Here is a 57,671-nt window from a genome sequence, read left to right as displayed (position 1 = left end):
CGGTCGAGAACGTCAATGCCTACAACATTCCGCTGGATACCGACCTGCCCGACGGCCATCCCGGCCGCATTGTGCTGCGCCGCGGAAACGCCTTCGTGGCAAGGGATCTGATTCCCCGGGACGCGCTGATCCACCGGCTGTACACCGACCCGCGCTTCCAGCGCTTTGTCGCGGACTGCTTCGGACTCGCCGAACTGCACGAGTACACCGACCCGCTGGCCGGGCTCTGCCTCAATGTCGTGGCTCCGGGCATGTCGCACCCCTGGCACTTCGACACCAACGAGTTCACCGTCAGCATGCTCACCCAGGAGCCCCAGAGCGGCGGGGTTTTCGAGTACTGCCCCAATATTCGCTCACGCGATGCGGAGCACCTCGAGGATGTCCGCGCGGTGCTGGACGGCGACGGCGCGCAGCTTATCCGCAGCCTCGAGCTACGCCCCGGCGACCTGCAACTGTTCCAGGGGCGCTTCTCGCTGCACCGCGTCGCGCCGGTCGGCGGGACAGTGCAGCGGCATTCGGCGATTTTCGCCTACAGCGACTCCACGGGAGTGATCGGCACCGCCGAGCGCACCCGGCAATTGTTCGGGCGTGTTCTGCCCGATCACCTCGCGGCCGATGCTGTCCGCGGCGACACACTGCTCGACTGAGAAGAGGACCGCTCGTGCCCGCTCCGGCAAACAGCACCGTGTTGCACAGCACCGGGAAAGCGTCGTTCGACGATATCTACGACCGTCCCGACCCCCGTGCGTACTACGCCCGCATGTCCGAATTGGACTACCGGATACCGGAACTGGCCAAACCACACTTCGAACAGCTCATTGCCGACCATCGCGCCGCCACCGGCATCGCCACGCCCACGGTGCTCGATATCGGCTGCTCGTACGGCGTGAACGCGGCCCTGCTGCGCCTGGATATGGGCATGACCGAACTGGCTGCGCGGTACCGGGATCCGAGCATCGCGGCCGCCGATCTCGTCACCGCGGATCGCAGCCTGCTGACCGAGCACGACCTGCTGCCCGGCGTGCGCTTCCTCGGCATGGACGCCTCCAGTCCCGCACTCGATTACGCCCGCGCCGCCGGATTCCTGCACGCCACCGTGCACGCGGATCTGGAGAGCGCCGAGCCCACCGAGGCGCAGCGCCGCACGCTGGCCACCGCGGACCTGGTCATCTCGACCGGCTGCGTCGGCTATGTCACCGAACGCACCCTGCTGCGCGTGGCCCGCGCGCACGGTGGAAAGCTGCCCTGGATGGCGCATTTCGTGCTGCGCATGTTCTCGTTCGAACCCATTGCCGCACATCTGGCCGCGCTCGGTTACCGCACCGAACGCGCGCCGGGCGCCTTCAAGCAGCGGCGCTTCGCCTCGCCGGAGGAGCAGGCGCAGGTGTGCGGTGCGCTCGAGGCCAATGGCATCGACACCCTCGGCTACGAAGCCGAGGGCTGGCTCTACGCACAGCTCTACCTGTCCCGACCGTCCCCGAACCTATCCATCGACCACGAGGACACGCATTGAGCGAACGGACCTTCGCCCACGACGACCAGTTGCCGAAAGTGCCGCTGCCGACTCTCGAAGAGAGCTGCTCGCGGTTTCTGCACTGGTGTGCGCCGCTGCTTTCCAGCGACGAGTACGCCGCCACGGCGGCCGCCGTCGAGGTTCTGCTGCGCCCCGACAGCCCGGCCCGCGTCCTGCACGCGGATCTACAGCGATTCGACGCCGAGCCGGAGACCGGGAGCTGGCTGGACGAATTCTGGCCTGCCCGCTATCTGGGCCGGCGTGACCGAATCGCGTTGAACGCCAACTTCTTCTTCCTGTTCCGCGAGGACACGGTGCTGGCCGCCTCCACCACCGCCGGGCAGGCGCAGCGGGCCGCCGCACTGGTCGCCGCGGCCGTGAACTACAAGCTGCGGCTGGACGCGGAGGAGATTCCGCCGGTCACCCAGCGCGGGCAGCAACTCAATATGGCGCAGAACAAGTTCCTGTTCTCCGAGACCCGTATTCCCGGCGACCCGCAGGACACCGTCCGGGTGCCCTACAGCGCCGAATGGCCCGGGCATTCACAGGCGCGGCACATCATTGTCTTCTACCGCGGCAATATGTTCCGCATGGATGCCCTCGGCCCCGACGGCGTCCCGTATACACCCGAGGACCTGGGCGCCGGACTGCACGCGGTGATGAAGGCCGGGGCTCGGCGCGCGCCGACCAATACCTCGGCCGGACACCTCACCACGCTGGCGCGCAAGGACTGGGCGCCGGTGCGCGCGCAGTTGCTGCCCGCCAATGCCGCGGCCTTCGAGACCATCGAAACCGCGCTGTTCTGTGTCTGCCTGGAGGATTTCACACCGCGCGACACCCTGCACGCGTGTGATCAACTGCTGCACGGGGACAGCGGTAATCGCTGGTTCGACAAGGCGGTGTCGTTCATCGTCTTCGCCGACGGGCAGGCGGGCATCAATATCGAGCACTGCGGCCTGGACGGCACCACCATCCTGTCCTTCGTCGATACGCTGCTGGAAACCCCGGTGGCCGACCACGCCGCCCAGGCCGGTGCGCAGCCGCAGGGCCTGCCGGCCATCGAGCCGGTGGAATTCAGCCTCGATATCGGGCAGCAGGCCGAGGTCGCCTCCGCCGCAGCCGCTTTCGCGCAGTACGCGGCGGACAATGCCACCTCCACGGTGTCGTTCGACTTCGGCACCAGCCAGATCAAGAAGCTCGGCATCTCCCCGGATGCCTTCGCGCAGTTGAGTTATCAGCTCGCCCACCGGCGCAGCAAGGGACTCACCGGTGCGACCTACGAATCCATCGCCACCCGTCAGTACCGCAGCGGCCGCACCGAGGCCATGCGCGTGGTGACCCAGGAGGTGCTGGATTTTGTTGCCGCCATGGTAGATCCGGCCGTCGATACCGACGGCAAGCGCGCCGCCGCCCGGACCGCCGCCGAGGCGCACGTGCGGCGGGCGCAGGAGTGCCAGCGCGGGGAAGCTCCCGAACAGCATCTGTGGGAACTGCAGCTGCGGCAGCGCCGCCATGGCGCGGAACTCGGTGCGACCGCACCGATGGCGTTCTACGACAGTCCGGGCTGGATCATCTCTCGCGACGACTATCTGAGCACCAGCTCCGCGCCGTCGGTGAATATCCAGTACTTCGGTTTCGGCTCCACCAGCCAGAAATGCATCGGCATCGCCTACGTGCTGCTGCCCGACCGCTGGAACCTCTATCTGGCCACGCCGAAATCGGTGGCGCAGGAGATGCACACCTTCGCGGGGCAATTGCGCACGGCCGCAGCCGAACTGGAGACACTGCTGCGGTCCTGAATGGAAGAACGGCCTTCCCGGACGGGCAATGTCCGGTAAGGCCGTTCTCGGTGCCGGGGCTGAGGCCCCGGACCCGTCTGTCTCGCCCGTCGCTACGGGCGAAGATCTGGTAGCCGGCATCTGATAGCTACTGTCCTGCAATTCGTATCGGCATGGCGGCGGCCCGAGTTACAGGCGCGGCAGTGGTCTGAGTTACAGCCGCAGCGCGGGATTCGATGCCCGCCAGCGCTGTCCGATTTGTCTGTACTGTGGCCGTTGTGATTACGCTTCGGAAAGAAGACGACGCAGCAGATCTCGGCGGCATCACCAAGATGAGTGTCGGAGTCAGCTGGGATCCCTCCTCGGGCACCAGCGGCGGACTGCTCGGTATCGCGCGCCGCAAGCGCGGCGTCGACCTGGACCTCATCGCAGTGCTCGTGCAGGGCGGCGATCCCGTGCGCTTCGCCGGACTGGACTCCCTCGACCCGCTCGGCAACGGCTCCGTCCTGCACACCGGCGATGAGCAGACCGGCGCGGCCTCCGGCGATGACGAGACCGTGCACGTCACCTTCGCCGATATCCCGCCCGTCATCGATCAGATCGTCTTCGTGGCCGCCGCGTTCAAAAAGGGCAGCTCCTTCGAACGCGCCAACAATGTCTCCTTCAAGATCTACGACGCCACCGGCGGCAGCAGCCAGCAGGTTGCCGATGTCTGGCCCTCACTGCTCGGCGCCGAGAACGCCAATGCCATCGCCCGCGCCGTTCGCGCCGGTCAGACCTGGCAATTGCAGGTGCTCGATCGCAAGGGCAAGGTCAAGCAGGGTGATATGCAGGCGCTGCTGCGCTTTGCCATGGGCTGAGCACGGTTTCACCGGGACGGTCTGCGACAATGACTCACCGTGAAATCTTTCGAAGCCCTGTTCGCCGAGCTGCAGGATCGTGCTGTCACCCGACCCGAGGGGTCCGGCACCGTCGCCGCCTTGGATGCCGGTGTCCATGCGCAGGGCAAGAAGGTACTGGAAGAGGCCGGTGAAGTATGGATCGCCGCCGAGCATGAGAGTGATGAGTCGCTGTCGGAGGAGATCTCCCAGCTGCTCTATTGGGTTCAGGTGCTGATGGTGGGCCGCGGCTTGCGGCTCGAAGACGTGTACCGACATCTGTGATGCGCCGTTTCACCGCACAGCCCGTGCGGCCGACGACCCCGCGTCCACTGTCTTCACGTCCCGCCACCCGTCCCGAAAGGAACATCTATGCTTCGCGTCGCCGTCCCAAATAAAGGTTCGCTATCGGAGATGGCCGTTGCCATCCTCGGCGAGGCCGGTTACCGCGGCCGCAAGGATTCCCGCGATCTGACCGTCCTCGACCCGATCAATCAGGTCGAGTTCTTCTTCCTGCGTCCCAAGGACATTGCCATCTACGTCGGCTCCGGTGAGCTCGACCTCGGCATCACCGGTCGCGACCTCGCACTCGATTCCGGTGCGCGGGTGCAGGAACGCCTCGCCCTCGGCTTCGGCGCCTCCACCTTCCGCTATGCCGCGCCCGCCGGGCAGGAGTGGAAGGTCGAGGACCTCTACGACAAGCGCATTGCCACCTCGTACCCGAATCTGGTGCTGGCGGACCTCGCGGCCCGCGGTATCGAGGCCGAGGTCATTCGCCTCGACGGTGCGGTCGAGATCTCCATCCAGCTCGGTGTGGCCGATGCCATCGCCGATGTGGTCGGCTCCGGTCGCACACTGCGGCAGCACAATCTGGTCGCCTTCGGTGAGTCGCTGTGCGACTCCGAGGGTGTGCTCATCGAGGCCAAGGACGCCGATCAGCGTGACAAGGCCCGCAATCAGCTGGTTGCCCGCATCCAGGGTGTGGTCTTCGCCCAGCAGTACCTGATGCTGGACTACGACTGCCCCAAGTCGCTGCTGGACGCCGCGGTCGAGATCACCCCGGGCCTGGAGTCGCCCACCGTCTCCCCGCTCACCGATCCCGACTGGGTCGCCGTGCGCGCGCTGGTACCGCGCAAGAGCGGCAATGTGCTCATGGACAAACTGGCCGACCTCGGCGCGAAAGCCATTCTCGCCACCGATATCCGGTCCTGCCGCGCCTTCTGAGCCTGAGCCTCAACACGATTCGAGCCCGCTGCCACTGTGCAGCGGGCTCGACTCGTCCCTAGAGGTCCAGTTCCGCCGCCTGGTCCGGTGTCGGGACCGCGGCCGGCTGCGCCGAGGTGAGGGCATCGACGGCCTGGTTCGGTGTGGGGAAAGGTGGTGGGGTGCCGCCGAATTCGGGGCAGAGGGGTTTGTATTCGCAGTACTTGCACAGCCAGGATTTGGTGGGTGGGAAGTCGCCGGTCTTGGCGGCCGAGTCGATGGCCACCCAGAGGGCGGAGAGGATGCGTTCGAAACGTAGCAACTCATCGGCATCGGGCTCGTAGGTGAGAATCTGCTCATCGGCCAGGTACATCAGGCGTAGTTGCGCGGGGGCGGAACCGAGGGTGCGCATGAGGACCAGGGCGTAGAACTTGAGCTGGAACAGGGCGCGCGTCTCGCGGTCGGGGGCGGGGGAGCGACCGGTTTTGTAGTCGATGACGTGCAGTTCGCCGGTCGGTGCGCGATCGATCCGGTCGACGAACCCGCGCAGTGGCGTGCCGTCGGGCAGCTCGGTTTCGATGAACGCCTCGAGCGATTGCGGATCGAACGCGGTCGGATCCTCGAGGTGGAAGTACGCCTGCATGAGGTCGTAGGCCTCGGCGAGAAAGATATCCAGCTCATCTTCGGCAATCAGGTCCACGGCCTCGGGGCGGGACTCGAGGACATGGGTCCACGCGGGTGGGATCAGCTCGGCCGCATGGGCGATATCGCGCTCGGCGGCGGGGAGTCCGAAGAGTGCTTCCAGCACCGCGTGCACGAGCGTCCCGCGCACCGCGACGCGGGAGGGCTGCTCCGGAATCCGGTCGATGGCGCGGAGTCGATACTTCAGGGGGCACTGTTTGAAATCCATTGCGCGCGAAGGCGAGAGTGCGAGCCTGCGCGGCGTTGCGCCCGCGGAGTCCGGGGTAGTGATCGCGGGTACCGACATACCTGGCAGGCTAAACGCACACACCGACAAGGTGTGAACGACATCCGCGCAGCAATATCGCAGCGACAGTACAGAGCGAACGGAGATTCATGACGGCCAGACGGACCGGGCCCTTCCAGATCGGTGACCGGGTACAGCTGTCCGACGCCAAGGGGCGCAAGTTCACGGTGATCCTGGAGGAGGGTGGTTCCTTCCACACCCACGCCGGCCAGATCGCCCACGACGAACTGATCGGCGCCGACGAGGGCTCCGTGATCAATTCCGTGAAGGGCACCCCGTACCTCGCGCTGCGACCGCTGCTGACCGACTACGTGCTGTCCATGCCGCGCGGCGCGGCGGTCATCTACCCCAAGGACGCCGCGCAGATCGTGCACGAGGGTGATGTGTTCCCCGGTGCGAAGGTGCTCGAGGCCGGCGCGGGCTCGGGGGCGCTCACCTGCTCGCTGCTGCGCGCAGTCGGCCCGGAGGGCAAGGTCATCTCCTGGGAGATCCGCGAGGATCACGCCGAGCACGCGGTGCGCAATGTCGAGCGATTCTTCGGCGAACGCCCGGACAACTGGGAGCTGACCCTCGGCGATGTCGCCGAATACTCCGGTGAGCAGGTGGACCGGATCATCCTGGACATGCTCAAGCCGTGGGACACCCTGGACGCGGTCTCCAAGGCGCTGGTCCCCGGCGGCGTGCTCATGGTCTACGTCGCCACCACCACGCAGATGTCCGAGGTCGTCGAGCATCTGCGCAGGCAGGAGTGCTGGACCGAACCCCGCGCGTGGGAATCCATCGTGCGCGGCTGGCATGTGGTCGGCCTGGCCGTGCGCCCGGAGCACCGTATGCAGGGCCATACGGCCTTCCTGGTGAGCGCTCGCCGCCTCGCCGAGGGTGCGATGGCGCCCAAGCCGCAGCGGCGGCCCTCGAAGGGCTGAGAGCCGCGCGGCCGCATCGGCACCGTGCCCCCTTCCACGCGGAAGGGGGCACGGTCGAATTCAGCTCGGCCGGAACGGCTTCGATCGCCCGGAGGTGATCAGGGCTGGCAGGCGGCGCGGGCCATGCCGAGGATGGTGCACGCGCCGGAGTCGGCGAGCTTCCAGGAACCGTCCACGTACTGGAAGCTCATCGGCACATCCGGCATGCTGCCGTGCGGGGAACCGACCGTCACCTTGGCATCGGCCTGATTGCCGTTGTTCGTGATCGAGGTGACCGCGAAGGTCACCGCGTAGTTCGCCAGACCCTGATTCATGGTCTCGATCAGTGGAATTCGCTTATCGCCGTCGACCACCAGTTTCGCCTTGTCGGCGGCGGGCTTCGCCGGATCGGCGAAGGCGGTCAGCACGGCCTGGAGCTGGTCCGCGGTCGGGGCCGGCGCGGTGGCCACCACCGCGGCACTGGTCGTGGCGGTCGAGGTGGCAGCGGCGGAATTCTTGTCATCGGAGCCGCAGCCCGCCAGAGTGGCGGTAACGGCGACGGCCGCCGCAACGGTAGCCACGGAAACACGAAGCGTCCTCGTGGCGTTACGCATACGAGGAGTCCGGCTGGTGGGAAGGAGCATCGACGGCACCCTTTCGGCTCGGCCGGCGATTAACTCGCCGGTAATATGTTAGGGCAGGCTAACATGTTCACCCGGGTCGGCAGCCGCCGCCTAGATGTGATCACGACGAAACCATGTCGGAAAGCGAGATTGGGTATTCCCCGGTAGCGTTGGTAGACCGGGACTGGGAGGAGCAGCATTATGAGCCCCATCGAAAATTCGGATTCGGCGGCCTGGAGGGAACTCGAGGCTGTACGAGCCGAGGCGGCTGCACTCCGGAGGCAACTCGCCGACTCGCCGGATCACTCACGGGAATTGGAAGCGCGCGTTGATTCGCTGACAATTCGCAACACCAAACTGATGGACACCCTCAAGGAGGCGCGGCAGCAACTCGTCGCTCTCCGTGAGGAAGTGGACCGGCTCGGTCAGCCGCCGAGCGGTTACGGTGTCCTGCTTGGTGTCTACGAGGATCAGACGGTCGACGTGTTCACCTCAGGACGCAAGATGCGCCTGACGTGCTCGCCGAATATCGACACCACCACCCTCATCTACGGCCAGTCCGTGCGTCTCAATGAAGCGCTGACCGTGGTCGAGGCTGGTCCTTTCGATAAAATCGGCGAACTTGGCACGCTGCGCGAGATTCTCGACGACGGTCGTCGAGCACTGGTGGTCGGCCATGCCGACGAGGAACGGGTGGTGTGGCTGTCCGGGCCGCTGTCCGAACTCGCCGAAGCCGACAATCTCGATGATCCGGATCGCCCCATTCGCAAACTGCGGCCGGGTGATTCGCTGCTGGTCGATACCAAGGCCGGCTTCGCCTACGAGCGAATTCCCAAGGCAGAGGTCGAAGATCTCGTGCTCGAGGAAGTGCCGGACGTCGACTACCACGATATCGGTGGCCTGGGTCGGCAGATCGAGCAGATCCGCGATGCGGTGGAACTGCCCTTCCTGCACAAGGATCTGTTCCGTGAGTACGCGCTGCGTCCCCCGAAGGGTGTGCTGCTCTACGGCCCGCCCGGTTGCGGTAAAACGTTGATCGCCAAGGCCGTTGCCAACTCCCTCGCCAAGAAGATTGCCGAGGCGCGCGGTCAGGATGCCAAGGAAGCCAAATCGTTCTTCCTGAACATCAAGGGTCCCGAACTGCTGAACAAGTTCGTGGGTGAGACCGAGCGCCACATTCGGATCATCTTCCAGCGGGCTCGTGAGAAGGCCTCCGAGGGCACTCCGGTGATCGTGTTCTTCGATGAGATGGACTCGATCTTCCGCACCCGCGGGTCCGGTGTCTCCTCCGATGTGGAGACCACGGTCGTGCCCCAGCTGCTGTCGGAGATCGACGGTGTCGAGGGCCTGGAGAACGTCATCGTCATCGGCGCCTCCAACCGTGAGGACATGATCGACCCGGCCATCCTGCGGCCCGGCCGCCTGGACGTGAAGATCAAGATCGAGCGGCCGGATGCCGAAGCGGCACAGGACATCTTCTCGAAGTACCTGACCTCGACGCTGCCGCTGCACGCCGACGATCTCGCCGAGTTCAACGGCGAGCGCGACAAGTGCGTGAAGTCCATGATCGAACACGTCGTGGAGCGCATGTACGCGGAAAGTGAGGACAACCGCTTCCTGGAGGTCACCTACGCCAACGGTGACAAGGAGGTCCTGTACTTCAAGGACTTCAACTCCGGCGCCATGATCCAGAACATCGTGGACCGCTCCAAGAAGTACGCCATCAAGTCCGTCCTCGACACCGGTACCCCCGGTCTGCGGATTCAGCACCTCTACGACTCCATCGTGGATGAGTTCGCCGAGAACGAGGATCTGCCCAACACCACGAATCCTGATGACTGGGCTCGTATTTCGGGTAAGAAGGGCGAGCGGATCGTATACATCCGCACGTTGGTGACCGGCAAGAACGCCAGTGCCAGCCGCGCGATCGACACCGAGTCGAACACCGGCCAGTACCTGTAAACCGCCGAATCGTCAGGGCCGCGCTTCCGTTGGAAGCGCGGCCCTTTCGCGTGCGTCCTGGGTTCTGTGGATCGCTGCGGGACGAACGCGGTTACCCAACGCTGTGTGTCTGAGGTTTGGTAACTACGCCCGATCCGGCAGTGTCCAGTTCCGCCAGGATCTCGCGGAGCGTTTCGCGGCGGTCCGGGGGAAGGCCGGCGAACAGGTCGCGGGCGGCGCGGCGGCGGGCGTCCGACATGTGAGTGAGGGCGGCGCGGCCCGCGTCGGTGAGTGAGACCAGGGTGGCGCGGCGGTTGGCCGGGTCGGTGGCGCGGGTGACCATCCCCGCTGCTTCGAGGGTGTCGACCACGGTGGTGGCGGAGCGGGGGACGATGCCGAGGCGTTCGGCGAGGGCGGACATGCGCAGGGGTTCGCCGGCGCGGTCGAGAATGCGCAGGGCGCGACCCTGACCCGGGGTGAGGCCGAGGGGGGCGAGGTCGGCCAGCTGGGCGTGCCGGATGCGTTTGGCGGTGCGCAGGAACAGGTCGGGGAGGTCGCTGTCGGATGCTTTCTCCATAATGCTGAGCATAGCTCACAGTTGTATGGAATAATTGTGAGTCAAGCTCAGTTATGAGGGGAAGTTCCGCTGGAAGGAGGCGCCTATGGCTGCCCGATCCGAACTTCGCCGGATACTCCGGTTGTTCCATCCCTATCGTTCCCGGCTCGCGCTGGTCGGCGTGCTGGTCGCGCTGTCGTCCATCGTCGGCCTGGCCTCGCCGTTCATGTTGCGAGCGGTCCTCGACGACGCGCTTCCGCACGGCCGCACCGGGCTGCTGACGCTGCTGGCCCTCGGCATGATCGCCGTCACGACGCTGACCGCGGTGTTCGGCGTCTGGCAGACCTATCTCTCGACCGCGGTCGGGCAGTCGGTCATGCATGATCTGCGCACTGCGGTCTATGCACGATTGCAGTCCATGCCACTGTCGTTCTTCACCACGACCCGCACCGGTGAGGTGCAGTCGCGCATCGCCAATGACATCGGCGGCATGCAGTCGACGGTCACCTCGACCGCGACCTCGCTGATCGCCAACTTCACCTCGGTGCTCGCGGCCGTGATCGCCATGATCGCCCTGGACTGGCGGCTGACGGTGGTCTCGCTGGTCATGCTGCCGTTCTTCGTCTGGATCAGCCGCCGCGTCGGGTCCGAGCGCCGGCGCATTACCGGTGAGCGGCAGAAGCAACTGGCCGGAATGTCGGCCATTGTCGAAGAGTCGCTGTCGGTGAGCGGAATCCTGCTGGGCCGCACCATGGGTCGCTCGCCCGCCCTGATCGCCGACTTCGCCCGGGAATCGCGGGGTCTGGTGGATCTGGAGATCCGCTCCGGAATGGCCGGGCGCTGGCGGCAATCGACCATCACCATCGTCATGGCGGCCATGCCCGCGATCGTGTACTGGGCGGCCGGTCTGACCTCGGCCTCCGGACATCAACTCGTCTCCATCGGCACCCTGGTCGCCTTCACGACCCTGCAGTCCGGGCTGTTGCGGCCCGCGGTCCAATTGCTTTCCACCGGTGTGGAAGTGCAGAGCTCGCTGGCGCTGTTCGGGCGGATCTTCGAATACCTGGATTTGCGGCCCGATATCGCCGAGCCGGACAAGCCCGCGGTCCTGCCCGCCGGGGGAGTGGTCGGCGCGGTGCGCTTCGAGCAGGTCGGCTTCTCCTACGACGCCGATCGGAAGGTGCTGGAGGACATCGATATCAGCGTCCCCGCCGGCACCAGTCTGGCGCTGGTCGGTGAGACCGGCTCCGGCAAGACCACACTCGGATACCTGGCGGCGCGACTCTACGATGTCGGTTCCGGTCGTGTCACCATCGACGGAATCGATGTGCGGGACATGAGCTTCGCCGATCTCTCGGCCACGGTCGGGGTCGTCTCCCAGGAGACCTACCTGCTGCACGCCTCGGTCGCGGACAATCTGCGCTTCGCCAAACCCGATGCGACAGACGAGGAATTGCACGCCGCGGCCCGCGCCGCACAGATCCACGACCACATCTCCGGTCTCCCGGACGGCTACAACACCATGGTCGGCGAGCGCGGCTACCGCTTCTCCGGTGGTGAGAAGCAGCGACTCGCGGTGGCGCGCACCATCCTCCGCAATCCGCCGATCCTGGTCCTGGACGAGGCCACCAGTGCCCTCGACACCCGCACCGAGCGCGAGGTCCAGGAAGCCATCGACGCCCTGTCCGCCGGGCGAACCACCATCACCATCGCGCACCGGCTCTCGACGATCCGAGACGCGGACCAGATAGCGGTACTCGATCACGGCCGGATCGCCGAGCGCGGCACCCACGCGGAACTCCTGGCACACAACGGTTTCTACGCCGACCTCCTGGCCCGCGACGAAGTCCTCGCCGTCGCCTGACCGAAAAAGCAAGGGCGCGCCTCCCATCGGGAGGCGCGCCCTTGCCATGTCTCAGTTGATGCCGGGGATGAAGCCGGGGTAGACGAAGTGGCTGGGGCCACCGCCGGGGGCGCTCGAGCCGGTGAAATTGGGGAAATTGAACGGCAGCCGGGTGAGCTGGTGCGGATTGCCATCCTGATCGGCCTGCCAGCAGCTCATGGTGACGCCATGGAAAGCAGTGCAGACCACGCGCGTGCTGTTGCCGTAGGGCGAGGTCAGCCGTTGCCGGGAATCCAGCGGATTCCAGTACGCGGGATTGTCCGGCGTGAGAAAGCCCGTGGCCTCGTATACCTCTACCGGGCTGTTGGGGTTCTGCACCGGCCAGTCGTCCGCGGCGGCGACGCCGGTACCCGCGGCCAGCAGCGTTCCTGTCGCGGCGGCGGTGGCGGCGAGTCCGACAACGCCTCGAATGATCGTCTTCATATGCCCCTCCATCGATCGTCGTTGATGTTCTGCCTCGAGGAGGGAATCGTCCTACGACTGCCCTGCTGTTACGTGATATGGAATGGACGACTCAAAAAATGTGGCGCGGGTCACATTATATGGAGGCGGGGAGGGGTGGTGGCGCGATCGGGCGCGCCACCGATCGGCGGTGTTAGAGTGCCGTCCATACCTGTTGCCACACACATTGTTTCGGTGCGCGGGTGTGACTGGGAGGGGAGTCCCTGTTGGAAATCGGCCCGGGTGTGACGTTCGCGGGGTACCGCATTGTGGGCGAATTGGGTTCCGGCGGTATGGGAACGGTCTATCTCGGTCGGCATCCTCGCCTGCCGCGTCAGGATGCGGTGAAGGTGCTCTCGGCGGAGCGCTCGCGCGGTGAGCGGTTCCGTGCCGACTTCCTGCGGGAAGCGGAGATCGCGGCACGCGTGCGCCATTCGAATCTGGTCGCCGTCCATGATCGTGGTGAACAGGACGGCCGGCTCTGGATCGCCATGCAGTATGTGGCCGGAGTGAATCTCTCGCAGTTGATCCGGCGCGGTCCGGTGGCCCCCGAGGCGGCCGTGCACGTGCTCACCGAGGTGGCGCGGGGACTCGATGAACTGCACAGGGCGGGGCTGCTGCACCTGGATGTGAAGCCCGCCAATGTCCTCATCGACGAGCAGCCGGGCCGCCCCGATCGCGTGCTGGTGACCGACTTCGGAATTGCCCGTACCGCAGAAGATTCCGCTCTGGCGACCATAGACAGCGGATTCACCGGAACCCTGTCGTACGCGGCCCCCGAGCAACTCGACGACGGACCGATCGATCATCGCGCGGATGTCTACGCATTGGGCTGCACCCTGTTCCAGATGCTGACCGGAGTGCTGCCGTTCGTTCGTGAGACGACGGGTTCGCTCATCTACGCGCATATGCATGAGGATCCGCCACGGCCGTCGGCCGTGAATCCTCTGGTTCCGGCGGGATTCGACGCGGTGGTCGCCCGGGCGATGGCCAAGCGCCCGGCTGAAAGATACGGCAGCTGCGGCGAGCTCGCGACGGCGGCGCAGGCAGCGCTGGCCGGTGTGGTGGAGCCGATTCCGGGGAGGGCAGCGGCCCGCGGCCGGCGCCGGGGCCTCGCGGCCGCGGTGATCGCGGTAGTGGTGGCGGGTACCGGATTCGCGGCCGTGCGGCTGCTCGCCGGAAATACGCCGCAGCCGGTTCCGGCCGCGTCGAACCGCCCGGTGACCGGCACCATCGATCCGGCGTACTGGGGCAGTTATGCCTATATGGCGCAGACCTTCCCGAATCTGCTGCCGCCGACGCCCTATGGCGGTGGCTACCAGGAGCTGACCGGTTGTATTCCGATAGGTGCGCAGTCCGACCCGTCCTGGAGTACCGCCGTTCCGGTCGGGCAGCTGTACTGCGTGGGCAATTCCGATCCGGTCTACTCGCTGTATGTGACGTGCAATGCCGACCGTTCGCCCATCTCGCCCGATTTCGGAATCTCCCGGGCGGAGGGCGACGAGCGGTGGTCTCGCGCTTCTGGTTCGGGACACCTGTTCTGGGGTACCGGTGTCCTGCGTGGCACCGGAACCGTGGTGGACAATCGGAACCAGGGGGTGCTCGACATCTACTTCGATGATCCCGGCCGCAACTTCTGCCGCCTCGCGGTGTACGGGAATACGGACACGGGTGCCGAACTGCGTGCCAATTGGTGGCCGAATGCGCCGCTCTGACAGGGATTCTCGCGTGCGGCGCACTGTAGCGCTGGTGCTGGGCGGCCTTCTGCTCGCTACCGCGTGCACGGTGCAGGGCAGACCGGCCCCGCAGTATCCCGATCCGAACTCATTGGATGTGGGTGCGTTCAGTATTCATCCGCTGGACGAGCCCGCGGGTAGTGAGAAGTACGGGCGAGTAGTCGAATCCACCCGTATGGCGGAGGCGCTGATCGATCCCGTGGAAGCCGATCCAGCGCTGACGGGCACGCTCGGCGCGTTCGCCGTGCACCTGCTGCCGACCGCCGCCAAAGCGACATTGCTGCTGGCCGCGCCCGTGCGCGCGGTACTCGAACGGGAAGGGATGCTTGCCGGAGCGGCGGTCGGCGCCACGGAGGCCTCGGATGCGCCGAATCCGGTGGTGGGACAGGCCAAGGTGCTGTCGCTGCTCATCCTCCGGTTCCCGGACGAGGGATCGGCGCAGCGGGCCGCACAGGACATCGATGCCGTCGATTCGGCGCAGAGCCCGCTGAATGTGGCGATACCGGTGCCGGGATACCCGGCCGCGCACGCACATTGGCGTCCGGCAGTGCCGACCGCAGCGGCGACCGTCGCCGACGGCGTGTTTGTGGCGACCCTGTACGCCGGTGAGATCGCGCCGGATGCGACTGCGCTGACAGAGCTGGCGCGCAAGGCATTCGACGCGCAGTTGCCCCGATTGCGCGAGTTCGCCGCTACCCCGCGAGATCGGCTGGCCGACCTGCCGATCGATCGGGACGGCATGCTGCGGCGGATCGTACCGGAGGCTCCCGGCCACTGGCCGTATCCGATCGTGGTCGTCAACACTCCGCAGCGGGATGCGAGCTGGGATCAGGTGATTCGCGGCGAGGGGGTGGTGTACGGCCCGCGCGCCGCGCGCCTGTGGGACGACCGCCCCCAGCGGGACCGGCATATCGAGCTGGAGGCCGTCATCGGATTGACCTCCCTCGCACGATATTCGAGCGCCGCGGCGGCCCGCACCGACTACGACCGGGCTGTTCGCGGCTATGCGTCGGCCCCGAGCAAGCGGGCCGTCCCGGGTCCGGCGGGTGTGCCGGATATCTACTGCGCGGAGGACACAGCCCCCGCCATGCAGGGGCTCCTCAGATTCGGCTGCCGTGTGCTCCACGAGCGATATCAGGCGATGCTCGTCGGCCCCGACCTCACCGATATTCGACAGCGCGCGGCCGCGCAGTACGGCCTGCTCGTGAACGGCGGATAACCAGTGGCAGTGACACCCGCACCCGGCGAGATATTCGCCGGATACCGCCTCGAACGCAGGCTCGGCAGTGGCGACCGGGGCACGGTGTATCTGGCGGCGCATCCGCGCCTGCCGCGACATGACGCACTGAAGGTGCTGGCCCCCGGCGGCAGCGACGAGTTCACCGCCCGGTTCGTGCGCGAGGCGGAATTGGTTGCCCGGCTGGAACATCCGAATATCGTGCGAGTGTACGACCGTGGCATCGAACGCGGATGCCTGTGGCTCGCCATGGTGTACGTCGACGGTATCGACGCCGCCGCTTTGATCCGGCGGTCTCCGGCGGGTGTGCCGGCCGGTGAGGCGGTGCGGATTGTGACCGAGGCCGCCCGAGGCCTGGACGAGGCGCACCTGGCCGGCCTGCTGCACCGAGATGTGAAACCGGCCAACATCCTGCTCGAATCGCGGCCCGGGGAGCCGGATCCGGTGTACATATCGGACTTCGGGGTGGCCCGGCCGATGGCCGATACCGAGGCGCTGACCGAGGCGGGCTCGGTGCTCGCGACGCTCGACTACGCCGCACCGGAATTACTGGCCGGTGACCCCGCCGATCATCGGGTGGACGTGTATGCGCTGGGCTGCACACTGTTCGAGTTGCTCACCGGGACAGTACCTTTCCCGCGATCGAGCCCGGCAGCGCAGATCCGGGCGCACCTGAAGGAGCCGCCGCCTCGGCCCTCGCGGCGAAATCCGGACCTGCCCGCATCGTTCGATGCGGTGATCGCCCGCGCGCTGGCGAAGGACCCGCGGCGGCGCTACGACTCCGCGGGGGCGCTCGCACAGGCTGCCGCAGCGGCGCTCGACGGTCGTGTGGCGCGGCGCGCCGGGCGGCGGACGGTGCTCGGCGCACTGGCGTTCGCCGGTGTGACGGTACTGGTCGCGGCGACTGCCGTTGTGTGGCAGGGACAGTGGCTCGCGAGCGCACCGGTATCGCCGATCGCTCCGAGTACGGCCCCGAGCGCGTCGGCAGCGCTCGACGGCATCAGATCCTGGGGCGCGTACGGCTTCATCGTGCAGGCATTTCCCGCCCTGCTCCCGCCGACTCCGATGGACAGCGGCTATCAAGAGATCCGTTGTACCCCGATCGGTGCCGATCGGGCGACGGTCGGTACCACGGCGCCGCTGGGCGCCGTCGCGAGTATGCGGTGCAATGGTAACGGCGACCCCATGGATTGGCTGTTCGTGGATTGCAATGTCGATCGCGCGGCCATGGCCATCGATGTGGACGGGGCCGAAAGCGTGCTGGGTGATCAGCAGTGGCAACGTCCCAGTGGCACCGGCCGCATGGTGTGGGGCACCGGGATCGGCACGGGTTCCGGTCGCGGCGATGATGTCGACGGCCAGCGAACGGGCATGCTGGACATTCGATTCGACGACCCCGCACGGAGCTTCTGCCGCCTCGAAGCCTGGGGCGGCGCCACCGGTCAGGATCTGGCCGATCACTGGTGGCCGGCCGCACCGCTCTGAACGGTTCAGGCGCGGCGGATGCGGCGGTAGGTGGGGGCGGCTGCGGCGGCTGCGGCGAGATGGGTTGCGATTTCCCGGATTTCGGTGGTCTGGAGGGCGGCGATGGTGAGGCGGAGGTGGTCGGTGCGGGGGCGATCGGCGACTTCGAAGGGGGCGCTGGGGGCGGCTTTGATGCCGGCGGCGGCCAGGGAGATCATGGCAGCGTTTTCGTCGGCTACCGGGAGCCAGAGGTTGATGCCGTCGCCGCGGGGCAGGTGGATGTCGTGGCGGGACAGCGATGTGCGGAGGAGATCGGCGCGGAGGCGGTAGGTGGTGCGGGCGGTGGCGACCGTGGTGCGGGCGGTTTCGTCGGTGAGCATGTGCAGCAGGACGCGTTGGAGCAGGCGGCTGGTCCAGCCGGGGCCGAGCATGCGGCGTTCGATGAGGGGGTCGAGGAATTCGGCGGGGCCGCCGGCGACCGCCAGGCGCAGGTCGGCGCCGTGGGATTTGGAGTACGAGCGGATGTGGACGACCTGGCGGGGGAGACGGCTGCCGAGGGAGCGCAACGGGGAGTGCGCGATACCGTCGGAGTGATCGTCCTCGATGATGAGCAGGTCGACGTCCGTGAGGATATCGGTGAGTTCGCGGACTCGGCGGGCGGAAAGTGAAGCGCCGGTGGGGTTCTGGGCGCGCGGCTGCAGGAGCAGGGCCGTGGGGGAGTAGCGGTCGAGGGCGAGGGTGAGTTCGGCGGGCAGCAGGCCGGATTCGTCCATGCCGACGGGGATCGCCCGGGCTCCGATGCGGGAGAGCAGGTCGAGGAAGGGCGGGAAGCACGGATTCTCGACGAGTACCGCATCGCCGAGGCGGACGTGGGCGGCGAGCAGGCGGTCGACGGCGTCGAGCGCGCCGTCCAGGACGGTGAAGCGTTCGGCGCGCATGGGCCAGTCGGCGCGCACGGTGGCCTCGAGTTCGGGCAGCACCGCCTCGCCCAGATAGGTGGCCGACAGATCGTCGATGGCATCGTCACCGCCCAGCACCCGCAGCGCCGAGGTGAGGTCGGGCAGCAGCGCGGGGTCGGGGATGCCGCGCGAGAGGTCGATGCGGAAATTCTTATCGGACTGCGAGTGCAGTCGCTGGTACCGGCTCGCCGCGGTGAGGGGTACGGGCGGTGGGGGCGTGCCCACGAAGGTTCCGGCCCGCCCGCGCGCCACAATGGCCCCGGCCCCGGCCAGCGCCCGCCAGGCCTGATTGACCGTGGCGGGGGAGACCTTGAGAGCGCGTGCGACCTCGCGCACGGTGGGCAGGCGGGTGCCGGGCGCGAGCGCCCCGGAGCGGATGCGGTGACTGACGGCGGCGGCGATACCGGCCGCGGTGCGATCGTGCACACCGGCCAGGAACTCGGCGACCGCCGGGCCCGTGGGGGCCGCCGCGGCGCCGGATGCGCCGTCGGCAGTCGCCGGGCCGAGTTCCGTTGTCACAGTGCCATTCTGCGTCGGCGCATACGAAGTGACCGCCACTGCCCCCAGGATTTACGGTCACGAAACTGTTTCCGTCAACTTGTAACACAACGAAATTCGTTTCGGGTGCAGTATCACAAAGTATGGCAATCGTTCGAGCTGCGCTGGTCCAGACGAACTGGACCGGCGACAAAGAATCCATGATCAAGGCGCATGAGGACTATGCGCGGCAGGCCGCCGCGGCCGGAGCCAAGGTGATCTGCTTCCAGGAGCTGTTCTACGGCCCCTATTTCTGCCAGGTCCAGGACGCCAAGTTCTACGACTACGCGGAATCGGTGCCCGGTCCCACGGTAGACCGGTTCGCGGCGCTGGCGCGGGAACTCGGCATGGTGATGGTGCTGCCGGTGTACGAGCAGGAGCAGTCCGGCCTGCTGTACAACACCGCCGCGGTCATCGACGCCGACGGCAGCTACCTCGGCAAATACCGTAAGCACCACATTCCCCAGGTCACCGGCTTCTGGGAGAAGTTCTACTTCCGGCCCGGCAATCTGGGCTGGCCGGTCTTCGATACCGCGGTCGGCAAGGTCGGCGTGTACATCTGCTACGACCGGCACTTCCCGGAGGGCTGGCGGGCGCTGGGCCTGGCGGGCGCGGAGATCGTCTTCAATCCCTCGGCCACCTCGCGCGGGCTGTCGAGTTATCTGTGGAAGCTCGAGCAGCCCGCCTCGGCGGTGGCCAACGAGTACTACATCGGGGCGATCAACCGGGTCGGCATCGAAGAGCTCGGTGACGACGATTTCTACGGCACCAGCTACTTCGTCGACCCGGAGGGCAAGTTCGTCGGTGAGGTGGCCTCGGACACCAGCCCCGAACTCGTGGTCCGCGACCTCGATATGGATCTGATCAAGGTGGTGCGCGACCGCTGGGCCTTCTATCGCGACCGCCGCCCGGACGCCTACGGACCGCTGGTGAACCCCTGATGCTTACTTTCATTCACGGCGGAACGGTGGTGTCCACCACCGGTTCCCAGCTGCTCGACGTCCTGGTCGACGGCGAAACCATTGCGGCGGTGGTGCAACCGGGCTCGACCGCGCTCGGCAGCGATCTCGCCGCGGCCGCCGATACCGTCATCGACGCCACCGGCAAGTATGTGATTCCGGGTGGTGTCGACGGCCATACGCATATGCAGATGCCGTTCGGCGGCACCGAGGCCTCGGACACTTTCGAGACCGGGACCCGGGCCGCGGCGTGGGGTGGCACCACCACCATTGTCGATTTCGCCATCCAGAAGCCGGGCGAGCGCGTGCAGGACACCCTGGCGCTGTGGCATCAGAAGGCGGCGGGCAAATGCGCCGTCGACTACGGATTCCATCAGATCATCGGTGACGTGAACGCCGAATCCCTCAAGGGCATGGCGGAATTGGTGTCCGAGGGTGTCACCAGCTTCAAGCTCTTCATGGCCTACCCGGGTGTCTTCTACTCCGACGACGGGCAGATCCTGCGCGCCATGCAGAGCGCCGGCGACCTCGGGGCCCTGCTGATGATGCACGCCGAGAACGGCATTGCCATCGATGTGCTCGTGGAGCAGTCGATCCAGCGCGGTGATACCTCGCCCTACTTCCACGGCACTTCGCGGCCTTGGCAATTGGAGGAGGAGGCCACGCACCGCGCCATCATGCTGGCGCAGGTGACCGGTGCGCCGCTGTACGTCGTGCACGTCTCGGCCAAACAGGCGCTCGAACAGATCGCGACCGCACGGGGCAGGGGGCAGAACGTCTTCGGCGAGACCTGTCCGCAATATCTGTACCTGTCGCTCGAAGAGCAGTTGGGCGCACCGGGTTTCGAGGGCGCGAAGTGGGTGTGCTCGACACCGCTGCGATCCCGGGAGGAAGGGCATCAGGACGAGCTGTGGCGATACCTCCGCACCGGCGATGTCACCAGTGTGGCCACCGATCACTGCCCCTTCTGCATGAAGGGGCAAAAGGATCTCGGTGTCGGTGATTTCAGCAAGATCCCCAATGGGATCGGCGGCGTCGAACACCGCATGGACCTCATGTTCCAGGGTGTGAAGGACGGCCGCATCTCCTTGGAGAAGTGGGTCGAGGTGTGCTGTACCACCCCGGCGCGCATGTTCGGCATGTACCCGCGCAAGGGCGTCATCAGCCCGGGCGCCGATGCCGACATCGTGATCTACGACCCGAACGGGCACACCAGCATCGGGCTCGGCAAGACCCATCACATGAATATGGATTATTCGGCCTACGAGGGCTTCGAGATCGACGGGCATGTGGACACGGTGCTCTCGCGGGGCCGGGTCGTCATCGATGCCGGGCAGTACCTGGGCACGGCCGGTCACGGCCGCTTCGTGAAACGCGAACTGTCCCAGAACCTCATCTGATTCGAACGGAGGGTGCCCGCATGGATATCGGAGTGGTTCTGCAATGCACGCCGCCCGCCTCACGGGTCGTCGAACTGGCGAGAATCGCGGAGACACACGGCTTCTCGCACGTGTGGACCTTCGACTCGCACCTGCTGTGGCAGGAGCCGTATGTGATCTACAGCCAGATCCTGGCCACCACCCGGAAAGTCGTGGTCGGGCCGATGGTCACCAATCCGGCCACCCGGGATTGGACGGTGACCGCCTCGACCTTCGCCACGCTGAACGAGATGTTCGGCAATCGCACCATCTGCGGTATCGGGCGCGGGGATTCGGCCGTGCGCACGCTCGGCGGGCGACCGTCCAATCTGGCGACACTGCGCGAATCCATCGAGGTGATCCGGGAACTCGGCAACGGCCGCACCGCCACCATCGGCGATACCACCGTCCGGCTGCCGTGGGCGCAGTCCTCGCGGCTGCCGGTGTGGGTGGCCGGATACGGCCCGCGCGCACTGGATCTCACCGGTGAGGTGGCGGACGGATACATACTCCAGCTCGCCGATCCGGATATCACCGCGTGGACCATCGCCCGGGTCCGGGCCGCCGCCGAACGCGCCGGACGGGATCCGAAGGAGGTGACCATCTGCGTCGCCGCCCCCGCCTACATCACCGACGGGACGGTGCCGGGACTGAAACACGCACGGGAGCAATGCCGTTGGTTCGGCGGCATGGTCGGCAACCACGTCGCCGATATCGTCGCCAAATACGGTGCCGACAGCGAGGTTCCGGAGGCGCTCACCGAATACATCGCGGGCCGGCAGGGTTACGACTACAACCAGCACGGGCGCGCCGGAAATACGCACGCCGACTTCGTGCCCGATTCCATCGTGGATCGGTTCTGCCTGATCGGCAGTCCCGATGAGCATCTGGTGCGATTGCGCGAACTGGAGGCGCTCGGCGTCGACCAGTTCGCGGTCTATCTGCAGCACGATGCCAAGACCTCGACGCTCGAGGCATACGGCGAATCGGTGCTTCCGCGCCTCGCACATCCGGTCACGGCGACAGTGAGTGCTTCGTGAAAACAGTGACAGCGGTGCGTGATTCGCCGCGTCTACAGAATTACGGCCACGTCGGACGGTGGCCTCCGAGCTTCTCAGGCGACCGACTATGACCGACTCGACAACAGTGGCGCCCGAGCCGGTGCTCGATCTCGCGGCGGCGGTGCTGCCGCCGCGCTCGGAATTCGCGGGGTCCGCGCGCAGCCGCGGCAGGGCGCTGCTGCGCGGCGCGGGCTATCCCGTGGCGGCATTCGTCCTGCTGCTCGCCGCTTGGGAACTGGTGAAAGATCTGGTGCCCGCCAACGGCGTCAGCCTCGGCAGCACCCGGGTGCTGCCGCGCACCTCCGACGGGGCACTGCCGCACGTGTGGGCGGTGCTCACGGTGCTCGGCGAGCGCGACGGGAAACGCACCGTCGGCGCCACCCTGCTGCACACGGCGGGATTCACCTTCGGGCTGGCGCTGCTGGCCCTGGTGGCGGGCACCGTGGTGGGCATCGCGCTCGCCGTGCTCATGCAGCGGTTCGCGTGGGTCGAGCGCGGCCTGCTGCCGTATGTGATCGTCTCCCAGACGATTCCGCTGATCGCGCTCGCTCCGCTGGTGGCGGGCTGGGGCGGTCGCATCCATATCGCGGGGCAGCCCTGGCAGCCCTGGATGAGCATTGTGGTGATCGCCTCCTACCTGGTGTTCTTCCCGGTCGCCATCGGCATGCTGCGCGGCTTGCAATCGCCGTCCAGGGCCTCGGTGGAACTGCTGCACAGCTGTGCGGCCGGCTGGTGGCGCACCCTGCTGCATCTGCGATTGCCCGCCTCCGTGCCCTATCTGCTGCCCGCCCTGCGACTGGGCGCGGCCGCGGCGGTGATCGGGTCGGTGGTCGCCGAGATCTCCACCGGCACAGCCGGTGGCATCGGCCGCCAGATCATCGTGTTCTCCCAGCAGTCCACCGGTAATGCCGCCCGGCTGTATGCCGCTGTCATCGCGGCCGCCCTGCTCGGCGTGGTGCTCACCGCCCTGGTCGGGCTGGCCGAGGTCGCGCTGCGCCGCTACAGCCGCGGCCGTTCGTCAGGAGGTACCCCGTGACCGTCGAAGCATCCCTGGCCCAAGAGCCGCCCGCACCAGCCGATTCCGTCTCCGCCGTGGAGTTGAGCGCGGTCGGCAAGATCTTCACCGCCGGTGCGGTCACCGCCCTGCAAGAGGTGAGCCTGACGGTCGCCGCCGGTGAATTCGTCTCGCTCATCGGACCTTCCGGCTGCGGTAAGTCCACACTGCTGCGCATTGTCGCCGACCTGGAGCAGCCGAGTTCGGGAACCGTTGTGGTGCACGGCAAGTCCGCGCGCCAGGCCCGGCTGGATCAGGACTACGGCATCGCCTTCCAGCAGGCCGGACTCCTGGACTGGCGCACCGTGCAGGAAAACGTCGAACTACCGCTGCAATTGCACGGTATCGGCAAGCGCGAACGCCGGGCCCGCAGCGCCGAACTGCTGGAGATCACCGGCCTCACCGATTTCGCCCGCCGCTATCCCGGCGAGCTCTCCGGCGGTATGCAGCAGCGCGTCGCGATTGCCCGCGCCCTGGCCCGCAAACCGCCGCTGCTGCTCATGGACGAACCCTTCGGGGCACTCGACGAGATGACCCGCGAGCGCATGCAGGGCGAGCTGCTGCGCATTGCCGAAGAGACCGGGGCCGCAGTCATTTTCGTCACGCACTCCATTCCCGAGGCGGTATTCCTCTCCGATCGGGTGGTGGTCATGACACCGCGACCCGGGCGGATCACCGCGGTGCTGGAAACCGGCGGCTGGGACCGGCACGCCGAGACCGATGTGCGCTCCAGTGATGCCTTCTTCGCGGCGGTCGCCGCCGTGCGCGCCGCCCTGCACCAAGGACACGGCACCGAGCCGAACACCACTGCGGGACGGGATATCCGGTGACCCGCATACTCAAAACCGGCCTGCCGCCGGTGCTCTTCGGTGTGACCATGCTCGCGCTCTGGCAGTTGCTCACGGTCGCGGCGGGGGTGCCGTCCTTCCTGCTGCCGTCGCCGTCGGCGATCGCCGATGCTTTCTCCAGTAATTTCGACGCCATCGCCAAGGCGGCCGTGGCCACCGGAACCAATGCGCTCATAGGGCTTTTCGTCGGCGCGTTCCTCGGTATCGCCGCGGCCATGCTGGCGGTGCGGTTCGAAGTGGTCGGCGGCCTGCTCGGTGCGCTCTCGGCAGGCGCGGCGGCGGTGCCGATCGTGGCGCTCGCGCCGCTGTTGAACTCCATGTACTCCACGACCACCGATTTCCCACGCCGGCTGGTCGCCGCGATCGTGGTGTTCTTCCCGGTATTCGTCAGCACCGTCCGGGGATTGCGCCAGGTACCGCAGGTGCAGTCCGACCTCATGACCGCGTACGCCGCCACCGGCTGGCAGATCACCCGCACCGTCCGCCTGCCTGCCGCCCTGCCACACCTGTTCACCGGCTTGCGGATTGCCGCGCCGGGCGCCGTGATCGCGGCCATCATCGCCGAATACTTCGGCGGCCTGCAGCACGGACTCGGCAGTCGCATCACCTCCGCCGCCGCCAATACCGCCTATCCACGCGCCTGGGCCTATGTCACCGCCGCCATGATCCTGGGCCTGCTGTTCCTGACCGCCGTGCTGCTACTCGAACAGCTCACTCGCCGACCCCGCACCACCCTCTGGAGATCCAAATGAGAAGTACCACACACAAATACCGCTTCCGGGCCTGTCTGGCCGCCGCGGTGCTGGGCCTGGCAGCACTGACGGCGTGCAGCACATCCGACAGCACCACCACCTCCGACGGCCTCACCAAGGTGAAGCTGCAGCTGCAGTGGTTCAAACAGGGGCAGTTCGCTGGGTATCTGGCCGCTGTCGACCAGGGCTTCTACAAGGAGCAGGGTCTCGACGTCGACATCCTCGACGGCGGAACCGATATCGTGCCGCAGACCGTCCTTGCACAGGGGCAGGCCGACTATGCCATCGCCTGGGTGCCGAAGGCCCTGGCCTCGCGGGAGGCCGGAGCGGGCATTACCGATGTGGCGCAGATCTACCAGCGCTCGGGCACCAAACAGGTCTCCTTCAAGACGACCGGTATCAACAGCCCGGCCGACCTGCGCGGCAAGAAGGTCGGAAACTGGGGCTACGGCAATGAATTCGAGCTCTTCGCCGGGATGACCAAGGCCGGTCTGGACCCCGCCAAGGACGTCAAACTGGTGCAGCAGCAGTTCGATATGAACGCCTTCCTCTCGCACGATATCGATGCCGCACAGGCGATGTCGTACAACGAGTACGCGCAGCTGCTGGAGGTGAAGAATCCGGCCACCGGAAAGCTGTACACCCCGGACGATTTCAATCTCATCGACTGGAACGACCAGGGCGTGGGCATGCTGCAGGATGCCATCTGGGCCAATACCGACAAGCTGAAGGACAGCAAGTACGCCGACCAGACGGTGAAGTTCATCGCCGCCTCGCTCAAGGGGTGGGCCTTCTGCCGCGACAATGTCGACAAGTGCCGTGATATCACGGTTGCCGCCGGCTCCACCCTCGGCGCGAGTCATCAGGAGTGGCAGATCACCGAGGTGAACAAGCTGATCTGGCCCTCGCCCAACGGCATCGGCATGGTGGACAAGTCCGCCTGGGATCGCACCGTCGCTATTGCGAAGACCACCCGCAATCAGGAGGGCGCGACTGTGCTCACCAAGGATCCGGACGCCGCCGCGTACACCACCGAATATGCTGCCAAGGCCCTCGACCTGCTGAAATCGCAGAATGTCGATGTCACCGGCAGTGGCTACAGCGCCAAGCCGGTAACCCTCACCGAGGGCGGCAAGTAACCCTTCGCGTCTGCGCCCGCTACCTCGCACCCTCGTGCGGAGTAGCGGGCGCCACTGTTTCCGGGGCTGGCGCTTGTCTGCCCGTATGTTCTAAAATTTGGCCGTGCGGTCAGAAAATGAGACGGTCGGTCAGCAAAGGTCCTTCATCGAGGAGGCTCGCCGGCGGCAGATCATCGCCGCGGCGGTGGACCTGATCTCCGAGATCGGGTACGGCAATGCGTCGCTGGCGAAGATCGCCGAGCATGCGGGCATCTCCAAGGGGGTCATCTCCTACCACTTCGACGGTAAAGACGATCTGATGACGCAGCTGGTCATCCAGCTGTACGTCTCGGGCGCGGAGTTCATGACACCGGTCATCGCGGCCGCAGAAGGGCCGCGAAATCGGTTGCGCGCCTACATCGCTTCGAATCTGGACTTCATCGACGCCAATAAGCGGTATGTGGCCGCCATGACCGATGTGGTGCTGAACCTGCGCGATGCGGAGGGGCAGTTGAAATTCACCTACGCCGAGGGAGCGGAGGAGATCCTGCGGCCGCTCGTCGACCTGCTGCGAGAAGGGCAGCGCGAGAGCGTTTTCGGTGCGTTCGACCCGATGCTGATGGCCAAGTCCATCCGCGATGCCATCGACGGCACCGCCGGGCGCGCCATTCAGGAGTCCGATTTCGACGTGCGCAAGTACGCGGCGCATCTGTGCCGGTTGTTCGACCTGGCAACGATCACGCAGGGGGAGTAGTGACCAGAACATTGGAAACCGAAGCGGCAGAATCGGAGTCGCACGCGGGTCTACCGCCGTTCGCGACGGTCCCGGTGCTGTCGGTCGCCGCCGCCGGCGGGCTGGCGCTGCTCGTGACGCTCGGCCGGTACGGCTACTTCGGTGATGAACTGTATTTCCTGTCGGCCGGTCGGCGGCTCGCCGTGAGCTATGCCGACCAGGGGCCGCTGCTGCCCGCGTTGGCCCGGACGATGGACCTCATCGCACCGGGATCGCTGGTGGCGCTGCGCATTCCGGCGCTGCTGGCCACCGTTGCCGCGATCGTGCTGAGCGCGCAGATCGCCCGCGAATTCGGCGGCTCCCGCGGGGCGCAGGCGCTGACCGCGGTGGCCTACGCCACCTCGCCCTTCCTGCTTGTACAGGGCGGTCAGCTGGCCACCAATACGATCGATACCGCCCTGTGGGTGTTGATCAGCTGGTTGCTCATTCGCTGGGTACGGACCCGTCACGATGGTCTGCTGCTGGCGGCGGCCGCGGCGACAGCGCTGGATATGCAGGTGAAGTGGCTGATCCCGTTCTTCTGGATCGCGGTCGGCGTGGGCGTGCTGTGCTTCGGCCCGCGCGAGCTGCTGCGGCGTCCGGCGCTGTGGGTCGGTGTCATCGGCGTATACCTGTGCACGCTGCCCAGTCTGCTCTGGCAGGACCGGCACGGCTGGCCGCAGCTGCATATGGGCGCGCAGGTGGCCGCCGAACAGGATTCCAGCGGCGGGCGCGCGCTGTATGTGCCGCTGGCACTGGCTATTGCGGGTGTGGTGGGCGTGCCGCTGCTGCTGGCGGGAATCTGGGCATTGCTGCGCGCGGCGGAATTGCGGCCGTACCGCTTCCTGGGTGTGGTCCCGATTCTGGTGACGGTGATCTTCGTAATCACCGATGGCCGACCGTATTACGGCGCGGGCTGCTACGGCGCGATCATGGCCGCCGGTGCCGTCTTCGCCGCGCGGCGAATGGCCGGTTGGCGGCGCTGGCTGGCCGGAGGGCTGGTTGTCGCCTCGGTGCTGACCGTGGCGGTCTCGCTGCCGTGGAAGCCGGAGTCGCAGATCGAGCCGGCCGCGAACGAGTCCGATGCGGCTGCTCAGCTCACCGTCTACGGGCGCTTCGGCTGGCGTGAACTGGGCGAGGCGACCGCCGCGGCCTATACGGCATTGCCGCCGGCCCAACGGGCGAGTGCCGTGGTGATCGGCGATTCCTACTGGCAGGCAAGCTCATTGGATATCGATCGCCAGAAGTACGGCCTGCCCGCGGTGTACAGCCCCAGCCGCGGCTTCGGCTACTTCGGCACCCCGCCGGATTCCGCGACCACGGTGCTGTGGGTCGGCGGTGACGGCGTCGAGCCTCGCAAGTGGTGTGCGGATGTGACGGCGATCGGCCGGGCCGATGCGCGCCTGGGCATTCCGGGCGTCACCCGCGATATCACGATCTGGCGCTGTGACCACCCGCGCGAACCGTGGTCGCACGAGTGGCCGAACATGCGGCGTCTGGGCTGAGGGATCAGCCCTGCGTGGTCGAGACGGAGTCGAGGGTGACCTCCGCTGCGGGCGAGCCGTCGCCGGATCCACCTTCCACACCGGCGGCGGCAATGTTCTGCAGCACATCCAGACCGGCGGTGACATGGCCGAACGGGGTGTAGTTGGGCGGCAGCTGCGAATCCTTGTACACGAGGAAGAACTGGCTCCCATTGGTGTTGGGCCCGGAGTTCGCCATGGCCACGGTGCCCGCGGGATAGGTTGCGCCCGCGAGGTTCTCATCGGTGAAGTGGTAGCCCGGGCCGCCGGTGCCGCTGGCCGTCGGATCACCGCACTGCAGGACGAAAATGCCCTGCGTGGTCAGGCGGTGGCATTTGGTGTGATCGAAATACTGCTGCCCGGCCAGGAAGACGAAGGAGTTCACCGTCTGCGGCGCCCGGGCCGCGTCCAGGCTCAGGGCGATGGTGCCGCAATTGCTCTGCAGCGTCGCGGTATAGGCCGAATTCGGATCGATGGTCATGCCCGGCTCGGCCTGCCACTGCATGCCATTGGGCTGCCCGGCCGCGGCGGGTGAGCACCCCGGCGCGGTGTCGCGCAGCTGATTCGGCATGGCCTGCGCGCGCCCGCTCACCAGTACGGTGATCGCGATGGCCGCACCGAGGAGTCCGATCCGCCGTAGCGCTTTGCGCCCCAGGCGAATTCGGCGGGGCTGCCGGGCGGGGTCGCCGTCGAGGGTATGCGCGTGCGGTTCGATGTTCACCGGTGTGGATCTCCTTCAGCTCAGGGATGGCGCGGTGGACGGTGCGGTCGGCATCATTCCACCTCGGGAGCGTGCGTGGGGCGGGATGGCTCGACCTGTGGTGAGAGACGCGCCGGGATCGTGCCCGCACGCGAGGTTTTCGCTGCTAACGTCCCGTGACATGAAGGTTCAGCTGCGGCACAATCCGTCGTCGACCATTGCCCGCTGCTTTCTGGCCGGGGGCGAACCCATGCGGGTCGAGAGCGGTGCGATGGTCGCGCATTCGGCGGGAGTTTCCTTGGCCGCCAAGGTCGAAGGCGGCCTCATCGCCGGGCTGAAGCGGTCGGTGCTGGCGGGCGAATCGTTGTTCGTCTCCACCTTCACCGCACCGGCCGAAGGCGGCTGGGTGGATGTCGCGCCCGCACTGCCCGGCGACATGCTGTCGCTGGCCATTACGCAGGATCGGCCGTTCTTCATCAGCCGCGGCGGCTGGATCGCCAATTCGGCCGCGGTCACCGTGGAGGCGAAATGGGGCGGGCTGGCGAATCTGTTCGGCGGCGAGGGCGGTTTCGGCCTGCGGGCCCATGGCGACGGCGAGGTGGTGCTCGGTGTGTTCGGGGCCATCGATGTCATCGATCTGGCGCCGGGGGAGCCGGTGACCATCGATACCGGGCATGTGGTCGCCTACGACCTGGCCATGAACTTCTCCATTCGCCGGGCGGTGTCGGGGCGATCGCTGCAGTCGCTGAAGTCCGGCGAGGGCTTCGTCTTCGACTTCATCGGGCCGGGGCGAGTGCTGCTGCAGACGCGCAATCCGGGCGCCTTCGCGGCGTGGGCGGGGTCGTCCGCCTCATCCGGCTAGAATTGTGATGCATAACACACTTGTGCTGCATTGACATAACCGCAGCTAGAACACGTTCTACCAAAAATCAAGTGTCAGATTCTGAGATTTTCTTGTGGAAATCCTCCGCCGATGAATCTGGAACGTGCATGCTTCGGATGTTCGACTGTCATTGATAGATGAGGAGTAGCGCGTGTCCGGATCCGCCTCGGATTTCCTGGCTTCGGTTCTGATCAAGACCCTGCAGGGTCTGTTCACCGGTAGCACCGGCGCCTGAGCCGCAAAACGTAAACAGCCCATCCGAGTCGCGCGGGACATCGGATGGGCTGTTCTCGTTTTCGGAGGTAGGCGTTTCGGGATCATCCTGGGGGATGACCTGAAACGCTACTTTCCGCCGACGTGGTGACGGTGCCCGATGCGCAATGCTCGACCCAATGTCGATCATCGATGCGGTTGTCCCCGGCGCCGCCATACTCTTCGCCATGGTAGCGGCCGTGGCGCCGGGCCGGGCCGCGCGCTTCACGCCGATTATGTTGCCGCTGTTGGTCATCGGATGTCTGGTCCAATGGGTGCTGGAGAGCTTCTACTGGCAGATGGTGCCGATCTACCTTGTCATCGGCGCGACGGCGTGGCTGACGCTGAGCCGAACCCCCGCCACCGCCAGCGGACGCCGGCGGATGCTGGCGCGCGCCGGTCGCGGCACGGTCGGACTGCTCGCCCTGATCGCCATCCTGCCCTGGGGTTTTCAGCCCGTGCCGCGCCTGCCCGAGCCGACCGGGCGCTACCGGGTGGGTTCGGAGATCTTTCGCTGGGTTGATCAGCAACGACCGGAGCCGGCCACGGAGGACGCCGCTGATCACCGCAATGTTGTTGTGCAGGCGTGGTATCCGACGGACTTCGAATCGGGGCGGCGCTGGGTCTATATCGACGGGCTCGGCAGACTGCCCGGCAGTGTGTCGCAGGTGCCGAGCTTCCTCATGAGCAATTACGGGTCCATCAACACCCACGCGTTCGCCGATGTGCCGATCAGCGCGGATCGCATGCGATGGCCTGTCGTGCTGTTCTCGCCCGGCTACGGCGCCCCGCGGGCGTTCTACACCGGGCTCGTCACCGATTTGGCCAGTAGGGGATTCGTGGTGCTCGCGGTCGACCATCCCTACGAGTCGGCGGTCACCGAACTCGCCGACGGCACGATCGCGACGCCGGCCGGGCATTTCCCGGACAATGCCGCGGACGGCGATCGCTATATGGCCGAGCAGCTTTCAGTGCGCGCGGCGGATCTGCGGTTTGTCGTCGATCAGCTCGACCGCTCCGATGCGGTCGGCTTGCTCGCGGGCCGCCTGGACACCGATCACATTGCGGCGGTGGGACATTCGTTCGGTGGCGCGACCGCTGTCGCGGCCGCGGCGCTGGATCCACGGATCATGGCGGCGGTGAATATCGACGGCACGCTCTACGGCGATCTCCCCGACCGCGCGCTGCAGCGGCCGTTCCTGCTGCTGGAGAGCGATCATTCGGAGACCGGCCATTCCGCGCAGTATCTCGAGCGCAGTCGCAGCCTCGTTCAGCACCTGCGGGCCGGTGGCTTCCGCTACGAGATCGCCGAGGCGAATCACTTCAGCTTCACCGATGCGCCGCTGTTCCTCGCCGCACCCGCACGCTACGCCGTCGCCCAGTTCATCGGAGGTTCCCGCGGACCAGTCGACACCCAGCGCGCCGCCGACGACATCATGGCCGCATTCCTACAGGGCCCTCTCGGCGGATCGCCCGCCGATGTGCCGGCCGCCGCGGCGCACCACCCGAATATCCACGGCGGGCCGGTGCCCTAGCGGCGTCGTGTCCGGATCCGTCTCGGGTTTCGAGGTGGCACGGTTGCCGCGGTCTCAGGAGACCGGGATCGAAGCACCGATCGCAGCGCCGATGCCGGCACCTACGGCGCCCATGGCGAGTTCCGTCGCCACACCGGCCGCGCCGCCTACGGCCGACCCGACGGCACCACCGATGACAAAACCGGTCAACGCGGTTCCGACCATGCCCGGCCCGGTCGGGATACCTGCGCCGAGACCGACCGCGGTGCCGATCGCGGCGCCGGCGGCGGCCCCGACGGCCACACCGCCGGAGAGAATGACCAGCGCCACGGGGAGCCCCACGAGCGTTCCCGCCGCCCCGCCGATCGCAGCGCCGATGCCGGCATTGCTCAGCCGCTGCTGGTCCTGCGGGGACAGTTGCGGCACAGCCAGATCCGCGGGTGTTGGGACGCTCAGATCGGCGGGCGCGGGCAACTGTGCATCACCCGGCAGCGCTACAGCGGGCAGTTTGATGTCCGGCAGTGGCACACCGGCTACCTCAGCGGCGGGCACCCGCAGCTTCGACAGATCCCCGACAGGCACCGTGAAGCTCGAGAGATCGGCACCGGGCAGGCCGATGCCGGGCAGCACCACGGCGGGCAGTGCCAGGTCCTGGATGTCTTCGGCCGCGGCCGGGGCGGCCGAGACCACGCTGGCGCAGGCGACCGCGACGGCCAGTGGCACTGTGCCCGTGATGATTCCACGGCTCAGCCACAGTTGTGCAGATGTCTTCACGATCGATCCCTCATCCTGTTCTCGATGTCGGATGCGGACCGGCGTGTATTTGTCGCGCGGACCGCACTGCGCCGGGGCATTCACGACGCGGCTTCGGCCGGCAGACCGGAGCTGAACAGGCAGGACGCTACATAAGCACGTTCCTTACGCCAAGCTAACAAGCAGCTACTGTGACTGGTCTCACGGCAGCGGGCGCAGCAGATCGGGGATCATTCGGCGGGTGTCGGGGACGAAGGGCCAGGAGGGGTCGGCCAGGTGGGTGCGAAGTTCGGCGTCGGTCCACCACCAGCCGTCGGCGATCTCCTCGGGCTGATGCCGGATGGGGCCGTCGGAGCGCACCTCGTAGGCGAAGAGGTGGCAGCGCATGGGGCGGCCTGCCCATTCGCCGTCCCAGGCGGCGGTGACCAGGGGGCGGGGGCGATCGTCGTTGGGGCCCAGCTCGATTCCCAGTTCTTCGCCCAGCTCGCGGATCGCGGCGGCGGCCGGGTCCTCGCCGGGGTCGAGGACGCCGCCGGCGAGGCAGTCGTGCATGCCTGCGAAGACGGCCTTGGTATCGGTGCGTTTGTGCACGTAGATGCGTTCACCGTCGAGTGAACGCACCAGGACGCCCGCGCTGGCATGCCAGAGTCCCCGGGCGTACACCACGGCCCGCTCCTCGACGCCGACCTCGTGACCGGCGGCGTCGTAGACCGCGATCAGCTCCGACATGAGCGCTCCCTCCTGTGCCGCCGCGGTGCCGGCGGTCTCAGGTGCACCCTAACCAGGGCGGGGAGCGGCGATGCCGCCCGGACCGTGCGGCGGCGGCGTAATCTCTGGGACGCAACCGTTTTGATCTCTGCTGCGCTGCTGAGCAACGGCGAGGATCTCACTGTCGGAGAGGACGAGATATGCCGCTGCCACGGGCGCTCGCGAGAATCAATCGGCGGATCACCAATCCCGTACTCGGCATCATGGCGCGCATCGCACCCGGATTCGGGATCGTGATCCACGTCGGGCGTAAGTCCGGCCGCGTCTACCGGTCGCCGGTGACGGTGTTCCGGCGCGGCGACGGCTACCGCATCGCGCTCACCTACGGCCGGGATGTGGACTGGCTGAAGAACATTCGCGCGGCGGGCAAGTTCGAGCTCGAGACGCGGGGACGCATCGTGCCGCTGAGCGATCCGGTCGTGGGGCACGATGCGTCGGCGGCTTGGGCGCCGCCCGTGGTTCGGCAGGTTCTGGTGGGATTGTCGGCGGAGGATTACGTCCAGGCGCACATCGCGAAGTAGCCCGGCGGTTCAGCGCAGGGTGACCCGAATGACCACGCCGCCCTGCTGCCAGGTCTGGTAGATATCGGCCTGGTGCGGACTGCCGTCCGGATCGAAGCCGATGCCATTGAATTTGGCGTTCTGCTTATTGTCGCGGGCAATGAGGTCGTAGAGCCGCATGACCGATTCACTGTCCTCGAACACCTCGGCGTCGGCGCTGCGCTGCGGGCCGCCCAGGGAGACCTCGATCGGCACGCCTTTGCGGATATTGCGTACCCACGGGCGCTTGGAGGTGCCGATGAGCAGATCGCCCTCGTGCCGCGTGTACGCGACGGGGACGTCGTAGACCTTGCCGGACTTGCGGCCGGTCACGTGCAGGGTGACCAGCCGCTTACCCAGCTGGCTGCCGATGACGGGGACGTTCAGCAGCGTGCGGATGACGGTATTGAGCACGCCCTGATAGGACCGGATCGGTTCCGGGCCGGTGGTGGTGGGCGTGCCGTACGGATTGGTTTCGGGGGTGGGTTCGGGCATGCCGGTCTCCTCGACGGAAATGCGTTGCGCGACAGGCGCATGCAGATTCGAGTATAGAACTCCGGAGGTCGCCCGAGCGGGCGCGCGCGTCGCCGGACGGGTCGCAGGGTGTTTCGTGTGCGGGAGGGCTCCGGAGGACGCTGTACATTCGCCAATGACCGCTTTTGTCACTTCGAGCAGTACCCGCCATGCAGGAGTATGCCGATGACCGATGTGGTGGACAGTCCCGCGCAACCGAATCCGACCAGCCGGAAATCGGCATTTCATGAGCGCCCGGCCCTGTCGTGGCCGGCGGTCGCCGCGGTGGCCGTTCCGGCCGCTGTGGTGTTGCTGCTCTCGGCTACACGGTACGGCTACTTCGGTGACGAGCTGTACTTCCTGGCGGCCGGTCGGCGGCCCTCGTTCGGATACGCCGATCAGGGTCCGGTGCTGCCGATGGTGGCGCGGTTCATGGATATCCTCGCCCCGGAATCGTTTTTCGTGCTGCGGCTGCCCGCGGTCGCGCTCACGGTGACCGCGATCATCCTGTGCGCCATGCTCGCCCGGGAATTCGGCGGCGGGCCGTGGGCGCAGTCGCTGGCGGCCGTCGGATACGCGACGTCACCGTTCCTGCTGCTGCAGGGCGCCATGCTGACGACCAATGCCGTCGACACCGCGCTGTGGGTGATCATCACCTGGCTGGTGGTGCGCTGGGTACGCACCCGCGAGGACCGGCTGCTCCTGGCCGCGGCCCTGGTGACGGCGATCGATATGCAGGTCAAGTGGCTCATCCCCTTCTTCTGGCTGGCCGCGGCCGCGAGCAGTCTGGTGTTCGGGCCGCGCGATCTGGTGCGGCGACCGCTGCTGTGGCTCGGCGGTGTGATCGTGGTGCTCGTGACGGTGCCGGAGTTGCTGTGGCAGTCCCGCCACGACTGGCCGCAGCTCGAGATGGGCCGGGTGATCGGCGCGGAACAGGGCATTCTCGGCGGGCGCCTGCAGTTCGTGCCGATGTCGGTGAGCCTCGCCGGATTCCTGGGCGCGCTACTGCTGCTCTACGGGCTGTGGGTCTTGCTGGCGTGGGAGTCCTTGCGGCCCTACCGCTTTCTCGGCATCACGCTGATTCTGCTGTTCCTGGCGTTCCTGATCACCGGCGGGCGGATCTACTACGCCGCCGGGATGTACGCCGTGCTGATCGCCGCCGGTGCGGTCGGTGTGGTGACGACCGCCGAGCGGATGGGCAGCGGCGGGCGGCGGTTCCTCATTGCCCTCGTCGCGATATTGGCTGTCTGCGCTGCGGCTTTCGTGCTGTATTCCACGCCCTGGCGTTCGGCCGATTCGGTGCGCCCGCCGGTCGACGATGCCGAGGCCGCCGTCAATATCGGCGTCTACGGGTCCTTCGGCTGGCGCGAACTCACCGAGGAGGTGGATCGCGCCTTCGACGGGCTCAGCCGGCAGGAGCAGTCGAACGCCGTCATCATTACCGATACCTATTGGCAGGCAGCGGCATTGGACGAGTTCGGCCGCAAGCAGCTACCGGATGTCTACAGCCCGAGCCGGGGATTCGGCTACTTCGGCGCACCGCCGGACGACGCCACCGCGGTGCTGGCCGTGGGCAGCTACGAGGCGGTGCTGCGCGGCCAGTTCGAGCACGTCGATCCGGTGGGAAAGGTGAACACCCGCATCGGATTCCCGGGCAATACGCAGAATGTGACCATCTGGAAGTGCACCGGGATCAAGAAATCGTGGTCCCAGCTGTGGCCGAAATGGATGCATCTGTGACGAGGATCCCCGCGCGTGCGAGGGTCCCGTCCGCGGGACCCTCACCCAGGTGGAAGCGCTCGACCGCCGCCCGCCACTCCGGTAGATACGCGTGCAGTTCATCGCGCAACGGCCCCTCGATGCCCAGCTGGCACAGCACCCCGGCCCCGGCCAGTATGGTGCGCCCGATCGGGGTGTACTCCGGTGGTGAGGTGAGTTGCCTGCTGACGTTGGACAGCCGTGGCTCGGTCGCGCGAAGTACCTGCTTGCGCAACCATGCGGTGGTCAGGTGCGAGGTGTGTTGCAGGGTGATCTCGCGGATGGGGGCCATCATGGCGACCAGCCCGTCGATATCGAAATCGCCGTCGGCGCAGATGAATCCGTGCTCGCGCAGTACGGCCTCCAGCATGGTGCTGGACCCGTTGAGCGCCGCGTCGGCGATCTCGCCGACAACCGTGGGAAAGGCGGACGGGAACGGCGGGCAGGCGCCGTAATCGACGATGCCCAGTCGGCCGTCGCGCAGTACCCGGAAATTGCCGGGGTGCGGATCGCTGTAGAGCAGTCCGGTGCGCGCGAAGCTCGAGACCACGAACCGCAGGAGCAGCAGGCCGACCCGATCCTTCTCGGACTGGTCTCCGGAGGCGATAATGCGCGGCAGCGGAATACCGTCGAGCCATTCGCTGATCAGCACATCACCCTGCTGATGCACCACCTGGGGGACGGCGAAGTCCGGATCGTCGGCGTAGGCCTCGGCGAAAACCTGCTGTGCGGCAGCCTCTTTGGCATAGTCGAGTTCCTCGGTGATGCATTCGGTGAAGGCGTCCGCCAGGGCGCGGGTATCGGCCACCGGCATGAAAACCGTTGCCAGGGGCGCGAGCCGGCGGATCTGCGCGAGGTCGGACTGCACCGATTCACGGGCGCCCGGGTACATGATCTTGACCGCGACGGGGCGGCCGTCGCTCCAGACCGCGCGATGTACCTGGCCGACCGAGGCGGCGGCACAGGAACGCGGTTCGAAGGAGGTGAATCGGTCCCGCCAATTCGCGCCCATACTCGCGGCCATCGCCTCGTACACCGCGCCCGGGAGCATGGCCGGGGTGGAATCCTGCAGCTGGCTCAATGCCTCCCGATAGGGTGCCCCCAGCTCGGCGGGCAGGGCCAATTCGTAGAGTGCGAGCACCTGGCCGAGCTTTGCCGCGCAACCCTTGAGTTCACCGAGCACCTCGAACATGTGCTGTGCGGTGCGCGCCTGGATATCGAGCTCCACCTCGCGGGCCGGCCGTCCCATGGCCCGGCGGCCGAGACCGCCCGCGCGCCGTGCCGCATAGGCGACAGGCAGGGCGACGATCTTGGCATTGCGCACGGTCGCACGGGTCGGCGGCTGTCCGACGGTGTCGGATTCGGCGCGGCGGCGCAGTCGCCGGAAGCCGCCCGGGCGCGGTTCGGGCATAGGGGACCTCCCAAGATCGGGTGTCTCAGTGTGTCATGCGGCCGATCATGATCGGAAGCCGAAAGCGGCCGCTGATTTTGCTCCTATTCGGATAGGACGGACAGCCGGGTCGGAAGCACGGTCGTGCCCAAGATCATCTGATCTGACTGTCTCAGACAAATATTCCCGAATCGTGGACAATGCTCCCCAACTGTCCGAGACTGGGGGCAGACGAAGCGTCGCGGTGGCCCGGACGGCAATGAGGCTGTCCCGCGGCCGGACGGAGGAGCGATCATGAACGAGCAGGTGGGCAGGGTCGCACTGCGGCCGCGCGAGGTGCATTTCGATTTCAGTGCGTCGCCGCTGCACTGGATTCCCGGCGAACCCATTGCCTCCCATGCCATCTCGGGTCTCAATCTGATTCTGCCGATCGGTGAGCGCGGTTTCGTCGAAATGTTCCGGCGCGCTCTGCCGTACGTGGCCGATGCCGAACTGCGCGAGCAGATGATCGGCTTCATGGGGCAGGAGGCCGTGCACGCCGAATCGCACAATCAGGCGATCTGGGAGTTCCTGCAGCGGCACGGGATCGATCCCGAACCCATTATGACCGAGGCCGAGTACCTGTTCGACCGCGCCATCGCGCGGCTGGACACGCTGCCGGAGCAGCTGCGGCACCGGGTCGTCGTGCAGATGCTGGCCCTGATCGCCGGGCTCGAACACTTCACGGCACTGGGCGGGGATTGGATTCTCAATCAGGATTTCGAGGCCCTGGACGCCGATCCCGCATTGACCGATCTGTTCCGCTGGCACGGCGCCGAAGAGGTGGAACACCGCAGTGTCGCCTGGAATGTGGCGCGCTACTTCGGGGCGCGGCGGCCGCGGCTGGTGACCCTGTATCTGGGCAGCAGTGTGGGCCTGCCGGCGGGATTGATCGCTGTCGCGTGGTGGCTCACCCGCAAGGATCCGACCCTGCCGAAGATGGGTCCGGTCAAGGTATTCCGCGAGATCGGCAGTGGCATACGGCGTGGGGTGCTGCCGCCCTGGCGTTTGATCGGCAGTGGCTTCGCTTCCTTCGTGCGCTCGGATTACGACCCCGAGGACACCGGCGATACCGGTCAGGCGGTCGCCTATCTGGCCAAGTCTCCGGCCGCCAAGCTGGCGCACGCGTCATGACCCGCGCGCCCGAGCTGCAGACAGTCGAGGGCCGCATTGCCGAAATGCGCAGGCGCGGTGTGCCACCCGCGTTCTGGGCCCCGCCACTGCGCCGCGATCCGCTGCTCATCGTGGCCGACAAGCTGATCGCGCCCGGTGCGCGGGTGCTGGCCTGGTGCTCACCCGACGGCCGGGTGCGGCCGCCGATCACGCACACCCGGGAACTGGTGCTGGTCGATCGAGAGGTGGTCGCGGCCGACGACGATGTGGTCAGTTTCGTCTTCGCGCATCCGCGTGGTGCGGTGCTGCGCGCGTGGCGGCCCGGCGCCCATCTGGATGTGGTGCTGCCGTCCGGGCGGATGCGGCAGTACTCGCTGTGCGGTGATCCGGACGATCCGTTCCACTATCGAATCGCGGTGCGCCGCATAGCCGATGGCGGTGGATCGCGCGAACTGCACGAGAGCGTGCAGGTGGGTGCGCGGGTAACGGTCCACGGTCCGCGCAATGCCTTCCCGCTCGCCCTGAGCGGCCACCGCACCGGGGTCGCCCGCCGGATTCGCTTCGTAGCGGGCGGAATCGGCATCACCCAGATCCTCGGCATGATGCGCGCGGCGGACCGCGCGGGCATCGACTGGTCGCTGATCTACACCGGCCGCCATCGCGGTTCGCTGCCCTTCCTCGGCGAGATCGCCGGCTACGGCGATCGGGTGCGCATTCGCACCGATGACGAATCCGGCCTGCCCACCGGCGAAGACCTGGTGCCGCACCTGGATTCGAACCTCGCTGTCTACGTCTGCGGGCCGCCGCCCCTGCTGGACGTGGTGGCCGCACGAGTCGCCCGGGCGCCGGGCGTGGAGCTGCACTGCGAGCGCTTCGCCCCGCCGCCGATCCGGGACGGGCAGCCGTTCACTGTCCAACTGGGCCGGGGCGGAAGAACTCTCGACGTCCCCGCCGATCGCAGTGTGCTCGCGGTGGTGGCCGAGGCCGATCCCTCCGTCCCGTACTCCTGCAGGCAGGGTTTCTGCACGACCTGCAAAGTGCGGGTGCTCTCCGGCGCCGTCGAACACCGCGACACCGTACTCAATGACGCCCAGCGGTCGCAGGGGGACATGCTGATCTGCGTCTCGCGTGCGGAGCCCGGCGCGCGGCTGGTGCTGGATATGAATACCGGTGCGGCAGCGGCGGATCGGACTCCGCTGCCGCACCGGTCGATGTTGCTGCGCTACCGGGCCAGGCTGGCGCGGGCGGCGCCGAAGCGCATGAGGCTCGGCGGGGTGAGGCGGGTGCCGTAGTAGGCGGCCCAGGCCTCCGGGGTGACCGGGACCACGGCGCGATTGCGCTGCACCGCACGGACTATCGCCGTCGCCACCTTCGACGGCGGGTAGCTGCGCAGGCGGTAGAGGGTGTCGAAGGCCCGCTGGCGCAGTTCCTGCTGTTCGTCGGTGACACCCGAGAACTCCGTGGTGCGAACGATATTGGTGTGCACGATGCCGGGGCAGATGGTGCTGACGCCGATATTGTCCTGCGCCAGTTCGGCACGCAGGCAATCCGAGAAGGTGAACACGGCGGACTTGCTCGTGGAGTAGGCGCTGAAGCCCTGCTGCGGCGTATACGCGGCCATGCTGGACACATTCACGATATGCCCGCCCAGCCCGCGCTCGGCCATGAGCCGGCCGAAGGCGCGGGAACCGTGGATCACGCCGAAGAGATTGATGTCCAGGACGCGTCGGAAACTTTCACTGGGCGTGCGCAGAAACGGTGCGGCCTGGCCGATTCCGGCATTGTTGACCAGCACATCGGGGACACCGTGTACGGCGGCGACCTCGTCGGCGTGCGCCTGGACCGCGGATTCGTCGGAGACGTCGAGGGTGTAGGGGTAGGCGCTGCCGTCGAATTCGGCGATCATGGCCGCGGTGGCCTTGGCCGCATCCCCATTGATATCGGAGATGACCACCTCGGCGCCGAGGCGCGCGAAGGCCAGGGCCGTCTCACGGCCGATGCCCGAACCCGCGCCGGTGATCACCACCAGGTGATCGTCGAAGGGGCGGCGGGTGCGTCCCACCTCGGCCCGGCGCAGTTCACGGGCGGGTTCCTGCCCGGAGACGGCGTCGATGAGCTGCACGGTGGCGCGGGCCAGTACCTGCGGATGCGAATAGGGCACCCAGTGACCGGCTTTGAGATCCCGCCGCCACAGCTGATCTGTCCATTCGGACTCATCGTCGAAAACCGCGGGACGCACGGCCGGGTCGTACTGGGCGACGATCAGCTGCACCGGCACCTTGGTGCGCCGGTCGCGGGCGGAGAAGAGCTTGGCCACCACCAGATTCGCGCGATAGATCTGCAGGCCGTTGGCGGCGTCCTCGGTGAAGGTGTCGCCCAGCGTGACCTGCTCGAACGGTGTGCCCTGAGCCAGGCGCAGCCCGAGGCGGAACACCTGGCCGCGCAGGCCCCGGCGCACCAGCGGCGGAGTCACCGGTGCCATGAAGGCGAATTGATAGGCGAGCGAGGCCAATTGGGCCAGCGGCGCGATCAGATTGCCCGGCGTGGGCCGGGCCAGACGGCGGCGGGCCCAGCGACCGGCATGGTCGAGATTGGGGCCGGAGACCGAGGTGAAGGAGGCGATGCGCTGTTCGGCATCCGGTTCGCACACCGCATCCCACACCGTGACCGAACCCCAATCGTGCGCCAGCACATGGACGGGCTCGTGCGGGCTCACCGCAGCGGCGACGGCGAAGAAATCGGTCGCCAGTTCGGGAATCCGGAAGGCGCGGTGGTCCTTCGGATCGGTGGTCCGCCCGTGCCCGCGGGCATCGTAGGTGACGACCCGGAACCGATCGATCAGATGGGGCAGGACGTTGTCCCACAGGCGATGGGAATCCGGCCAGCCGTGTACCAGCACGATGGTCGGTCCCTCGGGGACGCCCTGTTCGTAGACCGCGATCTCGATATCGCCATTGGTCACCGTGCGTGTCTGCAGCGCCACTGCTGCCTCCTCTGTCTCAGACAGGTGAATCGAGTCCAGCTTGATGGGCGCGGAGACGGGTGTCAATGGATCGGGTGAATGCGGCATCGGGGGTGAATGCGTCGAAGGGTGGTATGGCGGCGGCGACCGGCCATACCACCCTTCCCCGGTTCCCCCCGGGCTCTGTGGGCGCGCTCAGTGCGTGAAGTCGCCCGCGGGTGCGAGCGGCAGCACCAGACTCGACGGCCACGCGGCATTACGCTGCAGCTGCTGCGACGTGCCCAGCAGGCGCGGCAGATCCGTGGGGATCGGCATGGTGGACGGGAAGGTGCCCGTTGAGATCCGCAGGCGCAGTGCGTGACCGGGCTCGATGCGGTAGAAGGTGGGACGCAGCTTGATATCCATCTTCACCACCTCGCCCGGTGTCAGCAACTGCTGGTTCTCCAGTGTCAGTGCGTGTTCGGGAGCGTAGACCGTACCGTCCGGTGTGCGCCAGGTCTTGTCGTTGTTCAGGGTTCGCTGGCTCGCCAATTGGGAGCCGCCGGTGATGTTCACGGCCGAACCGTCCGGGGCCACATCGTCGAGCCAGACCTGGAAGGCCGCATCGGTACCGGTGGAGGAGGCATACAGCGACACACTGGCGGGCCCGGCCAGCACGGTCGGCTCGGTCACCGGATCCATCGTGTACTTCAGGCCCGCGGTCGGCTCCAGCACCTGCTCGGTGCAGGGGTTGTAGGCGGTGAACAGGCGGAAGACGAAGTCGAGCAGTCCTGCGGTGTACTGGCCCAGACTCTGCCGGTTGCACAGATTGTCGATACCGGTGAAATCGAGCCGGTCGGAGGCGTCGGCGACGGTCGGCGGCTGCTCGGTCAGGCGGTCACCGTTGAAATAGCGCTGCGTCACCGTGGTCTGATCGAACGGGTAGTGCGCGGTATCGGCGGCATTGTTGCCCGGATCGATGACGTGCAGTGGCTTGTCGGTGTGGTCGACGCCGTTGGGAATGTCCTTGAGCCAGCGGTCGAACCACGCCAGGGTGATCGTATCGGTGTCCAGGCGCGAGCCGGGACCGACGCCCAGGCCCACGTGATACCAAGGGCCCATGAGCAATTGGTAGCGCCCGTCGGCCTGCTGATCGCTCGCCATCGGCGCGAACTGATCGCGCCCGGCCGAAAGGTTCTGCAGCTGCGAGTAATTGCGGAACGGGCCCTCCTGGTACAGGTCCCAGAGGCCGCCGACCTGATACATGGCGATGCCGTTGTCGACGAGATTGTGCAGGTCGGTTTCGAAGCGCCGCTCCTGCCACCACGAGGTGTCGTAGGCCAGCGGGCCGCCCGCGTACGCCTCCAGCAAGAGTTTGATGGTGGAGTCCGAGGAGACCAGTGCCTGCAGATGGTCCACCAGGGATTTCATGAACGTCTGCGGTGACACCACCGCGGTCATGAACGGGCCGATGAGGCTCAGGAACGGCACCATGAGCGAGATCGCGGTCAGCAGGATGGGGCTCATCAGGCCGTCGTGGCCGAGCACCTCGTTGAAGATATTGTTCGGCATCGCCATGGGCACAATGGCTTTCAGTGGCGAGCCGGGTCCGATGGCTTCGGCGGTGCGCAGCGCGTTCAGGGCGGGGAAGGAGTACCCGAACATGCCGACCTTGCCGTTGGAGCCGGGCAGCTTCGAGGCCCAATCCACCAATTGCACGCCGTCGGTGCCGTCCTCGCGGGAGGCCGGATTCCACGCGCCGGTGGAACCGCCGGTGCCGCGCACATCCGCGATCACCTCGATATAGCCGTGCCGCACCAGCATGTCCTGCGCGCTGGTGGCCTGATTGATCACCCGGCGCACATCGCGGAGCTGATCGGGCAGCGGAATGTGCAGCTCGTCGATCACGCTGGTGATCGCGGCCGTGAGCGCGCTGGTGACCGCGCCGTACGTGGTGAAGTTGACGACCACCGGGAAGTCGCCGGCCGCCCGCTGCCCCGTCGCCGGATCGGTCGGATACCGCACCTCGGCCTGCAACTGGGTGCCGTCCGACAGCGGAACCACATGTCCGAGTTCATAACCCACGCCGTAGGGCGCCGGGGTGGGCTGATAGTCCGCGGGCAGTCCGAAGTTCGCGGGTGCGCTCGGCACCGGCCCGGAGGTGGGCACGGCTCCCGCGAACATGGTGCTGGACACGGTCATCGCGAATGCGGACAGCCCTGCGACAGCGAGCGGGACGAGGCGGCAGCGCACAGCCGGCCGGGACTTGCTTCTCAACGATCTACCCCTGCGTATGGTCGGAAGGCCACCCCTGCGGGCGATCCCGCCGCGCGACCTCGTCGTCGGCATTCAGCACACCGCACAGTCGGTAGCCCCCGCTACCGGCAATCCCCAAGACTGTCGGACACCCACTTGTGCATCCGCACAGAAGAGCGACAACAGCATTCAGGCCGAGTCAGCACGCCTGGCCCGATTTCGTACACCGCGCGTAGGCGGGTATGCCGCGCGTGAGTTGAGCCGCCGCGCACGAACTGTCATGCCGCGTACGAAAGGGCATGGGATTCCGTGCGCGTGGTGCGAATTCGTGCGCGAGGCGCGGGGATTACGGTGCGAAAGAAGCGGATTCGAGGCGGCGGGCTATGCGGGCCGCGGACAGGGTCATGGCGTCGGTGGGGCGGAGGGGGTCCAGGCCGGTGAGCTCGTGGATGCGGGCCAGGCGGTAGGTGACCGTATTGCGGTGGATGTTCAGGAGGCGGGCGGTGGCCAGCTGGTTGAAGCCGGTGTCGACGAAGACCTCCAGAGTTTCCGCCAGCAGTGGCTGGGAGTCGAGGGGGGCCAGGACCGCGGCCAATCCGGTGCGTGCGCTGCCACCGGCCGCGACGGTGTACTCGAACATGAGATCTGTTCGGCGGCAGACCATCTGGGAGCGATCCAGGCAGCGGCCGAGCTCGGCGAGCATGCGGGCCTCCGCGAAGAGTTCGGGAATCTCGGCGCGCGAGGATGCGACCGTGACGCCCACCCAGAAGGGTGCGGGCGGCGGAGTGCGCGGCGCCGGGGATTCCGGCTGGCGGGCGAAGTGGCCGGGCAGGCTGTCGGCCTGGCCGATCGGGTGGGCGGGCAGGAGACGGGTGGTCAGGGCCGCGAGCGTGGCGGTGCCGTCGTCACCGGGGTGCCGGGGGAGCAGGGCCGTCCAGCCGCCGCTGTCCAGGCGCAGGAACACACCGGGAATCGCCTCGATGCGATGCCGCAGTTCACTGGTGTCCGCGCCGTGCCGCGTGCCGCCCGCCCCGGTGCCGAGGCGGAAGACCGCGATGACGAACGCGTCCGGCACCGCGATGGCCGGTTCATCGGCCCATTCGATGGGGTCGCGTCCGGTGATCAGCGCATCGGCAATGGCCCGGCGGCGTTCCAGCAGTTCCCAGCGCGGATCGTGCGCGCGCTGCACACAGGCGGTGGCGATTCGTGCGGTCAGCAGGGTGATGTAGCTGAGCAGGGGGAGCGCGGCATCGGTGAGCAGTTCGCGCTCACTCTCGGCTGCGGCCGCGCGAATGCGGGACCAGATGTACTCGGCCCCGAGGCGGTAGCGGCCGAGCACCTCCTCCAGCGGTTCGCCGTCGCGGACCCGGCCCAGGGCGATATCGACCACCTCGCGGGTGTCGTCCTCGCTGGGGTTGACGCCGGTGCGCAGGAAGTCGAAGAACAGATCGACATTGAGTTTGGTGCCGCGCTCGAGACCGCTGACCACCAGTGATTGGGGCAGGGTTCGGTACGGCGGCACCGCGGTCGGGAGCTCGTCCCGTGCCGCGACCGCGCGCCGATACAGTTGTTCCAGCGCCCGGTCCCGGTTACGCACCAGCATGAACTCCCCTAGCTACATGTACAGCGACTCGATAGTAGACGCGTATGCGGTAGCTATCGGTTTGCGCCTCAGTTTTCCGGTGGCGGTCAGGCATTCACTGCCGGGAGCCCACACATCCGGCAGCACCGCGAACCGCTTGATCTGTTCCACCCGGGAGAGTTTGGAATTCGCGGCATCCACGCCCTCCTGCAGGGCTTGCAGGACCACCGGGTCGGCCGCCAGCGCGGCGATGCTCCGATCCGATAGCTGATGCCGTTCGGCGAATGCGGCGGCCAGATCGGGGTCCAGGCAGATGAGCGCGGCGTTGTAGGAGCGCGCCTCGCCGATCACCGCGACGGCGCCCGCGAGCGGGGTGTTCTCGGTGACCGTGTTCTCGATATTGGTCGGCGACATATTCTTGCCGGCCGCATTGATGATGATTTCCTTCTTGCGATCGACGATCTTCAGGAAACCCTCGGCGTCGATCTCGCCGATATCGCCGGTGTGCAGCCAGCCGTCGCCGTCCACGGTCTCGGCGGTCTTGCCGGGGTCATTACGGTAGCCGCGCATGACCATTCGGCCGCGCACCAGCACCTCACCGTCCTCGCCGATCGTCACCTCCGCACCGGGCAGGGCGGTGCCGACGGTGCCGATCTTGATGCGCTCGGGGCGGCTGACCGTGGCGCCCGCGGTGCATTCGGTCATGCCGTAGCCCTCGCACAGCGGCAGGCCGAGGCCGAGGAAGAATTCGTGGGTATCGCGGGGGATCGGGGCCGAACCGGTGACGGCGACCCGAACCTTGTCCAGGCCCAGGCGTTCCCGGACGGTGGCGAGCACCAGGCGATCGGCCAGCCGGTACTGCACCGTCTCGAAGATGTTCTGGCTGCGGCCGTCGGAGACCGCGCGGGCACGCGCCCGGCCGGTGCGCACGGCCCAGTCCACCAGCGTGCGCCGCACCGGGCTCGGTTCGGCGGCGAAGCGTTCCTCCAGTGCCGCTTTGACTTTCACCCACACCCGGGGCACACCCAGGAATACGCTCGGGTGCACCTCGATCAGCGCCTCGGCGACCTGCTTGAGATCCGGGCAGGTGGTGATCTCCGCACCGCTGAGCAGCGACAGGTAGTGCGCGAACCAGCGGTTGGCGGCGTGCGCGTCGGGCAGGTACGAGACCACCTTGTCCTCGCGGCCGCCGCCGCCGAATTCCTCGACCACGCGCGCGTTTTCGATGAAATTGGTGTGGGTCAGCTCCACGCCCTTGGGCGGGCCGGTGGTGCCGGAGGTGTAGACGATGGTCAACAGATCCTCGGGATCGACTGCGCGCCAGGTGCTGTCGAAGTCGAAATCGGCGGCCGGACTCGCCTCGATATCGGCGAGCGAGATCGTCCCCTCCGGTGCGTCGTCCACGCAGATCACGTGTTCGACCGTAATGCCCTGTGCCGCGGCCTTTTCCACCGCCGCCAGCACCTGCGGCGCGAACTGCCGCTCACAGATGACGGCCTTATTGCCGGCATTGCCGAACTGGTAGACCAGCAGATCCACCGGATTGGTGTTGTACACCGAGAACGGCGTGGCGCCCGTATGCAGGATCGCGGTATCGCACAGATGGAACTCGGGGCGGTTGGTCATCATGAGCGCCACCGTGTCCCCGCGCCCGATGCCCCGCGCCGCCAGCCCCGCGGCAATGGCGCGCACCCGCTGCCCGTACTCCCGCCAGGTGATCGCGACCGCCCCGCCGAGCGTGCGCAGTGCGATCGCCTCCGGATATGCGGTCACATTCGACTGGAACGCCTCGCACAGCGTGTGCGGGCCCGCTGCCGCCACCGATGTTGAACTCACGACCTACCTCTGGCTCACACGTCATCGAGAGCGCTTGCTCCCGGGTCGTCATACAGCACACCGCACAAAGAGCGGTGCGGACTAGTGGCAATACGGAAGACCTGAGGTGATCGGTTTGTGCAATGTGACAAACGTGGTCGCCGACGTCGCGGAGCGTAGATGTTGCTCTCGGTGCGCACGCCGATTCCTGGTTCACCGGGTGGATATCGGACGTATCGTCGAATCACCAACAGGACCGCCGGACCCCCGACCGGGCCGTCCGATCGGGTAGTGGTGCGGCTGTCGAGGAGCCCGCCGTGATCACCCCCACCGTCACCGGAGTACAGGACTACATCGAAACCGAAGGCGTCGAGTACGTCGACGTCCGCTTCTGCGATGTCCCCGGAACCCAGCAGCACTTCTCCATTCCCGCCGCCATGTTCGACGCCGAACTGGTCGATGAGGGCATCGCCTTCGACGGCTCGTCGGTGCGCGGCTTCCAGGCCATCCACGAATCCGACATGCTGTTGCTGCTGGATCTGCGTACCGCGCAACTGGATTCGTTCCGGGCCGCCAAGACGCTCAATATCAGTTGTTTCGTGCATGATCCGCATACGCGCGCGGCGTACAGTCGCGATCCGCGCAATGTGGCGCGCAAGGCCGAGGATTACCTGCGCAGCACAGGCATTGCCGACACGGCGTACTTCGGACCGGAAGCGGAGTTCTACATCTTCGATTCAGTCCGCTACGACACCACCATGAACGGGTCCTTCTACAAGGTGGATTCGGCCTCGGCGGACTGGAACACCGGCGCGAAACGCAATCCCGACGGCAGTCTCAACCGTGGTTACAAGGTGCGGCCCAAAGGCGGTTACTTCCCCGTCGCGCCCTACGACGCCGACGTCGATCTGCGCGACCGCATGTGTACCAACCTGCAGCGCTGCGGTTTCGAGCTGGAGAAGGGTCACCACGAGGTGGGCACCGCCGGGCAGGCCGAGATCAACTACCGGTTCAACACCCTGCTCGCCGCCGCCGACGATCTACAGCTCTACAAATACATCATCAAGAACACGGCGTGGGAGGAAGGCAAAACCGTCACCTTCATGCCTAAACCGCTCTTCGGTGACAACGGCTCGGGAATGCATGTCCACCAATCCCTTTGGCGAGACGACAAGCCCCTCTTCTACGACGAGGCCGGTTACGCGGGCCTATCCGACCTGGCCCGCCACTACATCGGCGGCCTCCTCCACCACGCCCCTTCCCTCCTGGCCTGGACCAACCCCACCGTGAACTCCTACAAACGCCTGGTCCCCGGCTACGAAGCCCCCGTGAATCTCGTCTACAGCCAGCGCAACCGCTCCGCCGCCGTCCGAATCCCCGTCACCGGCACCAGCGCCCGCGCCAAACGCCTCGAATTCCGCTGCCCCGACTCCTCCGGCAACCCCTACCTCTCCTTCGCCGCCATGATGATGGCCGGCCTCGACGGCATCCTGAACAAACTCGAACCCGCCCTCCCCATAGACAAAGACCTCTACGAACTGACCCCCGAAGAATCCGCCGAAGTAACCCAAACCCCCGCCAGCCTCGACGCCGTCATCAACCGCCTGGAAGCCGACCACGACTACCTCACCCAAGGCGGCGTCTTCACCGAAGACCTGATCGAAACCTGGATCCGCATCAAACGAGACACCGAAATAGCCGAAATCAACCTCCGCCCCACCCCCTACGAATTCGACCTCTACTTCGACGTCTGAATCTTCTGAGCTGTAAGCAGTTTCGCGCATTCCCATCCGCTAAGGCAAGGGGCTGTACGAAGGTGTGTGAATCACTGCTCGGGCTACGTGTGTGCGCACAATTCGGCACTACAGCGCCTCTCGATGGATGTGCCCTATTCGTGGTCGGGTCTCTACCTGTAGCTGGTGGAGCTGCCGTAGAGTTTGCGGGTATAGGTCGGTACTACTGGAGCAAGTGGACAAGGAGCAGTGCCATGGCAGACAACGAAATTGCAGCGGATAGCGGCGACTCGGTAGACGACAGCACTCAACCGGTCGCTGCCGACATTGCCGAAACCGCACCCACACCAGGTTCACGAGTCCTCTATCTCGAGGACGACGACGTTGCCCACCTCGGCGCTGGGCAATTGCACATCCACCCGGTCCGCCGAACCGATAGCTAACCGTGGGATCAGCGCTATTCGACCGCCCCGTTCGGCCCGCGCCGAGAGCGCCGGCACGGGTCAGCGCCGAACAGCTTTCCTGAGATTGAGGCTTGACTGACGGCATCGCGTATTGGATTGCCGCGAGTTCCTCACCGCCGTGACCGCTCCGAACCGCGCGAGATGCGGCAGGAGCGGACGGTGCCAGATATTAGGTCTTCCGGCTGAACGGGCCGAGGTCAGAACATCCAGCCGAGCGAATGCTCGGTCAGGACCCCTTCTGGTTGCGTGTCGGTCGCTGTCGGCGGTGAACTCTCTGATCCGGGATCACCTGACACAGGCCATGATTGATCCCATGACAGCACAGGATTCCAGCCGACTGATCACCGAGGCAGAGTTCGTAGCCGCCGTGACGAGCACCGGATGGGCCAACAAACCAACGACCGCCCAATACGAGGGCATGCGCGCGGCAACTGCTATCGGGGGCATCTCGACCAGGGCGGACCTGGCACAATTCCTGGCTCAAGTCATCTACGAGTCGGGCGGGCTTCAGTACAAGGAAGAGCTTGCCGCGGTGAACGACCCAGGTTCGGTGGCGGGCGAGTACGGTGACGGCGCTCCAGGCAGGTCGTACCACGGGCGCGGATACATCCAGCTCACCTGGCCCGACAATTATCGGGCGGCCTCGCACGGCATCTACGGCGACACCCGCTTGTACGAGAACCCCGAGTGGGTCGCCAGTGATGAGGAAACCGCGTGGGCGGTGTCGTTCTGGTACTGGAAGACCAGAGTTGCCAGCTCACCTGGCTACGGGAAGGGATTCGGCTTCACCACGAAGGCGATCAACGGCGCTCTCGAATGCGGCAGCGGCTCCGAGGCGCCCCGGCAACGATACGAGATCTACACCAAGGTGGCCGCGGCACTTGGAGTAAAGGCCCTCGGGCCGGACGGCTGCTGAGTCACAGGTACTCCGATTTCGCGAGCCGAAGCGCTCGGCTCGTGAAATCAGCGCGGCCCGAATCGACATGAGCGGGCGCTGAACGGCCCGAGTTCAGCTCGGGCCGTTGAGCTTTCGTCGGGTCCTAGCACGCCTTGGGAAGGTGCGGGTAGGGGCAATTGAGGATGTTCGGCGGCTGGGCGATGGGTCAGTCAGTCGGTGAACGACCTTTACATGAGCAGGGGGTTTGCGAAGGTCGAGTTGTCGATGACGACGTCCGTCAACCGCACAGGTTGCACCTCGGCCAGGTAGATCCGTTCAGCCGGTAGGTAGCGGTCGCGGTGTATCGCCTCGTCGTTGTCCCGCACGGTGCCACGGCACACCGAGACCTCGGGGGATACCTCGAGCCAGATGCGGAAGTCCCAGTACTGGTTGATCTCCGGCCGGAATGCGAACACGCCGTCCACGATCAGCACCGCGTCCTCCGCAGCCGTGGTTCGCACCGCGGAATGATCGATTTGGGTCAGTGGGTCGATCGCGCACAGCGAGCACTCACCAGAACCGCTGGGGCCGAACGCCTGGAGCAGTAGTGTCCGAAGACGCGGATAGTCGAAAGCGTTGCGGTAGTAGCCCTCTCCGGACTCGCGATCGTAGAGATGCCGGTCGCGCCAGGGATTCTTGAAATCGTCGAGACTTGCCCGCAGCACAGGCCGTCCGGCTCGGGCGATTCGTTCGGCGAGTTCGTGGCCGAAGCTCGTCTTACCAGAGGCGGTCAATCCATCGATACCGACGGCCAGCCGATGGTCCCCCAATGCAAAAATGCGTTCGGCGACATGATCAACCACGGCAGCACGCTCAGGCGACGCAGGCGGGGGAACCGGTTGCTGCCAGGTCGAAACCGAACGGTGAATACGTCCCCTTGCCTGCATGAACCGAGCCTATCGGTGTTCGTCCGCACAGCAACCGGCCCTGGATTGTTCCGGATCGGAACTGCCACAGCACCACTCCTTGATCACTAGCTCATCGGCATGTGCGTGCGTTGGGAGGCGTTGTCAACCAGCATGTTTGGACGACCGACCTACGCGCGGGTCGCGACAATGTAGTGCGTGTCGCTGGAGGGTTGAGCTGCTCGCCCGCCGGGGCTCTGCGGGCCGCGGCGGCCGGGTAACTACTGGCCGGGTGCGAGGTTGAGTCGTGTGCGCATCTTGTTCAGCTCCGAATCGGAGGAAATGCCGAGTTTCCGGTACGCAGCGTGCTTTTGGGTGGTTACTGTTCTCTGACTAGCACCGACCGTTTTGGCGATCTCCGCCACCGTCATCCCGTCGAGCAGGCACCGGAGTGTTTGCCTCTCGCGGGGTGAGAGTTCAGCAGCGCTACGGTCAAGGCTGTCCGCGCTGCGGACGACGGCGTTGATGGTGCGAACAGCCGGATTGTTTGCGGGCGTGGTCATTTGACGCTCCTCGACTACTACAGAACGGTGGAGAGATCGTCGGCACCGTCAGCAGGTGCTGCGGTTCCGGTAGCCGAGCGTAGCCGGGCATACAGTGCCCGGAACTCAGCCTTGGTCAGTTGCTGGTCCCCGTCGGTATCCGCGTTCAGCAACAACTCTGCCTGGTCGCGGTCGTACAGGGTCAACCACACTGCCACGTCCTCGAGCTCTTCGAGCGAGATAAGCTGGTCGCCGTTGGTGTCGAACACATCGAACGTGGCATCGGCACGTTCGTCATCGGACTCCAGCCCGTCGGCGCGAGCAAGGTCGAATTCATCCTGGGAGATCAATCCGTCACCATCGGTATCCGCGGCTGCTACGAACGCTGCGGCATCATCAGCGGAGAGCGCCAGGCCGAGGCCCTGTATCGCGTTCACCAGATCGGTGGCCGAGATACGACCGTCCCCGTCTGTGTCGAACAGGTCGAAGGCTGTTGACGAATCATCATCGTCGATGGGCATGAAAAATCCTCTCCCGCAATGGAACAGCTACAGTTGCCGAGTATCGCACTATCCGATCTGGCGTGGGCGGGGTAGTACGGGCTCCCGCTCTTCGCGCGCTGCATTCGGCAGTGTGGTGCGTTCGGCCGGCCCCGGTTGAACACCGCCAGTTGACCTTCCACGGTCAGAGCTCTCGATCGGCCTGAGCGGTCACAAACCCCGCCTCACCGGCAAAATTTGCCGCCCCAGTGCGATCTTTGACCGCTCAGGCCGATTCTCCAGCCACCCCCATGCGGTCCACAGCCATTCGACCAGTTGCCGAAGGTGATCTCGGTAGTAGCCTTCCCGAGAAGCCAAGTGGCCGAACTCAACAGCGTGGGTCGCGGCAGTTCGGATGTTCCTGCGCCGCAGTCAGTGTCGCCCGTGGCTGCCCAAGCGCACCGGGCAGCCCAGCGATATTTGCGGATCTGAGACGGCAGTTCTGTTGCGGCGGTGTGCCGATCAACGTCCGCTGCCGGTCTTCCAGACCGTTGGGTTTGCCCTCCCCGTCCCCCAACACGATCAGAGTCGCGACGTGACTCGGCACTCCATAGCGCAGAGCCTGGGGACGGTGCTACAAACGAGTTCACACGATGTCTACCCACTTGTGGTTGATCAGCGTTCGTCCACCCGTTGATCTTTCGGGGTGTCTCACCAACGTTCGTTACCTTGATGCGCCCGGACGGCTCGATTTGCGGTTGAGCCCGCCCCTGTCCCAGGACGAACTGGTCCGAGGGGTCACCTGGTTCAGGCGATACCCACGCAGCCGCTCTTGGATACGGCAAGGATCGCCACCACGACTGCGACGCCGACCAGGACCAGCGTCAGCCGAGTGCGGCGCAACACGGCGGCGACGATGAAGGAGGCAATCCAGATAAGTCCGATACCGATGATCGCGATGGCGTGGTCGGCCGTTTTGGGGCTGGACCACGTCGCCCTCACATCGCAGCCGCCGGAAACCGCGTTGATCGAGACGAGGATCAGGCCGGCAAAGCCCCACACGATGGTAATCGCGACTGCGGCGATCGCTTTCAGAGCCCGTTTACAGCCGAGCCACCACCGAGTTGGTTGAGTAGTTGCCATATATCGTTCATCGCCGAGTGCGGCGGCCATCTCGTCATCGGCGCCGGCTGACCGCGCGAGAACACCGCCACTTCCCACCTCGAGACACGGGATGTACGAGGACAGTTCCGCCGAGGCGATGCACGGAAGTCGGCAGGAGCGCGCACCAGGAAGCGCTGTCGGGCACACGGTTTGGACGGCCGACAAACGCGCGGGTTGCGGTAGGACCGGGCACCCTTCGGGCTCAATGTTGCGGCCGGTGCCCGCTATGGATCGATCGAACATTTTCGGTCCCACGTGGTGATCACCTGCCGGGACCGTCGAACGGCCTTCTGGCTCACTTCTTTCTACCAAACCACGGAGTTCGGATGTGCCCGGAGTCGCTCAACCCGCCACCTGGATACCCGTGATCCGGGATGACTGACTTACAGCTGTTCAACCGCAACATATCTCAATTCTCGACACCTACGAGCCCGCGGAGACGAGGCAGGCAATCCGATGAGGGCGAAACCGAGCCGACCTGAAGGTCTCGGCCGCAACGGTTTCGGCAGCCTCCGTCATGCGGTGGAGTCGACCACCGAGGTCAGCGGAGGCGGCCTCACGGTTCACGCAAAGTACTCAGGTAGCGAGTTGTTTCTCGTGATCACCGATGAGGCTCCGGACAGCGCGGCATACGGTAGGTGCGGGAGTTCGGGAACCCGGCCTGGTGATCCTCTTCCCAGACTCGGGAAGAAGTGCGCGGGGTGCAGCGCTGCTTCCTCGATACCGTGAAAGGGTGCAGTTCTATGACTCCACCTGTCTGATTACAGGTGTCAGCTTGGCGGATATGGACTACACCTACCTGCTGCTGCGGTGGACGGGGCGACGGTATCAGCCGATCGCGCTCGGTGTCTTGGCCAGTGAAACCGGCGTCTATCACTGTGGTTGCGAGACTGACGAGGAGAGTCGCAACAGCGACATGGTGGCGAAGTACTTCATCGATGCGTTCGAGACGGGCAGGTTCTTTGCCAAAGACCAAACACGTCATGCGCCGAGCGGCCTGTCGTGTATGGCCGAGCTGATAGACCTCATCGAGGTCACCTGCTCGTGCTCCGACATCTACGGCCACCACTACCCGCCGTCGACCTTGTTGGACGGCGATGTCATTGTTTTCGCAACAATTGCTCAGCCGGTATGGGACGCGTTGACCGCAATCAAGAACCCGTGCACGGACTCCCCGGGTGAACAGTTCGAGCGGATATTCGCGGATTGTCCTGTCGCGCAAGGGATCTATCCAGAAGGCCGGCGGCGGCTGCTCCCCGAGAAGATCAGGCAGCTGAAGGTTGTCGATCAGTTCCTCACTACCATGAAAATGCCTTGGGCGCCGCCGATGGAACCAGCCCAACGGTATCCACGTGGCTACGGTGAGCACAGCTATGCCGATATGGTCGACTTTCTCGCTCAGGCGAGACACGACTACCGAGACGTGCCAGCCATTCTGGCCGGCCTCGACAATTACGAACTCAACATGCGTGACACGGACAGGTACGTTCCACCGGATCATTCTTATTCCGGCGTCGAGTCGACGTATCCCACTGGGCCGGGAGTGCGGGTCGCCAAGCCAGCGTGAAATCGTATGCGTCCGAACGCATTTGCTAGCGGCGAGTCGATCGTAAGCGTTCCTGGATGCTGGCGTTGACGGCTGGCGAGGACTTGCGGAGCCAGTTGGGCCGGTCGCATCATCTGGCCGCCGTAGATCGCCGGGGCGGGACGTAGATCGAACTCGACTTCGATCTCGACTCCGACGTGTGAACCGCGCTGCCCCTGGGATCGCGACGAACTGCGCGGGCCCGGCGTCGGGGACCGTCGTGGTGCGATTGTGGGTGTTGCGTCGCGGCTAGTCCAGGGGACGTGCTAACCGGAACGGCGCAGCCCCTGCAGGATTGAGAAAGACATCGACGCCCGGCGGCGCGAACTCGGTCAATTTCGCCCCGACCACAGCTCCCCATCGGGGGACGTCCAGGCCGATTTTCTGCACCTCTGCGGTGGCGACGAACACGCAGGAGGCCCCGTCTGGGCTGGTGCCGATCAACGGCCTACCCTGCTCGTCGTACGCGACCGCCACGATACAGTCACGAACTGTTGCGGTCAGTTCTTCACCGAGATGGTCTGCGCCGGTTGCGATCCGACGCAAAATCGCGTCGATGGGGTCGGTCGGTACGGTCGCGGCGCTGGGCTTGTAGCCAGGATTCGGTTGAAATGGCCCGATCGTGGCATCAGCGTTCCGGCGCCATCCCCCCACCATCAAACCGGACGCAACCACCCCTTTGGTGGCATCCCACGCCGGATCGACCAATACGAGCCAATCACCCTGCCGGATCACCCCGGGAACCGGATCGTCCACCGCGGCCTTCCTGTCGCTCTGTCGCACCATTCAAACCCTGCCGAAATCCAGCGGCTCACGGTAGCACCAGAAGCGATCACACGATGCCTCACTTCCCAGAGCTGGGACGGAATTGGAGCTGGGACGGAATTACCTTTGATCCGTCATGACGCAACCGGCAAGGATTCTCGCTCGAGCATCCGACCGCGTTGCCAGTGCGATCATCCACGCGGCCAGGAGCATGCCCGAGCACTCTGCTGGTGAGCCGCTGCGCGAAGTCGCGGCCGAACTCGTAGGGAAAGATGGCGATGCTGTTCCCGAGATCCTCAGAGGTACGGATTTTCGTACCGGGATGTCCCACTCGTTCGAGATAGGCACGGTCGAAAGCGTTCCCTTGAGGGATTCGAACGGAAAGCTCATCGGTGTGAAGTTCCCAGCCCAACACGACAACGTCGACAGTTGGGTTAGATGGGCCAACGCCGACGAGCGGACGTCCGACAGAGGCTACGGCGTCGGGGTACCGATAGTCACACCGAACCCGAATGGGAACGGGGTCAATTGGGAACTGCCCGACAGCAGGGATGCGCCATGGGATACCGGCGGGCAGCCACCGACCTATGTGTTCGCGCACGGGATTCCGGACGGCACGGTCTTGATTCGGGCAAGTTCCGCCGACTCGACGTCAACCGATTTCGCCGTAGACGGCAAGAACTTCGGCCGCATTCTCGCCGCAAACAATCACTATCGGCAAGCCATCGAAGATAATAGTCAAACAACAGTTTCCGCGATTTGTTACGGAGACGCGTCAGCCGACCAGATGACCGAGCAACTGTGGGAGTCCGGAGTAGACACCGATGTCTTTTCCTTCAAGGTTCCCACTCTCAACTGGTCCGTGGGTCCGACACAAATCAAAGGCGAGGCCTCGACACTGTCCGTTACGGCATCGAACCCCTCAGAAGAACAGCACCTCGCAGATCCCATCACTCACCGCGTGCCCCCGCGGCGAACTCACGACGGCGCCTGACAGCCGAGATCGCCTGTCCACTTCTTGGGACGAAGAGAGTGAGCCAGCCTCGATCGCACTGCGGCGCCGCGTGATTGAAGCCGGCCGGGAGGTTGTGGTCTGCCTGACACCGCGCTGGAACTGAGGTTGCGAGCCTTACCTGACGCGTAATCGACTCTGTGACTCGGAGCGAAGAAGCTTGGTGCATGAGCGAATACGAGAACGTTGCACAGCGGTACATCGACAGCTGGAATGAGAAGGAGGCCGGGAAGCGGCGGGCGTTGATCGACGAGTTGTACACGGCGGATGTGGTTTTCACTGACCCGCTGGTGCAGTTGATCGGGACCGATGCGGTGGAGGGGATGGTGGCGGGGGCGCAGGAGCAGTTCGCCGGGCTGGAGTTCGGGCTCGGGCCTGTGGACGGACATCACGATATTGCTCGGTTCACCTGGACGCTGAACGCGCCAGGGGTCGAGGAGCCGATTGTGATCGGGTTCGATGTGATCACCCTGGTCGACGGGAAGATCGCGCGGGTGCAGGGATTTCTGGACAAGGTGCCCGCCTGAGGGGAGAGTGTTCGGTGGTGTTGCCGCGGTGAATTGCGGCCGCACCACCGGATATTCGGTTGCCGGCCCGATCGGGGGGTGGTGCCGTCGGCGCTCGTGCGGCGGAATCGGTTGCGGGGGAACGTAGTTGAGTACTGGGGGGTCGGTATTCCCGGCGGGCGCATCAGGCCGCCGGGCGGCCGGTCATGTCCACAGGCTTCAAACTATGACCTTTCCCTCACTGCCCGCGCGAGTCCGACCCGCCGCCATACGATCCGGGGCTGAAGGATGCGGGAAGGCGAAAAGGCCATGGATCGAAATGCGTTCGTCGAAGTGATGAACGAGGCGAGCGGCATGCTGGAGTCCGGACAGGCGCAGGAAGCGCTCGCCCGGCTGACGGCATTCGACAATGCGCTACTGGCGGCGCCGGAACCTCAGGACTACGGCTGGGTCGTGTCCTACCGGTTCCGTTCCGCCTTCGCGGCAGGCGATTTCGCCCAGGCGCTTCATATAGCGGAGAACGGGCCGGCGCGCTTCCCTGCCGATATCCCGCCCGCCACGCTGGCGACCATGTACTCCATGGCCGTGGAGGCCGCCACCCAGCTGGGCCGCGCCGAGAGCGCCGTCACCATGGCCGATCGCTGCATCGACCTGCGGCG

At 66.2% G+C, this 57,671-nt stretch carries 53 protein-coding genes (2 of these 53 only partly in view); 34 read left to right on the top strand and 19 right to left on the bottom strand.

All coding sequences use genetic code 11. The features are described from left to right. The 6 genes from ABZX86_RS09965 to hisG all read left to right on the top strand — a co-directional run. A protein-coding gene (locus ABZX86_RS09965; RefSeq protein ID WP_355121951.1) for an arpA protein crosses the window boundary here: on the top strand, positions 1-647 show its 3' portion. The gene continues 172 nt to the left of window position 1, outside the view; only the last 647 of its 819 coding nucleotides appear in the window; its start codon lies beyond the left edge, outside the window; its stop codon occupies positions 645-647. 14 nt (positions 648-661) lie between these two features. Continuing rightward, positions 662-1,513, top strand: a complete 852-nt coding sequence (locus tag ABZX86_RS09960; protein ID WP_355121949.1) for a class I SAM-dependent methyltransferase — start codon at positions 662-664, stop codon at positions 1,511-1,513. Continuing rightward, on the top strand, positions 1,510-3,312 hold the full coding sequence (locus ABZX86_RS09955) for a choline/carnitine O-acyltransferase (protein ID WP_355121947.1): 1,803 nt from the start codon (positions 1,510-1,512) through the stop codon (positions 3,310-3,312). Before ABZX86_RS09960 ends, ABZX86_RS09955 begins: the two co-directional genes overlap by 4 nt. A gap of 257 nt (positions 3,313-3,569) precedes the next feature. Next, positions 3,570-4,151, top strand: coding sequence for a TerD family protein (locus ABZX86_RS09950; RefSeq protein WP_327139890.1), 582 nt, complete (start codon positions 3,570-3,572; stop codon positions 4,149-4,151). 39 nt (positions 4,152-4,190) lie between these two features. After that, positions 4,191-4,454, top strand: coding sequence for a phosphoribosyl-ATP diphosphatase (locus ABZX86_RS09945; protein ID WP_355121945.1), 264 nt, complete (start codon positions 4,191-4,193; stop codon positions 4,452-4,454). 87 nt (positions 4,455-4,541) lie between these two features. Continuing rightward, positions 4,542-5,393 carry an ATP phosphoribosyltransferase gene (gene hisG, locus ABZX86_RS09940; protein WP_355121943.1) on the top strand — a complete coding sequence of 284 codons (852 nt, stop codon included), beginning with the start codon at positions 4,542-4,544 and terminating at the stop codon, positions 5,391-5,393. Between the two features lie 58 nt (positions 5,394-5,451). On the opposite strand, the gene ABZX86_RS09935 is transcribed toward hisG, so the two are convergent. After that, a complete protein-coding gene (locus tag ABZX86_RS09935; protein ID WP_355121941.1) occupies positions 5,452-6,360 on the bottom strand; it encodes a RecB family exonuclease in 909 nt (302 codons plus the stop codon). Between the two features lie 89 nt (positions 6,361-6,449). Between ABZX86_RS09935 and ABZX86_RS09930 the strand changes: the two genes are divergently transcribed. Then, a complete protein-coding gene (locus ABZX86_RS09930; RefSeq protein ID WP_327139886.1) occupies positions 6,450-7,283 on the top strand; it encodes a tRNA (adenine-N1)-methyltransferase in 834 nt (277 codons plus the stop codon). 98 nt (positions 7,284-7,381) lie between these two features. Here ABZX86_RS09930 and ABZX86_RS09925 read toward each other — a convergent pair whose 3' ends face one another. After that, positions 7,382-7,843 (bottom strand): hypothetical protein, encoded by a 462-nt coding sequence (locus ABZX86_RS09925; protein ID WP_355121939.1) that lies wholly within the window; start codon positions 7,841-7,843, stop codon positions 7,382-7,384. A gap of 243 nt (positions 7,844-8,086) precedes the next feature. On the opposite strand from ABZX86_RS09925, the gene arc reads away from it, so the two are divergent. Then, a complete protein-coding gene (gene arc / locus ABZX86_RS09920) occupies positions 8,087-9,847 on the top strand; it encodes a proteasome ATPase (protein WP_355121937.1) in 1,761 nt (586 codons plus the stop codon). Between the two features lie 91 nt (positions 9,848-9,938). Here the strand turns inward: arc and ABZX86_RS09915 are convergent, their stop codons facing one another. Beyond that, positions 9,939-10,403: a MarR family transcriptional regulator gene (locus ABZX86_RS09915; RefSeq protein ID WP_355121935.1), complete on the bottom strand. Its 465-nt coding sequence runs from the start codon at positions 10,401-10,403 to the stop codon at positions 9,939-9,941. An 85-nt stretch (positions 10,404-10,488) separates the two neighbouring features. Here ABZX86_RS09915 and ABZX86_RS09910 point away from each other — a divergent pair, with 85 nt between their 5' ends. Continuing rightward, positions 10,489-12,246, top strand: a complete 1,758-nt coding sequence (locus ABZX86_RS09910; RefSeq protein WP_355121933.1) for an ABC transporter ATP-binding protein — start codon at positions 10,489-10,491, stop codon at positions 12,244-12,246. A 51-nt stretch (positions 12,247-12,297) separates the two neighbouring features. On the opposite strand, the gene ABZX86_RS09905 is transcribed toward ABZX86_RS09910, so the two are convergent. Then, positions 12,298-12,708 (bottom strand): hypothetical protein, encoded by a 411-nt coding sequence (locus ABZX86_RS09905; RefSeq protein ID WP_355121931.1) that lies wholly within the window; start codon positions 12,706-12,708, stop codon positions 12,298-12,300. Between the two features lie 245 nt (positions 12,709-12,953). Between ABZX86_RS09905 and ABZX86_RS09900 the strand changes: the two genes are divergently transcribed. Genes ABZX86_RS09900 through ABZX86_RS09890 form a run of 3 tightly spaced genes read left to right on the top strand, consistent with a single transcriptional unit; the run spans position 12,954 to position 17,184 of the window. After that, the gene (locus ABZX86_RS09900; protein WP_355121929.1) at positions 12,954-14,441 is read left to right on the top strand and encodes a serine/threonine-protein kinase; all 1,488 of its coding nucleotides are present in this window, start codon (positions 12,954-12,956) and stop codon (positions 14,439-14,441) included. Between the two features lie 13 nt (positions 14,442-14,454). Beyond that, on the top strand, positions 14,455-15,681 hold the full coding sequence (locus ABZX86_RS09895; RefSeq protein ID WP_355121927.1) for a hypothetical protein: 1,227 nt from the start codon (positions 14,455-14,457) through the stop codon (positions 15,679-15,681). 3 nt (positions 15,682-15,684) lie between these two features. Continuing rightward, the gene (locus tag ABZX86_RS09890) at positions 15,685-17,184 is read left to right on the top strand and encodes a serine/threonine-protein kinase (protein WP_355121925.1); all 1,500 of its coding nucleotides are present in this window, start codon (positions 15,685-15,687) and stop codon (positions 17,182-17,184) included. 5 nt (positions 17,185-17,189) lie between these two features. Here the strand turns inward: ABZX86_RS09890 and ABZX86_RS09885 are convergent, their stop codons facing one another. Beyond that, positions 17,190-18,641, bottom strand: coding sequence for an aminotransferase class I/II-fold pyridoxal phosphate-dependent enzyme (locus ABZX86_RS09885; RefSeq protein ID WP_355121923.1), 1,452 nt, complete (start codon positions 18,639-18,641; stop codon positions 17,190-17,192). Between the two features lie 122 nt (positions 18,642-18,763). Here ABZX86_RS09885 and ABZX86_RS09880 point away from each other — a divergent pair, with 122 nt between their 5' ends. The 9 genes from ABZX86_RS09880 to ABZX86_RS09840 all read left to right on the top strand — a co-directional run bounded on the left by ABZX86_RS09880 (position 18,764) and on the right by ABZX86_RS09840 (position 28,146). Next, complete coding sequence (locus ABZX86_RS09880) at positions 18,764-19,600, top strand: nitrilase-related carbon-nitrogen hydrolase (RefSeq protein ID WP_355121921.1); 837 nt, start codon at positions 18,764-18,766, stop codon at positions 19,598-19,600. Further along, entirely contained in the window at positions 19,597-21,018 is a 1,422-nt protein-coding gene (gene hydA / locus ABZX86_RS09875; RefSeq protein ID WP_355122597.1) for a dihydropyrimidinase, read from the top strand. The genes ABZX86_RS09880 and hydA overlap by 4 nt, the downstream gene beginning before the upstream one ends. A gap of 20 nt (positions 21,019-21,038) precedes the next feature. Continuing rightward, a complete protein-coding gene (locus ABZX86_RS09870) occupies positions 21,039-22,076 on the top strand; it encodes a TIGR03842 family LLM class F420-dependent oxidoreductase (RefSeq protein WP_355121919.1) in 1,038 nt (345 codons plus the stop codon). A gap of 88 nt (positions 22,077-22,164) precedes the next feature. Next, positions 22,165-23,133: an ABC transporter permease subunit gene (locus ABZX86_RS09865; RefSeq protein ID WP_355121917.1), complete on the top strand. Its 969-nt coding sequence runs from the start codon at positions 22,165-22,167 to the stop codon at positions 23,131-23,133. Continuing rightward, the gene (locus ABZX86_RS09860) at positions 23,130-23,981 is read left to right on the top strand and encodes an ABC transporter ATP-binding protein (RefSeq protein ID WP_355121915.1); all 852 of its coding nucleotides are present in this window, start codon (positions 23,130-23,132) and stop codon (positions 23,979-23,981) included. The genes ABZX86_RS09865 and ABZX86_RS09860 overlap by 4 nt, the downstream gene beginning before the upstream one ends. Then, positions 23,978-24,751 carry an ABC transporter permease subunit gene (locus tag ABZX86_RS09855; protein ID WP_355121913.1) on the top strand — a complete coding sequence of 258 codons (774 nt, stop codon included), beginning with the start codon at positions 23,978-23,980 and terminating at the stop codon, positions 24,749-24,751. Before ABZX86_RS09860 ends, ABZX86_RS09855 begins: the two co-directional genes overlap by 4 nt. Continuing rightward, on the top strand, positions 24,748-25,890 hold the full coding sequence (locus ABZX86_RS09850) for an ABC transporter substrate-binding protein (protein WP_355121911.1): 1,143 nt from the start codon (positions 24,748-24,750) through the stop codon (positions 25,888-25,890). Before ABZX86_RS09855 ends, ABZX86_RS09850 begins: the two co-directional genes overlap by 4 nt. Positions 25,891-25,993: 103 nt before the next feature. Next, complete coding sequence (locus tag ABZX86_RS09845; protein WP_355121909.1) at positions 25,994-26,623, top strand: TetR family transcriptional regulator; 630 nt, start codon at positions 25,994-25,996, stop codon at positions 26,621-26,623. Continuing rightward, positions 26,623-28,146, top strand: coding sequence for a glycosyltransferase family 39 protein (locus ABZX86_RS09840; protein ID WP_355121907.1), 1,524 nt, complete (start codon positions 26,623-26,625; stop codon positions 28,144-28,146). Before ABZX86_RS09845 ends, ABZX86_RS09840 begins: the two co-directional genes overlap by 1 nt. 4 nt (positions 28,147-28,150) lie before the next feature. On the opposite strand, the gene ABZX86_RS09835 is transcribed toward ABZX86_RS09840, so the two are convergent. Next, positions 28,151-28,885: a peptidylprolyl isomerase gene (locus ABZX86_RS09835; RefSeq protein WP_355121905.1), complete on the bottom strand. Its 735-nt coding sequence runs from the start codon at positions 28,883-28,885 to the stop codon at positions 28,151-28,153. Between the two features lie 160 nt (positions 28,886-29,045). Between ABZX86_RS09835 and ABZX86_RS09830 the strand changes: the two genes are divergently transcribed. Together ABZX86_RS09830 and ABZX86_RS09825 are read left to right on the top strand one after the other, a co-directional pair. Further along, positions 29,046-29,726, top strand: a complete 681-nt coding sequence (locus ABZX86_RS09830) for a TIGR00266 family protein (protein WP_355121903.1) — start codon at positions 29,046-29,048, stop codon at positions 29,724-29,726. 413 nt (positions 29,727-30,139) lie between these two features. Beyond that, entirely contained in the window at positions 30,140-31,534 is a 1,395-nt protein-coding gene (locus ABZX86_RS09825; RefSeq protein WP_355121901.1) for a dienelactone hydrolase family protein, read from the top strand. 54 nt (positions 31,535-31,588) lie between these two features. Here ABZX86_RS09825 and ABZX86_RS09820 read toward each other — a convergent pair whose 3' ends face one another. Continuing rightward, a complete protein-coding gene (locus ABZX86_RS09820) occupies positions 31,589-32,287 on the bottom strand; it encodes a hypothetical protein (protein ID WP_355121899.1) in 699 nt (232 codons plus the stop codon). Between the two features lie 180 nt (positions 32,288-32,467). Next, positions 32,468-32,995: an NUDIX domain-containing protein gene (locus ABZX86_RS09815; protein ID WP_355121897.1), complete on the bottom strand. Its 528-nt coding sequence runs from the start codon at positions 32,993-32,995 to the stop codon at positions 32,468-32,470. 179 nt (positions 32,996-33,174) lie between these two features. Between ABZX86_RS09815 and ABZX86_RS09810 the strand changes: the two genes are divergently transcribed. After that, complete coding sequence (locus tag ABZX86_RS09810; RefSeq protein WP_355121895.1) at positions 33,175-33,555, top strand: nitroreductase family deazaflavin-dependent oxidoreductase; 381 nt, start codon at positions 33,175-33,177, stop codon at positions 33,553-33,555. A 9-nt stretch (positions 33,556-33,564) separates the two neighbouring features. Here the strand turns inward: ABZX86_RS09810 and ABZX86_RS09805 are convergent, their stop codons facing one another. After that, positions 33,565-34,068 (bottom strand): nitroreductase/quinone reductase family protein, encoded by a 504-nt coding sequence (locus ABZX86_RS09805; protein ID WP_355121893.1) that lies wholly within the window; start codon positions 34,066-34,068, stop codon positions 33,565-33,567. A gap of 204 nt (positions 34,069-34,272) precedes the next feature. Here ABZX86_RS09805 and ABZX86_RS09800 point away from each other — a divergent pair, with 204 nt between their 5' ends. Next, positions 34,273-35,826, top strand: coding sequence for a glycosyltransferase family 39 protein (locus ABZX86_RS09800; protein ID WP_355121891.1), 1,554 nt, complete (start codon positions 34,273-34,275; stop codon positions 35,824-35,826). On the opposite strand, the gene ABZX86_RS09795 is transcribed toward ABZX86_RS09800, so the two are convergent. Then, on the bottom strand, positions 35,780-37,255 hold the full coding sequence (locus ABZX86_RS09795) for an AarF/ABC1/UbiB kinase family protein (RefSeq protein ID WP_355121889.1): 1,476 nt from the start codon (positions 37,253-37,255) through the stop codon (positions 35,780-35,782). The genes ABZX86_RS09800 and ABZX86_RS09795 overlap by 47 nt on opposite strands. Before the next feature lie 273 nt (positions 37,256-37,528). Between ABZX86_RS09795 and ABZX86_RS09790 the strand changes: the two genes are divergently transcribed. Both ABZX86_RS09790 and ABZX86_RS09785 read left to right on the top strand, forming a co-directional pair. Beyond that, positions 37,529-38,407: a metal-dependent hydrolase gene (locus tag ABZX86_RS09790; protein WP_355121887.1), complete on the top strand. Its 879-nt coding sequence runs from the start codon at positions 37,529-37,531 to the stop codon at positions 38,405-38,407. Continuing rightward, positions 38,404-39,678 (top strand): PDR/VanB family oxidoreductase, encoded by a 1,275-nt coding sequence (locus ABZX86_RS09785; protein ID WP_355121885.1) that lies wholly within the window; start codon positions 38,404-38,406, stop codon positions 39,676-39,678. Before ABZX86_RS09790 ends, ABZX86_RS09785 begins: the two co-directional genes overlap by 4 nt. On the opposite strand, the gene ABZX86_RS09780 is transcribed toward ABZX86_RS09785, so the two are convergent. From ABZX86_RS09780 to ABZX86_RS09765, 4 genes are all read right to left on the bottom strand, one after another. Continuing rightward, positions 39,609-41,369 carry an SDR family oxidoreductase gene (locus ABZX86_RS09780; RefSeq protein WP_355121883.1) on the bottom strand — a complete coding sequence of 587 codons (1,761 nt, stop codon included), beginning with the start codon at positions 41,367-41,369 and terminating at the stop codon, positions 39,609-39,611. The two genes, ABZX86_RS09785 and ABZX86_RS09780, sit on opposite strands and share 70 nt — an antisense overlap. Before the next feature lie 174 nt (positions 41,370-41,543). Beyond that, the gene (locus ABZX86_RS09775; RefSeq protein ID WP_355121881.1) at positions 41,544-43,529 is read right to left on the bottom strand and encodes a CocE/NonD family hydrolase; all 1,986 of its coding nucleotides are present in this window, start codon (positions 43,527-43,529) and stop codon (positions 41,544-41,546) included. Positions 43,530-43,929: 400 nt separating this feature from the next. Then, the gene (locus tag ABZX86_RS09770) at positions 43,930-45,186 is read right to left on the bottom strand and encodes a helix-turn-helix domain-containing protein (protein WP_355121879.1); all 1,257 of its coding nucleotides are present in this window, start codon (positions 45,184-45,186) and stop codon (positions 43,930-43,932) included. Positions 45,187-45,198: 12 nt separating this feature from the next. Then, on the bottom strand, positions 45,199-47,001 hold the full coding sequence (locus tag ABZX86_RS09765; protein WP_355121877.1) for an AMP-dependent synthetase/ligase: 1,803 nt from the start codon (positions 46,999-47,001) through the stop codon (positions 45,199-45,201). A gap of 296 nt (positions 47,002-47,297) precedes the next feature. Here ABZX86_RS09765 and glnA point away from each other — a divergent pair, with 296 nt between their 5' ends. The 3 genes from glnA to ABZX86_RS09750 all read left to right on the top strand — a co-directional run bounded on the left by glnA (position 47,298) and on the right by ABZX86_RS09750 (position 50,093). Continuing rightward, positions 47,298-48,734 (top strand): type I glutamate--ammonia ligase, encoded by a 1,437-nt coding sequence (glnA, locus tag ABZX86_RS09760; protein WP_355121876.1) that lies wholly within the window; start codon positions 47,298-47,300, stop codon positions 48,732-48,734. Positions 48,735-48,967: 233 nt separating this feature from the next. Next, the gene (locus tag ABZX86_RS09755; RefSeq protein WP_355121874.1) at positions 48,968-49,156 is read left to right on the top strand and encodes a hypothetical protein; all 189 of its coding nucleotides are present in this window, start codon (positions 48,968-48,970) and stop codon (positions 49,154-49,156) included. Between the two features lie 334 nt (positions 49,157-49,490). Further along, positions 49,491-50,093, top strand: coding sequence for a chitinase (locus ABZX86_RS09750; RefSeq protein WP_355121872.1), 603 nt, complete (start codon positions 49,491-49,493; stop codon positions 50,091-50,093). A 209-nt stretch (positions 50,094-50,302) separates the two neighbouring features. On the opposite strand, the gene ABZX86_RS09745 is transcribed toward ABZX86_RS09750, so the two are convergent. The 4 genes from ABZX86_RS09745 to ABZX86_RS09730 form a co-directional block, all read right to left on the bottom strand. Then, positions 50,303-50,917, bottom strand: coding sequence for a hypothetical protein (locus tag ABZX86_RS09745; RefSeq protein WP_355121870.1), 615 nt, complete (start codon positions 50,915-50,917; stop codon positions 50,303-50,305). A 323-nt stretch (positions 50,918-51,240) separates the two neighbouring features. Beyond that, the gene (locus ABZX86_RS09740) at positions 51,241-51,522 is read right to left on the bottom strand and encodes a helix-turn-helix transcriptional regulator (protein WP_355121868.1); all 282 of its coding nucleotides are present in this window, start codon (positions 51,520-51,522) and stop codon (positions 51,241-51,243) included. Between the two features lie 17 nt (positions 51,523-51,539). Continuing rightward, a complete protein-coding gene (locus ABZX86_RS09735) occupies positions 51,540-52,022 on the bottom strand; it encodes an EF-hand domain-containing protein (protein WP_355121866.1) in 483 nt (160 codons plus the stop codon). 765 nt (positions 52,023-52,787) lie between these two features. Next, positions 52,788-53,153, bottom strand: coding sequence for a hypothetical protein (locus ABZX86_RS09730; protein WP_355121864.1), 366 nt, complete (start codon positions 53,151-53,153; stop codon positions 52,788-52,790). 724 nt (positions 53,154-53,877) lie between these two features. On the opposite strand from ABZX86_RS09730, the gene ABZX86_RS09725 reads away from it, so the two are divergent. After that, on the top strand, positions 53,878-54,711 hold the full coding sequence (locus ABZX86_RS09725; protein WP_355121862.1) for a hypothetical protein: 834 nt from the start codon (positions 53,878-53,880) through the stop codon (positions 54,709-54,711). A 267-nt stretch (positions 54,712-54,978) separates the two neighbouring features. Here the strand turns inward: ABZX86_RS09725 and ABZX86_RS09720 are convergent, their stop codons facing one another. Beyond that, positions 54,979-55,485: a type VII secretion system-associated protein gene (locus ABZX86_RS09720; RefSeq protein ID WP_355121860.1), complete on the bottom strand. Its 507-nt coding sequence runs from the start codon at positions 55,483-55,485 to the stop codon at positions 54,979-54,981. 145 nt (positions 55,486-55,630) lie between these two features. On the opposite strand from ABZX86_RS09720, the gene ABZX86_RS09715 reads away from it, so the two are divergent. From ABZX86_RS09715 to ABZX86_RS09705, 3 genes are all read left to right on the top strand, one after another. Next, positions 55,631-56,488 carry a hypothetical protein gene (locus ABZX86_RS09715; protein ID WP_355121858.1) on the top strand — a complete coding sequence of 286 codons (858 nt, stop codon included), beginning with the start codon at positions 55,631-55,633 and terminating at the stop codon, positions 56,486-56,488. A gap of 185 nt (positions 56,489-56,673) precedes the next feature. After that, the gene (locus ABZX86_RS09710; RefSeq protein WP_355121857.1) at positions 56,674-57,033 is read left to right on the top strand and encodes a nuclear transport factor 2 family protein; all 360 of its coding nucleotides are present in this window, start codon (positions 56,674-56,676) and stop codon (positions 57,031-57,033) included. 267 nt (positions 57,034-57,300) lie between these two features. Beyond that, positions 57,301-57,671: the beginning of a hypothetical protein gene (locus ABZX86_RS09705; protein ID WP_355121855.1), read on the top strand. Its footprint extends 1,105 nt past the window's final position; the window shows 371 of its 1,476 coding nt (coding positions 1-371); it begins with the start codon at positions 57,301-57,303; its stop codon lies beyond the right edge, outside the window.

Source organism: Nocardia sp. NPDC006630, assembly GCF_040611495.1.
Classification (GTDB): domain Bacteria; phylum Actinomycetota; class Actinomycetes; order Mycobacteriales; family Mycobacteriaceae; genus Nocardia.
This window is presented reverse-complemented; position numbering and strand designations above follow the sequence as displayed.

Bases quoted from the DNA above. Each gene is read 5' to 3' on its own strand.
- hisG (WP_355121943.1), top strand. From the start codon at position 4,542: ATGCTTCGCGTCGCCGTCCCAAATAAAGGTTCGCTATCGGAGATGGCC.
- ABZX86_RS09935 (WP_355121941.1), bottom strand. From the start codon at position 6,360: ATGTCGGTACCCGCGATCACTACCCCGGACTCCGCGGGCGCAACGCCG.
- ABZX86_RS09930 (WP_327139886.1), top strand. From the start codon at position 6,450: ATGACGGCCAGACGGACCGGGCCCTTCCAGATCGGTGACCGGGTACAG.
- arc (WP_355121937.1), top strand. From the start codon at position 8,087: ATGAGCCCCATCGAAAATTCGGATTCGGCGGCCTGGAGGGAACTCGAG.
- ABZX86_RS09915 (WP_355121935.1), bottom strand. From the start codon at position 10,403: ATGGAGAAAGCATCCGACAGCGACCTCCCCGACCTGTTCCTGCGCACC.
- ABZX86_RS09910 (WP_355121933.1), top strand. From the start codon at position 10,489: ATGGCTGCCCGATCCGAACTTCGCCGGATACTCCGGTTGTTCCATCCC.
- ABZX86_RS09905 (WP_355121931.1), bottom strand. From the start codon at position 12,708: ATGAAGACGATCATTCGAGGCGTTGTCGGACTCGCCGCCACCGCCGCC.
- ABZX86_RS09880 (WP_355121921.1), top strand. From the start codon at position 18,764: ATGGCAATCGTTCGAGCTGCGCTGGTCCAGACGAACTGGACCGGCGAC.
- ABZX86_RS09870 (WP_355121919.1), top strand. From the start codon at position 21,039: ATGGATATCGGAGTGGTTCTGCAATGCACGCCGCCCGCCTCACGGGTC.
- ABZX86_RS09865 (WP_355121917.1), top strand. From the start codon at position 22,165: ATGACCGACTCGACAACAGTGGCGCCCGAGCCGGTGCTCGATCTCGCG.
- ABZX86_RS09850 (WP_355121911.1), top strand. From the start codon at position 24,748: ATGAGAAGTACCACACACAAATACCGCTTCCGGGCCTGTCTGGCCGCC.
- ABZX86_RS09830 (WP_355121903.1), top strand. From the start codon at position 29,046: ATGAAGGTTCAGCTGCGGCACAATCCGTCGTCGACCATTGCCCGCTGC.
- ABZX86_RS09825 (WP_355121901.1), top strand. From the start codon at position 30,140: ATGTCGATCATCGATGCGGTTGTCCCCGGCGCCGCCATACTCTTCGCC.
- ABZX86_RS09815 (WP_355121897.1), bottom strand. From the start codon at position 32,995: ATGTCGGAGCTGATCGCGGTCTACGACGCCGCCGGTCACGAGGTCGGC.
- ABZX86_RS09810 (WP_355121895.1), top strand. From the start codon at position 33,175: ATGCCGCTGCCACGGGCGCTCGCGAGAATCAATCGGCGGATCACCAAT.
- ABZX86_RS09805 (WP_355121893.1), bottom strand. From the start codon at position 34,068: ATGCCCGAACCCACCCCCGAAACCAATCCGTACGGCACGCCCACCACC.
- ABZX86_RS09800 (WP_355121891.1), top strand. From the start codon at position 34,273: ATGACCGATGTGGTGGACAGTCCCGCGCAACCGAATCCGACCAGCCGG.
- ABZX86_RS09795 (WP_355121889.1), bottom strand. From the start codon at position 37,255: ATGCCCGAACCGCGCCCGGGCGGCTTCCGGCGACTGCGCCGCCGCGCC.
- ABZX86_RS09790 (WP_355121887.1), top strand. From the start codon at position 37,529: ATGAACGAGCAGGTGGGCAGGGTCGCACTGCGGCCGCGCGAGGTGCAT.
- ABZX86_RS09785 (WP_355121885.1), top strand. From the start codon at position 38,404: ATGACCCGCGCGCCCGAGCTGCAGACAGTCGAGGGCCGCATTGCCGAA.
- ABZX86_RS09775 (WP_355121881.1), bottom strand. From the start codon at position 43,529: ATGACCGTGTCCAGCACCATGTTCGCGGGAGCCGTGCCCACCTCCGGG.
- ABZX86_RS09770 (WP_355121879.1), bottom strand. From the start codon at position 45,186: ATGCTGGTGCGTAACCGGGACCGGGCGCTGGAACAACTGTATCGGCGC.
- ABZX86_RS09755 (WP_355121874.1), top strand. From the start codon at position 48,968: ATGGCAGACAACGAAATTGCAGCGGATAGCGGCGACTCGGTAGACGAC.
- ABZX86_RS09750 (WP_355121872.1), top strand. From the start codon at position 49,491: ATGACAGCACAGGATTCCAGCCGACTGATCACCGAGGCAGAGTTCGTA.
- ABZX86_RS09740 (WP_355121868.1), bottom strand. From the start codon at position 51,522: ATGACCACGCCCGCAAACAATCCGGCTGTTCGCACCATCAACGCCGTC.
- ABZX86_RS09735 (WP_355121866.1), bottom strand. From the start codon at position 52,022: ATGCCCATCGACGATGATGATTCGTCAACAGCCTTCGACCTGTTCGAC.
- ABZX86_RS09730 (WP_355121864.1), bottom strand. From the start codon at position 53,153: ATGGCCGCCGCACTCGGCGATGAACGATATATGGCAACTACTCAACCA.
- ABZX86_RS09715 (WP_355121858.1), top strand. From the start codon at position 55,631: ATGACGCAACCGGCAAGGATTCTCGCTCGAGCATCCGACCGCGTTGCC.
- ABZX86_RS09710 (WP_355121857.1), top strand. From the start codon at position 56,674: ATGAGCGAATACGAGAACGTTGCACAGCGGTACATCGACAGCTGGAAT.